This window comes from Streptococcus sp. FSL L8-0526 (genome assembly GCF_038007145.1).
Taxonomy (GTDB): domain Bacteria; phylum Bacillota; class Bacilli; order Lactobacillales; family Streptococcaceae; genus Streptococcus; species Streptococcus thermophilus.
The window spans coordinates 1,095,757-1,151,643 of sequence record NZ_JBBOWP010000001.1 but is presented as its reverse complement, the minus strand read 5'-3'; the positions used below and the strand labels follow the sequence as shown (position 1 = coordinate 1,151,643).

65 protein-coding genes, 1 tRNA gene and 1 pseudogene (1 of these 67 only partly in view) are annotated in these 55,887 nt (G+C 38.7%); 6 read left to right on the top strand and 61 right to left on the bottom strand.

Annotation, left to right across the window (positions count from 1 at the left end; genetic code table 11):
* The 9 genes from NSQ85_RS06085 to NSQ85_RS06045 form a co-directional block, all read right to left on the bottom strand.
* Positions 1 to 358, bottom strand: the beginning of a protein-coding gene (locus NSQ85_RS06085; protein ID WP_340781376.1) for a DUF1351 domain-containing protein. It extends 602 nt beyond the left edge of the window; the window shows 358 of its 960 coding nt (coding positions 1–358); its start codon is at positions 356 to 358; its stop codon lies beyond the left edge, outside the window.
* 2 nt (positions 359 to 360) lie between these two features.
* Entirely contained in the window at positions 361 to 1,284 is a 924-nt protein-coding gene (gene bet, locus NSQ85_RS06080) for a phage recombination protein Bet (RefSeq protein ID WP_340781375.1), read from the bottom strand.
* Positions 1,285 to 1,409: 125 nt separating this feature from the next.
* Positions 1,410 to 1,592, bottom strand: a complete 183-nt coding sequence (locus NSQ85_RS06075) for a hypothetical protein (protein WP_340781373.1) — start codon at positions 1,590 to 1,592, stop codon at positions 1,410 to 1,412.
* Positions 1,589 to 2,371: an ATP-binding protein gene (locus NSQ85_RS06070; protein WP_340781372.1), complete on the bottom strand. Its 783-nt coding sequence runs from the start codon at positions 2,369 to 2,371 to the stop codon at positions 1,589 to 1,591. The genes NSQ85_RS06075 and NSQ85_RS06070 overlap by 4 nt, the downstream gene beginning before the upstream one ends.
* Before the next feature lie 12 nt (positions 2,372 to 2,383).
* On the bottom strand, positions 2,384 to 3,232 hold the full coding sequence (locus tag NSQ85_RS06065) for a replication initiator protein A (protein ID WP_340781371.1): 849 nt from the start codon (positions 3,230 to 3,232) through the stop codon (positions 2,384 to 2,386).
* 301 nt (positions 3,233 to 3,533) lie between these two features.
* Positions 3,534 to 3,689 carry a hypothetical protein gene (locus tag NSQ85_RS06060; protein WP_340781370.1) on the bottom strand — a complete coding sequence of 52 codons (156 nt, stop codon included), beginning with the start codon at positions 3,687 to 3,689 and terminating at the stop codon, positions 3,534 to 3,536.
* An 18-nt stretch (positions 3,690 to 3,707) separates the two neighbouring features.
* Positions 3,708 to 3,977, bottom strand: a complete 270-nt coding sequence (locus NSQ85_RS06055) for a hypothetical protein (protein ID WP_340781368.1) — start codon at positions 3,975 to 3,977, stop codon at positions 3,708 to 3,710.
* A 62-nt stretch (positions 3,978 to 4,039) separates the two neighbouring features.
* Positions 4,040 to 4,321, bottom strand: a complete 282-nt coding sequence (locus NSQ85_RS06050; protein ID WP_340781367.1) for a DNA-binding protein — start codon at positions 4,319 to 4,321, stop codon at positions 4,040 to 4,042.
* Positions 4,322 to 4,324: 3 nt separating this feature from the next.
* Complete coding sequence (locus tag NSQ85_RS06045; protein WP_232985500.1) at positions 4,325 to 4,507, bottom strand: helix-turn-helix domain-containing protein; 183 nt, start codon at positions 4,505 to 4,507, stop codon at positions 4,325 to 4,327.
* Positions 4,508 to 4,674: 167 nt separating this feature from the next.
* Between NSQ85_RS06045 and NSQ85_RS06040 the strand changes: the two genes are divergently transcribed.
* On the top strand, positions 4,675 to 4,905 hold the full coding sequence (locus NSQ85_RS06040; protein WP_340781366.1) for a hypothetical protein: 231 nt from the start codon (positions 4,675 to 4,677) through the stop codon (positions 4,903 to 4,905).
* Here NSQ85_RS06040 and NSQ85_RS06035 read toward each other — a convergent pair.
* Genes NSQ85_RS06035 through NSQ85_RS06020 form a run of 4 tightly spaced genes read right to left on the bottom strand, consistent with a single transcriptional unit; the run spans position 4,847 to position 6,877 of the window.
* Positions 4,847 to 5,101, bottom strand: coding sequence for a hypothetical protein (locus NSQ85_RS06035; RefSeq protein ID WP_340781365.1), 255 nt, complete (start codon positions 5,099 to 5,101; stop codon positions 4,847 to 4,849). The genes NSQ85_RS06040 and NSQ85_RS06035 overlap by 59 nt on opposite strands.
* Positions 5,102 to 5,133: 32 nt before the next feature.
* Entirely contained in the window at positions 5,134 to 5,694 is a 561-nt protein-coding gene (locus tag NSQ85_RS06030) for an ORF6C domain-containing protein (RefSeq protein ID WP_340781364.1), read from the bottom strand.
* Complete coding sequence (locus tag NSQ85_RS06025; RefSeq protein WP_340781363.1) at positions 5,687 to 6,631, bottom strand: hypothetical protein; 945 nt, start codon at positions 6,629 to 6,631, stop codon at positions 5,687 to 5,689. Before NSQ85_RS06025 ends, NSQ85_RS06030 begins: the two co-directional genes overlap by 8 nt.
* A 12-nt stretch (positions 6,632 to 6,643) precedes the next feature.
* Positions 6,644 to 6,877, bottom strand: a complete 234-nt coding sequence (locus NSQ85_RS06020; RefSeq protein ID WP_340781362.1) for a DUF739 family protein — start codon at positions 6,875 to 6,877, stop codon at positions 6,644 to 6,646.
* A 168-nt stretch (positions 6,878 to 7,045) separates the two neighbouring features.
* Between NSQ85_RS06020 and NSQ85_RS06015 the strand changes: the two genes are divergently transcribed.
* The 4 genes from NSQ85_RS06015 to NSQ85_RS06000 all read left to right on the top strand — a co-directional run bounded on the left by NSQ85_RS06015 (position 7,046) and on the right by NSQ85_RS06000 (position 9,468).
* The gene (locus NSQ85_RS06015) at positions 7,046 to 7,432 is read left to right on the top strand and encodes a helix-turn-helix domain-containing protein (protein WP_340781361.1); all 387 of its coding nucleotides are present in this window, start codon (positions 7,046 to 7,048) and stop codon (positions 7,430 to 7,432) included.
* Entirely contained in the window at positions 7,422 to 7,808 is a 387-nt protein-coding gene (locus tag NSQ85_RS06010; RefSeq protein ID WP_340781359.1) for an ImmA/IrrE family metallo-endopeptidase, read from the top strand. The genes NSQ85_RS06015 and NSQ85_RS06010 overlap by 11 nt, the downstream gene beginning before the upstream one ends.
* Positions 7,809 to 7,856: 48 nt before the next feature.
* Positions 7,857 to 8,285: an Ltp family lipoprotein gene (locus NSQ85_RS06005; RefSeq protein WP_340781358.1), complete on the top strand. Its 429-nt coding sequence runs from the start codon at positions 7,857 to 7,859 to the stop codon at positions 8,283 to 8,285.
* A 103-nt stretch (positions 8,286 to 8,388) separates the two neighbouring features.
* Positions 8,389 to 9,468 carry a site-specific integrase gene (locus NSQ85_RS06000; RefSeq protein WP_340781357.1) on the top strand — a complete coding sequence of 360 codons (1,080 nt, stop codon included), beginning with the start codon at positions 8,389 to 8,391 and terminating at the stop codon, positions 9,466 to 9,468.
* 11 nt (positions 9,469 to 9,479) lie between these two features.
* Here the strand turns inward: NSQ85_RS06000 and NSQ85_RS05995 are convergent.
* The 27 genes and pseudogenes from NSQ85_RS05995 to NSQ85_RS05865 form a co-directional block, all read right to left on the bottom strand.
* Positions 9,480 to 9,551: transfer RNA gene (locus tag NSQ85_RS05995), tRNA-Arg, on the bottom strand.
* 50 nt (positions 9,552 to 9,601) lie between these two features.
* Positions 9,602 to 9,949: a 50S ribosomal protein L19 gene (gene rplS / locus NSQ85_RS05990; protein ID WP_002950935.1), complete on the bottom strand. Its 348-nt coding sequence runs from the start codon at positions 9,947 to 9,949 to the stop codon at positions 9,602 to 9,604.
* A gap of 127 nt (positions 9,950 to 10,076) precedes the next feature.
* Positions 10,077 to 11,303 (bottom strand): voltage-gated chloride channel family protein, encoded by a 1,227-nt coding sequence (locus NSQ85_RS05985; RefSeq protein WP_014621688.1) that lies wholly within the window; start codon positions 11,301 to 11,303, stop codon positions 10,077 to 10,079.
* 9 nt (positions 11,304 to 11,312) lie between these two features.
* On the bottom strand, positions 11,313 to 11,585 hold the full coding sequence (locus tag NSQ85_RS05980; protein WP_011226101.1) for a chorismate mutase: 273 nt from the start codon (positions 11,583 to 11,585) through the stop codon (positions 11,313 to 11,315).
* A gap of 74 nt (positions 11,586 to 11,659) precedes the next feature.
* On the bottom strand, positions 11,660 to 13,195 hold the full coding sequence (locus tag NSQ85_RS05975; protein ID WP_111679623.1) for a ClC family H(+)/Cl(-) exchange transporter: 1,536 nt from the start codon (positions 13,193 to 13,195) through the stop codon (positions 11,660 to 11,662).
* A 50-nt stretch (positions 13,196 to 13,245) separates the two neighbouring features.
* A complete protein-coding gene (locus NSQ85_RS05970) occupies positions 13,246 to 13,689 on the bottom strand; it encodes a flavodoxin (protein ID WP_002888085.1) in 444 nt (147 codons plus the stop codon).
* A gap of 85 nt (positions 13,690 to 13,774) precedes the next feature.
* Positions 13,775 to 14,146, bottom strand: a complete 372-nt coding sequence (locus tag NSQ85_RS05965; RefSeq protein WP_100262455.1) for a hypothetical protein — start codon at positions 14,144 to 14,146, stop codon at positions 13,775 to 13,777.
* Positions 14,147 to 14,157: 11 nt separating this feature from the next.
* The gene (locus NSQ85_RS05960) at positions 14,158 to 14,877 is read right to left on the bottom strand and encodes a matrixin family metalloprotease (RefSeq protein WP_100262454.1); all 720 of its coding nucleotides are present in this window, start codon (positions 14,875 to 14,877) and stop codon (positions 14,158 to 14,160) included.
* A 119-nt stretch (positions 14,878 to 14,996) separates the two neighbouring features.
* Positions 14,997 to 15,779, bottom strand: a complete 783-nt coding sequence (locus tag NSQ85_RS05955) for an alpha/beta hydrolase (protein WP_340781356.1) — start codon at positions 15,777 to 15,779, stop codon at positions 14,997 to 14,999.
* A gap of 124 nt (positions 15,780 to 15,903) precedes the next feature.
* Positions 15,904 to 17,565: a ribonuclease J gene (locus NSQ85_RS05950; RefSeq protein ID WP_100262452.1), complete on the bottom strand. Its 1,662-nt coding sequence runs from the start codon at positions 17,563 to 17,565 to the stop codon at positions 15,904 to 15,906.
* Positions 17,566 to 17,745: 180 nt separating this feature from the next.
* Positions 17,746 to 18,504, bottom strand: coding sequence for an ABC transporter ATP-binding protein (locus NSQ85_RS05945; protein WP_179971959.1), 759 nt, complete (start codon positions 18,502 to 18,504; stop codon positions 17,746 to 17,748).
* The gene (locus NSQ85_RS05940) at positions 18,501 to 19,370 is read right to left on the bottom strand and encodes an ABC transporter permease (RefSeq protein WP_340781355.1); all 870 of its coding nucleotides are present in this window, start codon (positions 19,368 to 19,370) and stop codon (positions 18,501 to 18,503) included. Before NSQ85_RS05940 ends, NSQ85_RS05945 begins: the two co-directional genes overlap by 4 nt.
* Before the next feature lie 9 nt (positions 19,371 to 19,379).
* A complete protein-coding gene (gene trpX / locus NSQ85_RS05935) occupies positions 19,380 to 20,381 on the bottom strand; it encodes a tryptophan ABC transporter substrate-binding protein (protein WP_100262449.1) in 1,002 nt (333 codons plus the stop codon).
* Positions 20,382 to 20,532: 151 nt separating this feature from the next.
* On the bottom strand, positions 20,533 to 20,754 hold the full coding sequence (locus NSQ85_RS05930; protein ID WP_002950961.1) for a DUF4649 family protein: 222 nt from the start codon (positions 20,752 to 20,754) through the stop codon (positions 20,533 to 20,535).
* A 415-nt stretch (positions 20,755 to 21,169) separates the two neighbouring features.
* Positions 21,170 to 21,355 (bottom strand): hypothetical protein, encoded by a 186-nt coding sequence (locus tag NSQ85_RS05925; protein ID WP_157795620.1) that lies wholly within the window; start codon positions 21,353 to 21,355, stop codon positions 21,170 to 21,172.
* 106 nt (positions 21,356 to 21,461) lie between these two features.
* Entirely contained in the window at positions 21,462 to 21,851 is a 390-nt protein-coding gene (locus NSQ85_RS05920; protein WP_332068229.1) for a hypothetical protein, read from the bottom strand.
* Positions 21,852 to 22,444: 593 nt separating this feature from the next.
* Positions 22,445 to 22,579: pseudogene (locus tag NSQ85_RS05915) on the bottom strand (YSIRK-type signal peptide-containing protein); the annotation flags it as partial.
* A gap of 719 nt (positions 22,580 to 23,298) precedes the next feature.
* Positions 23,299 to 24,801: a pyruvate kinase gene (pyk, locus tag NSQ85_RS05910; protein WP_340781353.1), complete on the bottom strand. Its 1,503-nt coding sequence runs from the start codon at positions 24,799 to 24,801 to the stop codon at positions 23,299 to 23,301.
* A gap of 69 nt (positions 24,802 to 24,870) precedes the next feature.
* The gene (pfkA, locus tag NSQ85_RS05905) at positions 24,871 to 25,890 is read right to left on the bottom strand and encodes a 6-phosphofructokinase (RefSeq protein ID WP_024009942.1); all 1,020 of its coding nucleotides are present in this window, start codon (positions 25,888 to 25,890) and stop codon (positions 24,871 to 24,873) included.
* A gap of 91 nt (positions 25,891 to 25,981) precedes the next feature.
* The gene (locus NSQ85_RS05900) at positions 25,982 to 29,092 is read right to left on the bottom strand and encodes a DNA polymerase III subunit alpha (RefSeq protein ID WP_340781352.1); all 3,111 of its coding nucleotides are present in this window, start codon (positions 29,090 to 29,092) and stop codon (positions 25,982 to 25,984) included.
* A gap of 152 nt (positions 29,093 to 29,244) precedes the next feature.
* The gene (locus tag NSQ85_RS05895; RefSeq protein WP_179971966.1) at positions 29,245 to 30,030 is read right to left on the bottom strand and encodes an L-threonylcarbamoyladenylate synthase; all 786 of its coding nucleotides are present in this window, start codon (positions 30,028 to 30,030) and stop codon (positions 29,245 to 29,247) included.
* 96 nt (positions 30,031 to 30,126) lie between these two features.
* Complete coding sequence (gene leuD, locus NSQ85_RS05890) at positions 30,127 to 30,717, bottom strand: 3-isopropylmalate dehydratase small subunit (RefSeq protein ID WP_179971967.1); 591 nt, start codon at positions 30,715 to 30,717, stop codon at positions 30,127 to 30,129.
* A 9-nt stretch (positions 30,718 to 30,726) separates the two neighbouring features.
* The gene (gene leuC, locus NSQ85_RS05885; protein WP_179973333.1) at positions 30,727 to 32,109 is read right to left on the bottom strand and encodes a 3-isopropylmalate dehydratase large subunit; all 1,383 of its coding nucleotides are present in this window, start codon (positions 32,107 to 32,109) and stop codon (positions 30,727 to 30,729) included.
* Positions 32,110 to 32,139: 30 nt separating this feature from the next.
* The gene (locus tag NSQ85_RS05880) at positions 32,140 to 32,421 is read right to left on the bottom strand and encodes a DUF1294 domain-containing protein (RefSeq protein WP_011681246.1); all 282 of its coding nucleotides are present in this window, start codon (positions 32,419 to 32,421) and stop codon (positions 32,140 to 32,142) included.
* 4 nt (positions 32,422 to 32,425) lie between these two features.
* Entirely contained in the window at positions 32,426 to 33,463 is a 1,038-nt protein-coding gene (leuB, locus tag NSQ85_RS05875) for a 3-isopropylmalate dehydrogenase (RefSeq protein ID WP_340781351.1), read from the bottom strand.
* Between the two features lie 18 nt (positions 33,464 to 33,481).
* Complete coding sequence (locus NSQ85_RS05870; protein ID WP_179971971.1) at positions 33,482 to 35,038, bottom strand: 2-isopropylmalate synthase; 1,557 nt, start codon at positions 35,036 to 35,038, stop codon at positions 33,482 to 33,484.
* A 345-nt stretch (positions 35,039 to 35,383) separates the two neighbouring features.
* Positions 35,384 to 36,076 (bottom strand): phosphoglycerate mutase, encoded by a 693-nt coding sequence (locus NSQ85_RS05865; protein WP_340781350.1) that lies wholly within the window; start codon positions 36,074 to 36,076, stop codon positions 35,384 to 35,386.
* Between the two features lie 256 nt (positions 36,077 to 36,332).
* On the opposite strand from NSQ85_RS05865, the gene NSQ85_RS05860 reads away from it, so the two are divergent.
* A complete protein-coding gene (locus tag NSQ85_RS05860) occupies positions 36,333 to 37,271 on the top strand; it encodes a dihydroorotate oxidase (RefSeq protein ID WP_340781348.1) in 939 nt (312 codons plus the stop codon).
* Positions 37,272 to 37,334: 63 nt separating this feature from the next.
* Here NSQ85_RS05860 and NSQ85_RS05855 read toward each other — a convergent pair whose 3' ends face one another.
* The 21 genes from NSQ85_RS05855 to hflX form a co-directional block, all read right to left on the bottom strand.
* Positions 37,335 to 37,535, bottom strand: a complete 201-nt coding sequence (locus NSQ85_RS05855) for a hypothetical protein (RefSeq protein WP_179971974.1) — start codon at positions 37,533 to 37,535, stop codon at positions 37,335 to 37,337.
* 60 nt (positions 37,536 to 37,595) lie between these two features.
* On the bottom strand, positions 37,596 to 37,871 hold the full coding sequence (locus NSQ85_RS05850) for an HU family DNA-binding protein (RefSeq protein WP_002950996.1): 276 nt from the start codon (positions 37,869 to 37,871) through the stop codon (positions 37,596 to 37,598).
* Between the two features lie 136 nt (positions 37,872 to 38,007).
* Positions 38,008 to 38,577, bottom strand: a complete 570-nt coding sequence (locus tag NSQ85_RS05845) for a YpmS family protein (protein WP_100273594.1) — start codon at positions 38,575 to 38,577, stop codon at positions 38,008 to 38,010.
* A complete protein-coding gene (locus NSQ85_RS05840; protein ID WP_179973332.1) occupies positions 38,570 to 39,445 on the bottom strand; it encodes an SGNH/GDSL hydrolase family protein in 876 nt (291 codons plus the stop codon). Before NSQ85_RS05840 ends, NSQ85_RS05845 begins: the two co-directional genes overlap by 8 nt.
* Entirely contained in the window at positions 39,438 to 40,274 is an 837-nt protein-coding gene (locus tag NSQ85_RS05835; protein WP_179973331.1) for a DegV family protein, read from the bottom strand. The genes NSQ85_RS05840 and NSQ85_RS05835 overlap by 8 nt, the downstream gene beginning before the upstream one ends.
* 69 nt (positions 40,275 to 40,343) lie before the next feature.
* Positions 40,344 to 42,014, bottom strand: coding sequence for a DNA repair protein RecN (recN, locus tag NSQ85_RS05830; RefSeq protein WP_179973793.1), 1,671 nt, complete (start codon positions 42,012 to 42,014; stop codon positions 40,344 to 40,346).
* 8 nt (positions 42,015 to 42,022) lie between these two features.
* On the bottom strand, positions 42,023 to 42,469 hold the full coding sequence (locus NSQ85_RS05825) for an arginine repressor (RefSeq protein ID WP_179971978.1): 447 nt from the start codon (positions 42,467 to 42,469) through the stop codon (positions 42,023 to 42,025).
* Positions 42,417 to 43,283, bottom strand: coding sequence for a TlyA family RNA methyltransferase (locus NSQ85_RS05820; RefSeq protein WP_179973794.1), 867 nt, complete (start codon positions 43,281 to 43,283; stop codon positions 42,417 to 42,419). The genes NSQ85_RS05825 and NSQ85_RS05820 overlap by 53 nt, the downstream gene beginning before the upstream one ends.
* The gene (locus NSQ85_RS05815; protein WP_179973795.1) at positions 43,276 to 44,148 is read right to left on the bottom strand and encodes a polyprenyl synthetase family protein; all 873 of its coding nucleotides are present in this window, start codon (positions 44,146 to 44,148) and stop codon (positions 43,276 to 43,278) included. The genes NSQ85_RS05820 and NSQ85_RS05815 overlap by 8 nt, the downstream gene beginning before the upstream one ends.
* The gene (locus NSQ85_RS05810) at positions 44,148 to 44,363 is read right to left on the bottom strand and encodes an exodeoxyribonuclease VII small subunit (RefSeq protein WP_002951008.1); all 216 of its coding nucleotides are present in this window, start codon (positions 44,361 to 44,363) and stop codon (positions 44,148 to 44,150) included. The genes NSQ85_RS05815 and NSQ85_RS05810 overlap by 1 nt, the downstream gene beginning before the upstream one ends.
* Positions 44,341 to 45,681, bottom strand: coding sequence for an exodeoxyribonuclease VII large subunit (gene xseA, locus NSQ85_RS05805; RefSeq protein ID WP_179973796.1), 1,341 nt, complete (start codon positions 45,679 to 45,681; stop codon positions 44,341 to 44,343). The genes NSQ85_RS05810 and xseA overlap by 23 nt, the downstream gene beginning before the upstream one ends.
* Positions 45,682 to 45,868: 187 nt before the next feature.
* Positions 45,869 to 46,420, bottom strand: coding sequence for a hypothetical protein (locus NSQ85_RS05800; protein WP_232086274.1), 552 nt, complete (start codon positions 46,418 to 46,420; stop codon positions 45,869 to 45,871).
* A 346-nt stretch (positions 46,421 to 46,766) separates the two neighbouring features.
* Positions 46,767 to 47,411 carry an endonuclease III gene (nth, locus tag NSQ85_RS05795; RefSeq protein ID WP_179973797.1) on the bottom strand — a complete coding sequence of 215 codons (645 nt, stop codon included), beginning with the start codon at positions 47,409 to 47,411 and terminating at the stop codon, positions 46,767 to 46,769.
* A complete protein-coding gene (locus tag NSQ85_RS05790) occupies positions 47,411 to 48,109 on the bottom strand; it encodes a DnaD domain-containing protein (RefSeq protein WP_179971983.1) in 699 nt (232 codons plus the stop codon). The genes nth and NSQ85_RS05790 overlap by 1 nt, the downstream gene beginning before the upstream one ends.
* A gap of 71 nt (positions 48,110 to 48,180) precedes the next feature.
* Positions 48,181 to 49,125 (bottom strand): homoserine O-acetyltransferase MetA, encoded by a 945-nt coding sequence (metA, locus tag NSQ85_RS05785; protein ID WP_179971984.1) that lies wholly within the window; start codon positions 49,123 to 49,125, stop codon positions 48,181 to 48,183.
* Positions 49,126 to 49,295: 170 nt separating this feature from the next.
* Positions 49,296 to 49,814 carry an adenine phosphoribosyltransferase gene (locus tag NSQ85_RS05780; RefSeq protein ID WP_179971985.1) on the bottom strand — a complete coding sequence of 173 codons (519 nt, stop codon included), beginning with the start codon at positions 49,812 to 49,814 and terminating at the stop codon, positions 49,296 to 49,298.
* A 116-nt stretch (positions 49,815 to 49,930) separates the two neighbouring features.
* A complete protein-coding gene (recJ, locus tag NSQ85_RS05775) occupies positions 49,931 to 52,141 on the bottom strand; it encodes a single-stranded-DNA-specific exonuclease RecJ (RefSeq protein WP_179973799.1) in 2,211 nt (736 codons plus the stop codon).
* A 12-nt stretch (positions 52,142 to 52,153) separates the two neighbouring features.
* Positions 52,154 to 52,921 carry an SDR family NAD(P)-dependent oxidoreductase gene (locus tag NSQ85_RS05770; RefSeq protein ID WP_179971987.1) on the bottom strand — a complete coding sequence of 256 codons (768 nt, stop codon included), beginning with the start codon at positions 52,919 to 52,921 and terminating at the stop codon, positions 52,154 to 52,156.
* Positions 52,921 to 53,850, bottom strand: a complete 930-nt coding sequence (gene rnz / locus NSQ85_RS05765; RefSeq protein ID WP_011226135.1) for a ribonuclease Z — start codon at positions 53,848 to 53,850, stop codon at positions 52,921 to 52,923. The genes NSQ85_RS05770 and rnz overlap by 1 nt, the downstream gene beginning before the upstream one ends.
* Positions 53,851 to 53,881: 31 nt before the next feature.
* Positions 53,882 to 54,529 carry a cystathionine beta-lyase gene (locus NSQ85_RS05760; protein WP_011681259.1) on the bottom strand — a complete coding sequence of 216 codons (648 nt, stop codon included), beginning with the start codon at positions 54,527 to 54,529 and terminating at the stop codon, positions 53,882 to 53,884.
* A complete protein-coding gene (gene hflX / locus NSQ85_RS05755; RefSeq protein ID WP_011681260.1) occupies positions 54,522 to 55,760 on the bottom strand; it encodes a GTPase HflX in 1,239 nt (412 codons plus the stop codon). Before hflX ends, NSQ85_RS05760 begins: the two co-directional genes overlap by 8 nt.
* Between the last annotated feature and the right edge of the window lie 127 nt (positions 55,761 to 55,887).

Sequence of the window (55,887 nt, the reverse complement as noted above, 5' to 3'; positions counted from 1 at the left end):
GGTCAACTCGTAGCATTCTATGATGTTCGTCAATCTCATCTCGTTTGGCACGCAATTTGTCAATAATTTCTTTGAGTGGCTCTTTAGATGACTTGAAATTAGATTCAAACTCTGTCAAAGGGTTTTTATAAACTTTTGCAATTTCTTTTCGTTTAGTTTCAAGTTTCGTCAGCAAGCTGTTGAAACGTGTAAATTCATCCTTAATATCGTTATATTCAAGATTGTCTAGTTGTTCGTCTGATAACTCGCTAACTGCCGCTTTGATAGCTGCATCGAATCTGTCGAAATCAAACTTAATTATTCCCGGCGTATATACTGGCTCGATTGTTTCAAGAAAATTGTTTGTTATATCCTTCATATCTAGTTAGCCTTTCTATTATTTATCTGTGTTTGAATGTCGTTGGTCACAATTTCAAATCCAGACACAAGTAATTCATGAAAATCGTTGAGTTTGTACTTATTCAAATAGTAATTAGCTACTGTTTCGGCTGGCTTTCCCGTGATTAAAGCTAATTCATTGATTTGTTTCTCGATAATGTTACGTTGCTCGATACTAATGAAATTAGGATTGACTTCTTGTTGTTCTTCAGCTTCAGCTACGTCTTCAACTAGTTCTGGCTCTGATTGAACTGGTTGAGATTGCTCTTGTCTGTATTGCTCAACTTGTGCTATTTTACGAATCTTAACATCCTCTTGCGTTTCTCGTTGTGTAACGTCGATAGGTGCAGCTTGTTCCATTTCATCTGCAGTGTAAAGACCGCCCACATTCTCGGAGAATGCATCTCGAACGGCTGCCACGATTGCCACCTTTTCAATCATTTGACCAGGTGCTTTCTGCCACCAATTTTTATGCGTGTTATAAGCTGACAATTCAACTTCACGATATATTGGACGACTTCTATCTTTTCGATACACTGCACACCAACCGCCAATTAATGTTCCTTTGCGTGGCAAGATTACACCTTTTTTAGTTTTAAGCTCACCTTTTTCATCCTCGTAGATTACGCCACTTTCAAATCCGTCGTAATTCGGATTTTGTTCAGCTCGCTTCATGAATGCGTCTTTTGATACTACGATTTGAGCAGGGTTGTTTCCATACTTAATGAAATAGACCTCTTTAGTAAAAGGGTTAAGATTGCGGTTCTTAACGATTGCTAGCAATGTTTGTAGTTCTTGTGGACTTGCTTGATGTTTGGGATCGACGAAATTCCTCAACGTTTCGCCATCAAGATGTTGCAAGTCGGTCAAATACTCTCCTTTTGTACTTTGTAATTCATTCTTCATATCATTTCCCTTTCATATGCCCTAATTCTCAATTTAAGAGGGTGTAGTGCAATTTTTACAGTGTCATAGTCTATTTACGCCACAGATAAAAACACACGTCTTAAAATCGATTTTAGAAGGGTTTTCTAGTGTTGGCTAAAAATCTGCGTTGATTTCTTAGCAAAATACATATATTCGTTGATTTTACTGATGAATGAGTATAAATCTAATTCATCCATCATTTTCTGTTTGTGCCCTTCTGATACTACAAGTCCATGAATGCTCTCGTAGTCCTCAAAGAGCTTTAATTTTACTTCTGTTTCTGTCATAGCATCATCCTCTTGTCTTGCTGTGTTTTAAACTTGTAAACGTGTTCGTTCGTCGTTCCAAGTCCTGTCTTCTTGAAAATCCTTGAATATACACGTTTACCGTAAGTGCCCATGATATCCTGTGGGCTTAAGTTTGTTGTAATTATGGTCTTTGTTCTTTTGTTCAATATGCTGTACAAGATGCCGTTAGACCACTCTGTCACTTTCTCGGTTCCCAAATCATCAAGCACCAGCCAGTCAGCTTCGGATATACGTCTGATATATTCAGCTTCAAGGCTAAAGTCCTCTTTAATTTTGGCTAGTAGGTCAACTACGTTGATGAATAGCCCCATCTTTTTTGTATGATCAGACAAGGCTTTGAGCGCTGAATAAGCTAGATGACTCTTACCGACACCAGTGTCACCGATGAGGACGATATTGTAATCCTGTCCGTCTAGGTATCCTCTTAGTTGACTTCTAACGTTTTTCAAGTCCTCTTTTTGCTCTCTGGTTGCTGCTTGGTAATTGTCAAAGCTAGCGTTTTTCAAATCATCATCTAGTAAGCTGAAATCTTTGAGAAAGTATAGACGTTTTTGCTCTTGCTCACGCTCATATTGTTCCTGCGCTTTAATAGAATTCTGTTGCTCTTGCTCTTCACGATGACAACTCTCGCATACAGTGTATGGTTTGCTGTTCGGGAGCTGAATAGTGACAAAGTTTCGATTGTGCTTCTCGCAGTATTTATCACTAGTAGTCATATATAGCTGTCGCATCTGTCTAGCTGTTTGATCTAAACTCATAGAAGTGACTCCTTAATACTTACTGCAAGCTGGTCCAAACTTGGGTTTGTCACTATTTGACTTGTTGGAAAAGTAATCTTTATCTGGCTTACTGTTGCTATGCTTACTTTGTTTTTCTTTTGCTTGTTCTAAAGTAGTTATCCCCTCATTTCGCCATGAAATAAATATTCTTTCAATATACGATGGGTAGTTAGCTTCGTTAGTCATAGCTAGTTTTAAAGCGTATTGGTAAAGCTCGTTTCCAAATTCATTAATATCTGCAAGGATGTCTTGTTGAATAAATGCATTTTTTCGTTGCTTCGGAAAAGCTTCAAAAAACATATCGTAAGATTTACGGATTTCATCAACTTCCTCTTGTTGTTGATTACTTAGTATTGATATATTAGTATTGATATTATTAGTATTGATTCCCTGTACTTTTTTCAGGTCTTGACCTGTACTTTCTACAGTTCCGTACTGTACTTTTTTCAGGTCTTGACCTGTACTTTCTACAGTTCCGTACTGTACTTTTTTCAGGTCTTGACCTGTACTTTCTACAGTTCCGTTGATATACAAGCGATTAGGCTTATTGATTCCTTGTCTAACCTCTTTCAATAACCCTATTTGAGAAAGTTCTTTTTTTGCTTTTATAATTGTTTTTTCTGAGCAATTAAGCTCTTTCATGAACTGCTCATTTGTAAAATACATGTAAATCTGACCGTCATCGTCATACCATTTATTTTTAATTGACAACGTTCTGCGGTCGAACAGCAGCATATACATTAGCTTTGCTTTATCGCCCAAATTCTTATAATGTTCTTCTTTTAAGAGCCATTGCGGAAATTGGTAAAAAGCATTGTTTTTTACTTCATTAATATGCATTAATCTTATCTCTCTTTCGTTAAAATAGTCGTGCCAGTCGTACGCTAGCCATTTACCCTCTCCAGTTACTTTTTTTATTTAAATTGTCATGATATAATATTCTTAAATGTTTTATACGACACGGGCTTTTACCCGTGTTTTTTAGCGCTTCAATCCGCACCCATCCCCCGATGTGCTTCGTAAATATTAAATTTTCAAGAAGGTAGTTTTGGGTTTTATTTATATTTATTTTTAGTTTTGGGGTATTTAGTTGCACTCCGCACATCGGGGAGTGGCTACGGATTGAACGCACTAAATACTATTATTGTTTATTTTCAGCTCGCATTTTTGCTACTTGCTGGCGCAGATACGCATGAATTTTTTCGTATTTGCGTTCATTTTCTTCCCATGACGTCCATTTTGGAACCTCTACTGTTTCTGGTTTCTTGCTTGACCAAATCCAGTTAAAAATTTTCATTTTGTTTCTCCTCTTTTATTAAAATACATGGACACCACGTTCTGACCATTTGTTAACTAACCTAGTTTGGGCATCTCCGTTATACCCACAGATATAGTAGCCCAAACCATAATTTTCTCCACTATATCTTTTTTCGAAAATTTCATTTTCGAAGATTTTAACAAAATTTTTTAATTCTTCTAAGTTACTGCTGAATGGATAGAACATCCATTTTCCATCGACAACAACGTGCCAGTTGTCGCCTAAAACAGTTTTTGTTTTTTCATATTCAATTTTATTTTTAGCCATTTCAAATTCCTTTCTCTTTCCCTAACCGCACTAAGTGACTAGTGAGGTTTTTTAATATATATTTACGCTATATCTTGCCAATTATTATTAAACCAATCTCTGACGGCATCCCGTGGATATCTAACTTGACTCCCACGACCTTTATCAATTTTTGGGAAACCGTCTAAATTGGTTATTCTTAGAAACTCGGTATAGTTTCCAATTCCCAACATCGCTTGACACTGTTTTGCAGTTAAAATCAGTGGGAGTGTTTGATCTATGTCAAACGCCCTTGTTTTATCCGCTATGACAGTGGTCAGCAGATTGTCAAATCGGTCAGCTAATGGTTTGAATGGGTCTGTCATTCATTACTCCTTTCTAAATTCGTCTAAACTAACATCTAAAGCGTCAGCTATTTTCACCATTCTACTGAAAGAAATGTCTCTCTTTCCGATGTTCATCAACGTGTTATAGCTGATACCAGTCTTTTCAGATAACTCTGTGACTGTCATTCCTCTGTCAATAAGTAACTTGCTTAAAGTTTTTTTCATGTTTACTCCAAAAACACAATATATAGTTTTTTGATTGTATTGAAAACACAATATATTGTGTTTTACTATCCTTTCTGATATAATCGATTCATGACAAACGATTAAATAGGGCCTCTCATCTCCTTATGAAAATTGCTAGTCAAATATTATGGAAAGGAGACTGTCTTATGAGCAAACAATTCGATGCATTGAAACAAGCGGCTGACGAGGCACTAACCAAATTTGCGGGTGGTTCTGATGCTATCGTCAAACTTGTTGATGAATTACTCAAAGCCCAAGCAGTTGATCTTGAAACTTCATTCAATATTCAAGAAATTGATAAGCTTAATGCAAAGATTACTAAACTCGAGAGCCAAGTTGCTGAATTGAACGATCAACTTTATCGACACGATAAGTAGCTTCATTCAACCGTTTTAAAGCAGATATGCGCTCTTGATCAACGCTGACATAGAATGCTTCTCTGGCTTTAACCCATTCCCATTCCTCTAGCAATTCGCTAGGGGTTTTTGTTGCTTTTGAGGAGTCAATCGCTACTTTTACAATAGTGTTTGACTCTTTTTTCTTTCCACTATATGGATATCGTTTTGGTTTCATATTTACTCCTTTGTGTTTTGATATAATAGATTTCAATTCATAAGGTGAGACATTTTTGGGTCACCCTTTTCAAGAGCGATAAGCTCTTTTTGTTTTGGTGTCTCACGAATTTCAAATTTTGTAAAATCGTCGTAAGATAAATCTTCCAAAAACTTAACTGCCTTCTCAGCGTCAACGTGCTTGATGTTAGTGTATTTAGTAACATTAAAGGCTTTCTTCAAACGTGAGTACATCAAGCGAATAAACTGACCTTTCTTCAAAGCGAACAGATTGTCACTAGGATGTGATTTCTGATTATCGAAGTATGTATCTGCAAACACGCCAGCTTTTCGGAAAATAATGCTTTTGATTTTCGTAGCTTCACCGTCATCAATATGGACTTTCTTGTTGACTTCTTCGACAAGCAACTCAATGTCAGTTAGCTTTTGATTAGTCTTTCTAACATTTCTGTCCATTTCGTCTTTCAAACCAATCACTTCATCCAATAAGTTTTGGTTAAATTTTGCTTGTTTGACGAGTTGCATAGCTTGTTCGCCTTGCATTTTTACTGTCTCGATAAGAACGTTGTCTTTCTTACTTTTTTTCTTACTCATTTACAATTTCTCCTTCTATGATTGTTCTTCCATCTTCTGGTATAATCTTGTTCATTTCTTCTAACCAGTTTTCAGTTAGCGTCAAGATGTCTCTTAGCTTTTCAATCTGAGCATCTTTGCCAATCCCTTGGATAAGGGTTTTAAATCTGAGCGGTGCCATTTCTTCGTCAAAGAAGTCTTCAAACTTGGTAACGAGCTTGCTTAGGTTAAATAAGTTAGTAACGCTATTTTCGAGCTTTTCCTTATCAGCTCGTAAGTGCTCAATAGACTCTTTCAAGGCTAATGCCTCTGATGTTTCCTTTTCGAGCATTTCATAAGACGCTTCTTTAAGTCGCAATCTACGTTTGAATGAATCAAGCTCTTCTGATAGGTCTTTATTTTTTCCTAGCAATTGCTTGTTAAGGTCTTGCGTTGCTTTGTAATCTTGCGGAATGACTTCTTTCTCGATTACCTTTTCAACTGGTTTGACTGCTTTAGCACGCTCAAGCTCGCCTTTAACTGCTTCTAGTGCTTGGTCTTTGAGTTTTAGACGACGCTCAAGCTCTTTGTATTCTTTGTGAGTTGTGATATCTCCGTTGAATACTGCTTGATTAACCTCTGGATTGGCAGATGGTTTAGATACTTGAGCTTGTAACGTTTTAGGCAAACTTTCAAAAAAATTTATTTTTGTTTCTTCGTTTTGCGAAGAAACGAATTTGAAGTGATTGATATATTCGTATGCTTTTGTTGTTTTAAATCCCAAACTCCTATACCACTCTTCGAAACATCCGTACCCTCTAGTCGAAAGCTCTTTTTGAGCTTTGGCAAGTTGTTTCCCTATTTCATAAGCACTCTTGCTTTGAATACCATAAATGATGTTGGCACGTTCTTCTAAGAATTCTTTCGTCTTTGCATCGAGCAAAGAGTAGTTGAAATCATTTGGTGCTATTTCGTTCATTGTTACTCCTTTCTAATTATGTTCAACATCTTGAACTTTATATTTAAAAAAATATGAATTAATTTCATCACTTGGAATTTGTAATAATTCGCAAGCTTTTGAAATTTCTGACTGTTGCCAGCCTCGTTTGTTGTTTGTCTTAGCAGATATTGACTTTTCAGACAAGTCCATGCTTTGTGCGAACTTTTTCTTTGTGCCAAAAACTTCAACAATTTTTCCATTTAATTTTGAATAATCATAAATCATAGTTACTCCTTTCTTTTTGTTCAATGTCTTGAACTTTATGATTTTATTATAGCACCTCAAAAAACAAAGTCAAGTCTTTTTGTTCATTTTTTTGAACTTTTTTTACTTTTTTCTTGAACTTTATGAAAATATACTATATAATACCCTCATGAAAGGTGATATAATATTATGAAAGAAAATACAGCTCAAAGACTGTCTCAAATAATGAAAGAACGAAACTTGAGGCAAGTTGATATTCTTAAACAGTCGGAAAAATTCCAAAAAGAATTAGGAATAAAACTTGGTAAGAGCGCCCTCTCTCAATATGTTAGTGGGAAATCTATTCCAGACCAAGATAAGTTAGTTCTTCTATCTAAAACACTAGGCGTATCAGAAGCTTGGTTAATGGGATATGATACCAATGAATCAACTGATGTCAAAAAAGAATCAATCGACCTTTCAAACTTACGTGAAAAAGTCGTAATGTTTGACGGAAAGCCACTATCTGATGACGACGTTAAGAAAATAGAGCAAATTATTAGACTTTCGATTGAGGTAGCGGGAGATGAAGATTGATGAGCTGTTGAAAGAATATAAAATATCGTTATTCATTTTCCCTGCTGAACTGTGGGAAAGGTCTGGGTTCTACTTTCCAGACTTAAGACGAATATATGTTAACGAATCATTATCTAAACAAGAGCGTGAAAAAGTCATTTTACATGAAATCGGCCATATCAACCATGACCCAAAACATTACAAGAGACTACTTTTACAATATGAAAATCAAGCTGATAGATTTATGATTCGAGAATTACTAGTTGATTATTTAAAATCTACTGATATCTACGATTTTAATTGGGTTCGCTTCGCTGCACAGTATGATATTTCCACGACTTGGGGCGAAGCGATGATACAAGATGAATTTAGGAAAATTCAGCAAAGTGTTATTTAAAACTACGTGCAAAACTGAATCACGTTAAAAGCTGATGGAGGAAATATTATGAAAAAAATATTGTCTTTTGGTTTGCTAAGCCTTTCTGTTATTGCTCTTACTGCTTGTTCTCAAGCCAAAAGCACGTCTTCTCAAACTAGCAAGACGTCAGAGGCTAAAACCGAGCAATCAAGTGAAAGTAAAGTGCCTAAAGAGTATAGAACAGCGGTAAGCAAAGCTAAACAGTACGCTGGTACCGTTCCAATGTCTAAGGAGGGACTGCGCTCTCAACTAGTCAGTTTCGATAAGTACTCTCAAGAGGCTTCTAACTACGCTGTAGACAACGCTGGTATTGACTATAATAAGCAGGCTCTTGAAAAAGCGAAGCAATATCAAGATACTATGGCTATGTCTCCAGACGCAATACGTGATCAATTGGTAAATTTTGATAAATTCACTCAAGAAGAAGCTGACTACGCAGTTGCCAACCTTAAATAACAAAAATCCCTGTGCTCTCAAGCTTCGACAATCATGAGTGCGGGGATTCTTTTATTATATTTTTGGTTCTGGTGTAAATTTATATTTTAGAGGGATTAGATGAATGGCATCGTACAGAAAACGCCCAAACGGATGGGAATATCGTATAAATTATTACGATTCTACTGGTAAACGCAAACCGAAAACTAAGGGTGGTTTCAGGACTAAGTCAGAAGCTATCAAGGCTGCTGCTGAGATGGAACTGAAACTTCAAGATAACATTAATGTCGATGAAGATATTACTCTATACGATTATTTTAAACAGTGGTGTGAGGTTTATAAGAAGCCAACTGTTTCGAAAATAACTTATAAGGCATATATCAACAGTCAGCGCAAGATAGAGTTATTTTTCGGCGATAAGAAGCTGAAATCTATTACTGCCACTGAGTACCAACGTGTGCTGAATAGTTACGCTAAAACTCACGCTCAAGATACTGTCGAGCGTTTTAATGTGCATGTCAAGGCGTGCATTGAAATGGCAGTGCATGAAGGATATATCAAGCGTAACTTTTGCAAGTTTGCTAAAATCAACGCAAAGAACAAAGGTCGTGATATTGAAACGAAATTCCTAGAGGTCGAAGAATACGAGCGATTGATCTACGAGACAAGCAAGCATCCAGAGTATGCGTCTTATGCAGCACTCTATATCATCGCCAAAACTGGTATCCGTTTTGCTGAGTGCCTTGGTTTAACAGCGGATGATATCAACCGAGATACTGGCATGTTATCAGTCAACAAAACATGGGACTATAAAAACAATACTGGATTTATGCCCACAAAAACAAAAAGCAGTATCCGAGAGATACCGCTTGATGATGAATTTATAAACTTTATCGACCAAATGCCACCTACCGATGACGGCAGACTACTACCTTCACTATCCAACAATGCAGTTAATAAGACCTTGCGTAAAATCGTTGGTCGTGAAGTACGTGTCCACTCGTTAAGGCACACTTACGCTAGCTATTTAATTGCCCACGATATTGACTTGATTTCTGTATCGCAAGTTTTAGGGCATGAAAATCTGAACATCACACTTGAAGTTTACGCTCATCAATTGCAAGAGCAAAAATCACGCAACGACGAAAGGATAAAACAAATGTGGACAGAATGTGGACAAAACGCTTTAAAACCGCATGGTTAAAGGATTAAAAATGTCCTCTGCCGGAATCGAACCAGCAACGACTCCTTAGGAGGGAGTTGTTATATCCATTTAACTAAGAGGACTTATTAAAAAATCTGCCACGAGGACAGATTTTTTCAGTGAAATCTGTAAATTATTTACGGATTTCTTTGATACGTGCAGCTTTACCTTGCAAAGCACGCAAGTAGTAAAGTTTAGCACGGCGGACTTTACCGTAGCGTACAACTTCAATCTTATCAACACGTGGAGTGTGGATTGGGAAAGTACGTTCTACACCGATACCGCTTGAGATTTTACGAACTGTGTACATTTCTGAGATCCCTTGACCTTTGCGTGAAATAACTACACCTTCAAAGATCTGGATACGTTCGCGAGTTCCTTCGACAACTTTTGCGTGAACGCGAACAGTGTCACCAGGACGGAATGATGGGATGTCAGTACGAAGTTGACCTTCTGTCAAACTTTGGATCAATGGATTCATTTTTATATACTCCTATCTTACTAATCTTAAGAGCAACCTCTGTGTCCCAGCGGATTAGCCGTTATTTTTGTGTGTCCATTACACACTCTTAGTATCTTATCAAAAAATTATCAGGATGTCTAGTATCTTATTGCATTTCTAGCATTTTTTGTTGACCATAAATACTTGTCTTATGATTGATAATATAAGCAAAAGCCATGACAATCGCATAAGGGATTGCATTAGCGGGGCCAAAGACCTCAATACCAATAAAAATCGGTGCTAATAGAGTATTGGTGCTACTACCAAAGACCGACAAATAACCAAGACCTGCTACAAGAGAGATAGGAAGACCAAGAATGGGTGCTAGCACAGCACCAAGACTTGCTCCGATGGCAAACAAAGGGGTTACTTCTCCTCCTTGGAATCCAAGAGATAAGGTAAAGACAGTCAAGAGAAGTTTAAAGAGCCAATCCAATGGATAAATGGTCCCACCATCAACACTTAAAGCAATCAAATTCGTTCCAAGCCCTGTATAGCGTCCCTTACACAAAATCAAAAGAAGACAGGTTAAGACGACACCTCCTAAGAGAACACGATAATAGGGATTGGGGAGCAAACTTGCTACTTTCTTTTTAGCTAGTGACAAGAGATAAGCAAAGAGGTTTCCTGCTAGACCAAAGGCCAAACCTAAAAGAGCTAATTTCATAAACGTCTCAAGGTCAATAGTCAAACTTTTGGATACAAAGTGGCTAAATTTTTCAAGACCTAAGAGATGGCTTGTTGTACTAGCCATAAAAGATGCAATAAGAGTCGGTACTAAGATTGGCAGGCTTAACTGTCCTAAGGTCAAGACCTCAAGTGCAAAGAAGGTCGCAGCGATTGGTGTTTGGAAGAGTCCTCCAAAACCAGCGGCCATTCCCATGGTCAAGAAAATGCATGAAGCATTAGGGAGCTTAAAATAGCGACTAAAAGCATGAGAAACTGTGGCCCCTAGTTGTACAGCAACTCCCTCACGACCTGCGGATCCCCCGAAAAGGTGGGTCAGCCATGTGGTTACAGTCACCAGTGGAATTAACCTTAGGGGAACTTGATCCTCCTCATTATGTCCAACCTTGAAAATCAAGCCCATTCCCTGCGCTGCCTTACCAGCAAACTTTTGGTAGAGGTAAACTATCAAAAGACCTGCTAAAGGAAGTGCCGGGACTAGATAAAAGAGATGGTGGTCACGAAATTCCGAGAGTCCTATAAGCACGCGCCCAAAAACAGCATCAATCAGTCCAACCAGTACCCCTAACAAAATTGCATAAAGACTTAACATTACTAAATGTAAGTAAGAAAGACCTTTACTATCACTTAATTGTCTTACTTTCATCCTAGGGGCCTACTTTTCTTCTAGCTTACTTGCTTGATAAGTACGTGAATGCTTCATAATATCCGCAAAACTTGCGACGATAGCTTCTTTATATTCAGGATTAAGAACACTAGCGCCTACCTTGTCTAGCAGGGCTTGCTCTCGTTCGGGATCATAAATCGCCTTTCCAGTGCGTTGTTTATAAGCACTTACTCGAGTTACCAATTTCATACGTTCTTCCAACAAAGCCACAATCTCATTATCAACGGAGTCAATCTGTTGGCGAATCTCATTTAAGTCCATACTGACCTCCTTTTTTTCTCTCCATTATAACAAAAATGACCTGAGGACAAAAGAGCCTCAAGCCTTTGAATTGATTATAAAAAGAGTTTTCTTACCTGACTGATATTACTTTCATTAACAACCAGATACAGGGTTGCTCCTGCTTTTAGACGTGTGTCTCCGTGAACAACCTCAGACTGGTCTTGAAAAATCTGAGTGGAAATCAAAACCCCGTCAGGTAAAGTTAAATCCTTAACCAATCGACCAGCTAAACTATCTGTAACTGGTAAATCAATCATCGTCGGTATATTATCAACTTGTTTTGGTTCGTGAGCGATTAGATTGTGAAGCATGGCTTCATAGACAGGTTCTCCTCCCATGAAATCCATGACGAGATAGGCAATCAGGGTCACGACTCCAATTGTCATCAATTGGTGAAGGTTCCCCACCATCTCAGTCACTAAAATCATAGCAGTTAGCGGTGCCTTAGATACCGCGCCGAAATAACCAGCCATACCAAGAATGATAAAAATAGGGAACTGACTGACTTGTAAGAATCCTAGATTTTCAAAAGCTGCCGCAAAAACGCTACCAGAAAGAGCACCTAGAGTTAAAATTGGAAGGAAAATCCCACCAGGAAATCCTGAACCAAAGGACAACATACTCCAAACAAAGCGAATAGCCAAATAGAGGATGGCCACAGTTAGAGCAGGATGTAAACCATTTAAAGCAAGAATCAATTCATTTCCACCACCTAAAAGATGTGGAAAATAAAGACCAATAGGAATGATAAACAGAACTGCCAAAAGGCCATAAAAATGAGATGGCAAGTGGAAGATTTTCCCTAACCCTTGGTAGACCTTACCAATACGTAAGACAACCCACTCATAACCGTATCCAAGCACACCTAGAAAAGTCCCCAAGAGAATAAGAATCCAATAATCTTTCAAAGGAAATACTGGTAATTTTTCTGTCATAGCAAGGACTGATACCTGACCAAAGATGCGTAGGGAAACAGCATTGGCCACTAAAGATGCCGTTAAAGCTGTCACCCAAACAGGACGAGAGAAATGATGATAGACTTCTTCAACGACAAACAAGAGACCAGCAATCGGGGCATTGAAGGCAGCCGATAATCCTGCTGCTGCTCCTGCAGCAATCAAGACACGTTTCTCACGTGCAGAGAGCTTAAGTCCCTCGGCTAATCCCTTAGCAGTCATGGCACCTAGTTGAATACTAGGGCCCTCACGTCCCAACATCAGTCCCATTGAAATCCCAAGGACACCACCCACGAACTTACGCCATAATACTGACCACCAAGACGGATGTAAGAGCCCCATCAGTTCCCCTTCAACATGGGGAATTCCTGAGCCCTTGATGTCTTTTTCCTGCTTAATAAGGTAACCAATAAAAAGTGCAATCAAGAGATTAACCAGGACAATTCCCAAAATCAGATGTGGATTATGAAGGGCGTCTTTGTATATAGCTACAGAAAACTCGGCCCCTTTGGCAATTAACCAGCGAAAAAGACTGACCACTGCTCCTGCCGTCACCCCCACTAAGAGCCCTCGCCAAACGGACCAAAGAAGATGTTGAGATTGCGTCCTAAAATCTCTTTCTATTTCATTCATAAAAACTCCATTTTAACTACAATAAAAGCAGACTTTACTCTGCTTTTTTCTTATGCTAATGCTTCTGAAATTTTTTCAGCGAAAGCTTCAAGGTTTTCGATATCTTCATCTTCAGCAGAAAGGTCAACCTTGACGCTATCAGCACCCTTAGTCGCTCCTGTGAATGTGAATTGATTTTCAAACTCATCCACTGAATGACAGAAATAATCGTAGAAGGTATCTCCTGAACCTACAACACCAAAGATTTTACCTGACAAGTCAAGGTCAGCCAAATCTTCGTAAAAGTCAACGATTTCATCTGGCAACTCACCATCACCATAAGTGTAAGTCGCTACGATACAGATGTCCGCATCTTCAAAATCAGCGGCATCAACCGTTGTACACTCGTCTACATCCACAGTGTGACCCAATTCTTCCAATTTTTTGGCAACAATATCTGCGATTTCTTCCGTATTACCGGTCATACTGGCATAAACGATTTTTGCTAAAGCCATAATGTCCTCCAAAATAATAAATTAGCTATATTATATCATACTTTTTCAGAAAATAAACGCCGTAATATCCTAAAAAAACTACCCCTTAGGACAGTTTTAAATTTTGCAAGAGTTCGAAATGTCGATAGACAAGCCATAAACCAATAGCAATGACAAGCACAAGAACTACGGCTCTCATAAGACCTTTAAGAAAAGTCACGAACCAGGTTATAATCATAGATGTCATTAGCCAAGTCAAACCTGAGGCACCATATAGGGTTCGAATATTCTCAAGGGAGTGGCTAGTTAAGGTGTTTACCCAAGTGGGAATATAGATCCAAATATCATCACCTGATAAATCCAAACGGTAGGCAATCATGGTTCCCGTTGTTTGCAACCAGGTAAATACCCCAGCATTGAAAAGAATGAGAAAGCTTTGCATAGGGTAACGCCTAACAAGGTGTTTAATATAACGCATGACAGACCTCCTTAATTGGCATAAAGGGCATGAACCGTATCAATATCCACCTGTTGAATACCGTAATAAGAACCCGCTGATTGCATAACTGATGTCTTAGAGTCATCGTGATCCAAGCCAATGGCATGCCCCAATTCGTGCTCGGCCGTATTAACAATACGTTTGTGGGTATAACCAAAATCACTATTCAAGAGGAAATAACGATTCAACTTAACATCCACATGAGTGATACGATTTGTTAAAATATTAGTCTGACTATCCGCTAGACCAGCTGCTTGTGAATTAGCATCGGAATAGTCTGTCGCAACAATATCAGCTGTTGACGCATCATCTGTCAGAGTAAAGATGAAAGCACCCGTTTTGTTCCAGTTTGTGATAGCTTCCTTATAAGCAGCTACCAAGGTTTCATCTGTAGATTGAATATAGATGCTAGCTGTATTTTGTGCCCATCTGGCACCATTAGACTCAGGAATTGTATCTGTCGTCGATAGGTTTGAAACGACCTTTTCAACATCACTTGTATTGGTCCCACTAAAACCTAGCTCAACTTGTCGAAAGGCACGGTTAATGTTTGTAGCTAAGGTACTTGAAGAGTTGTTAGCATAATAGATAAGTCCATAACCAACTATGGCTAGGATAAGGGCAAGTTTAAAAATAGCCCAAATAAGATTCCATATAAATCGTAAGAGAAGTTTGGGAATATAGAAGATTACTCTCAATAATTTTTTCAATACAGAGCCTCCTTTTCGAAATTTCCCCTAGTATATCATGCTCTAATCATTCTAGAAAGTAAAAAATATCACTTTAAGCTTTTATCATCTCTTTGACAAGATGTTACATACTTGACCAATTAGGATAAGCGTTCTTCTTTAATATAATCAATAGGTAACCATTCTAAATAGGCCTCTAGTTGTTTTTCCCAATAATACCACTCGTGTCTTCCATGGTCTATACTGTAGTCAATATCTAGGCCAAGAGCCTTCAAATCAGCAACTGCTTGATCTTGAGTGTCAAAAAGGAAATCTTCCAGACCACACCAAGCAAAAAATTTAGTTTTCTTGTCATGTTGCTTGGCTAAATTAACCAATTTATGCTGCTCAATATCTTTTCCTTCCAAATCACCAAAGACACCCCGCCAGTATTCCTTGGACTCAATGGTCTCATCTCTAATCATCTCTGTAGATAAACCAAGGGCACCAGAGAAGGAACCTGCGCAAGCAAAGTTATTCGTGGTTAAGGCAATTTTAAAGGAACCATAGCCACCCATAGAAAGTCCAGCAATAAAAGTCTTTTTACGCTTCTTTGTCATACTTGGGAAAAAACGTTGCATGACTTGAGGAAGCTCCTTAGCAATGGCATCGTAATATCTTACGCCATATTTAGTATTTGTATACCATCCATTTTCAGAATTAGGCATAATGACAATGAGGTTGGTCTTACGAAGGAGACGCTGAATATTCGTACGGAAGGCCCAAGAATTATGATTCCCCCCCATACCATGAAGAAGATAAAGGACTGGAATGTCCGTATCACTTTCCGTTTCAGCAATCTGATCACGATCCGGATAGATAACATCTACTTGACGGTATTGTCCTAGAACAACTGATGAGTATTCAATTTGAAAAAAAGCCATTTGTCTTTTCCTTTCTTAATGATAGAAAAGCTGGGACAGCCCAGCTTTTTCTTTTTCAAAATAGTCTTGTGAGACTTTCTAATATCAATGAATGTAAGTAACATACTCACACTCTAATAATTAATTAACGTACTTCCATAACAACTGGAAGAATTGCTGGGCGACGTTTGGTTTGGTCAAAGAGGAACTTAGCCACATCATCGCGAACCGCACCTTTAAGTTCTCCCCAATCAAAACTATCTCCTGCCAAGTAATTTTCAACAGTTGCATTGACAATATCAGCAGACTCACTTAGGATATCACGGCTCTTTTCAACATAGACGAAGCCACGCGTATTGACACGCGCTCTAGAAACAATCTTACGCTCCTTTTTATTGACTGTAATAGCAACGATAAAGATACCGTCTTCAGACAAGACCTTACGGTCACGAAGCACGATATTTCCAACATCACCGATAGCATTACCATCAATCATAACATCACCAGCTGGGACAGCACCTTCATGAAGGAAACCTTGGTCCTCTGATAAGTGCATGATATCTCCACGCTTAACAATGTAGATGTTTTCTGGAAGGATCCCAACTTCAAGGGCTAACTCAGCATGAGCTTGAAGTTCACGGTACTCCCCTTGGACTGGGAAAAGATACTGTGGACGAAGAAGATTCAGCATCAATTGAAGCTCACGAGCATTGGCATGTCCAGATACACGAAGATTCTGTGTAATCATCTTAACAGTCCCACCAGCCTTATAGATAGCATTGTTTACGCGTGCGACCGCTGCTTCTTTAGCAATACTTGGTGTGGTTACGATATAAACTAAGTCCCCATCTTTGATTTGAACATAACGGTGACGGCCAACTGCCATTTTTTGAAGACCGTCGATTGGCTCTCCCATACGTCCATTTTCGAGGATAATCAACTCGTGGTCTTCGAACTTGTTCATATCCTTTGGTTTGACAATGAGCTTCTCATGCTCCACAGTCAATTTCTTAAGACGGATAGCTGTACGAACAATATTTTCAACGTCAAAACCTGTAAGAACAACGCGACGTCCATGTTCAGCAGCTGAATCAAAGACTTGTTGAATACGAACCAAGTTTGAGGCAACTGCTGCAATAATAACACGTCCATCTGCATCGGCAATAACTTGGTCAATCTCTTGGCCAACTTCTGCTTCTGAAGCTGTTTGTTCAGTACTTGTCGCATTTGCTGAGTCTGACAAGAGGGCCAAGACACCTTCTCGACCGATTTCAGCCAAGCGACCTAAATCAGTTTTGTAGTAAGGGCGAGCAGCTTGGTCAAACTTGAAATCACCAGTATAGACAATATTGCCTCGGTCCGTCCCAAGAACAATCCCCATTGATTCTGGGATAGAGTGAGTTGTCTTAAAGAATGAGACCACTGCATCATCGAATTCAATTTCAGTTTCTGAGTCAATGACATGGAAATTATTGAATTTATTAACGCCAGCATTTTTTACAAAAAGCTTAGCTAACTCAATAGTAAGTGATGACCCAAAGACTGGTACTTTGGCGTCTTGCAAGATATAAGGTAGGGCACCAATGGCATCAGCGTGCCCATGCGTCAAGAAAATCCCCTGGATACGGTCTTTATTTTCAACCAAATAATCTAAATTAGGGATAACAAAGTCAACACCTAATTGTTCATTCTCAGGATACCTTAGACCAGCATCCAAGATAAAGATAGAGTCGTTAATTTCAACAATATAGAGGTTCTTAGCATTTTCACGCACTCCACCTAGGGCAATAATTTTAATATCGCTCATGCTTGTTTTTCTCCTTTTTAGTTTGACTCTCTTCTAGAGCCTATTTATACAGACGGTCCAAGAAGCTGAACGTTCATGCGAACAGTCTCCTTGTCGATTTACAGGCCACAACAAAAAAGTTGCATACTCTTTAAGTATACAACTTTTTGGCTTATTTTACAATTTAGAGTCAATCTAGGCCTATTCGAACATAGCGTAGTAGTCTGTGATATCCAATTGATCCTTTTCTTCCTTGGTAAGATCTTTAATGATTTGTCCATCCTTCATAACGATAAGACGGTTCCCATATTTTAGAGCATCTTCCATGTGATGGGTAATCATCAAGGCTGTAAGATGGTCTCTCGTCACAAACTCATCAGTCAACTTCATAAGAGCCACACTTGTCTTAGGATCCAAGGCTGCGGTGTGCTCATCTAAGAGCAAGAGCTTAGGATGTTTAAGTGTCGCCATTAAGAGGCTAAGGGCTTGACGCTGACCACCTGATAGAAGACCTGCTGGTGTTTCCAGGTGTTTTTCCAGACCGTTACTAATCAGTTCAATCAAACCTTGAAATTCCTCGGTATACAGGTGAAGATGACGTGATTTAAGACCACGTTTTTCGCCACGGTATTTGGCAATCAAAAGGTTTTCCGCAACAGTCATTCGAGGAGCAGTTCCCATTTTAGGATCTTGGAAAACACGTGAGAGGTGTTTGGCACGCTTCTCAGCAGGTAGAGCCGTAACTTCCTCATCCATGATAAAAATCTGACCACTAGTCAACATGAGGGTTCCTGCAATGACGTTGAAGAGGGTTGATTTTCCGGCACCATTTCCACCAAGGATGGTAATAAAATCACCTTCCCTAATGGTAAGATTGACATGATCCAAAATGATTTTTTCAGTGTCAAAACCGTTATTAACCTTAACAGTTGCATCTTTGAGTTCTACAATAGCTGTCATCGTGATAAGCTCACCCCCTTATATAATTTTCGGCGCAGGACAGGCGAAATCAAGCAAAGGGCTAGAACAATCGCACTAAAGAGTTTTAGGTAGTTAGTGTTAAAGCCAAGAGCGATTACAGCTGTCAAAAGGAACTGATAAAGGATTGAACCTACACAGATGGCAATCAATCGTTCCAACAAGGTCAAGTTAGTCCCGTACAAGACTTCACCAATGATAATGCTGGCAAGTCCGATGACTATGACCCCAATCCCTTTTGAAACGTCGGCATAACCGTCCTGTTGACTAATCAAGGCTCCTGAGAGGGCAATAATACCATTTGAGATAATAAGTCCCATAACTTCCATTGAATCCGTATTGATACCGAAAGATTTGGCCATATCGCGGTTATCACCAGTAGCAATGTAGGCTTGGCCTAGGCGCGTGTTAAGAAAGGCAATCAAGGAAGCAATAACGATAGTTACAGCTAAGAGACCAACGATTAAGAGGTTGTAATCCTTACTAAAAGGAAGCAGATCTTGAATTGTCTTAATACCAAGGAGACCTAGATTGGCTCTTCCCATTATCATAAGCATGACTGAGTTAAGGGAAGTCATGACCAGAATTCCTGCCAATATCGTTGGAATTTCTCCTTTTGTATAAAGGAGACCAGCCACTAGACCAGCAAGACAGCCGGCTATTACAGCAACCAAGGTCGCCAAGATAGGGTTCCAACCAAAATTCATGAGGGTTACTGCTACTGCCCCACCTAAGGGGAAGGAACCTTCTGTCGTTAAATCAGGAAAATCTAAGATACGGAAAGTCATGTAAATCCCAAGACCTAAGATTCCGTATAGAAGACCCTGATAAATGGATGAAATAATCATAAGTACTCCTTATTTATCAGCTTTAACAGCAATGTCTGACTGCTTAAGCACATCGTCAGGTATGGTGATGTTAAGATCTCGAGCAACTTTAAGGTTTAGCGTTGGAGTCCCATCATCAATCACATCAACTGGGACATCCTTAACTTTTTTACCTTTAAGAACTTTAACAGCACTACGGGCTGTAGCTTTTCCAAGCTCGTATTGGTTTTGAGCGACTGAGGCCAAACCGCCTTCTTTAACCATGGTATCAACAGTTGTATAAACGGGAATCTTAGCTTGATTGGCTAAAGAAATTACTGTTGAGAAAGCTGATGCAATGGTATTATCCTGAGGTATCCAGATGGCGTCAACCTTACCAGTCATTACTGACATGGTTGTGTTGATTTCATTGGTTGATGGTACAGCGTATTCAACCACATTTAAACCGTCTTGTTCAACATATTTTTTAAAGCTTTCAACCTGTGATTTGGAATTGTCTTCACTTGAAGCGTAGAGAATACCTATTTTTTTGGCATTTGGTGTCAGTGATTTGACCAACTCTACTGTCTGCTTAATAGGTACTTGATTGGAAGTTCCTGTGACATTACCTTCCGGATGCTTGAGATTCTTAACTAATTTAGCCCCAACAGGATCTGAGATAGCTCCCATAATGACTGGAATATCCTTGGTAGCTGCTGCTAGTCCCTGAGCTGCTGGCGTTGCAATACCGATAACAACATCGTTTTTGTCGTTGACCAATTGTTTAGACATGGTTTGAATCTTAGATTGGTCCCCTTCGGCATTTAGGAGGGTAATTTGAACCTTGTCCCCTTTATAGCCAGCTTCCTTAAGTCCATCCTCAATACCTTTCTCGATTTGATCCAGGGCATCATGAGTGACGAACTGGAGGATTCCAACTTTAGCAACCTTATGGGTATTTTGCTGTTCTTTTTTGAACAGATCTGTACCAATAGAGCCGAGCGTCAAGATAGCTAAGAAAACCAAAGTCCAAATTAAACGCTTGTTTTTCATATCTGTCTCCTTATATAAATTATTAATATAAATTCTTACCCTCTATTGTAAGTCATTTTCAGTTAACTAGCAATATTCTTAATTTATAAAAAAAACCTTTAAAGAAGAAAAAAACCAGAAGCTATCTTCTGGTCCTTTTTCTCATTTTTTCTTACTGATATTGAGCTAAGTCTAACTTCATAATATGGAAGTAAAGGTCACCGAATTGTCCTTTGTATTCAATATCATGGCCGTTGATGGTTACCTTAGTTACTGGCGTTGAGTCTGGTATGGCAATCCAACAGGCTTGCTGAGCTCTAACGAATTCATTGTAATCTTCAAATGAGATATGGCATTCTTGCTTAGCTGCATTTAGATAAGAAATTTCAATCATGGTAGGACCTCCTTATAATCCTTTAACTGAAATATAGCTTACACTTCCTAAAAGGCAAAGTCAACTCTGACGACTTAGGAAAGTATCACGCATGGGTATACAAATAGACCACCCCATAACGAATGCTGTGAGGTCTATATTAATTGGAATCAGAATTCTACTGCCTTAAACGACTGCTAATCGATTTCAACATTTGCATCGTTTTCTAGCATAGAATCCCATTTATGCTAGAAGACTTGCCAGACCAACAAATGCAAGATTTGAATTCTCGCTACCAGTTTCTGGATAGACAAGATCCTTAGTATCTTAAGGTTCTGGTTGTGATTGTGGAGTTATCTGTGATTCTGGAGTTGGAGTCACAGTATGTTTGTAGATGTGCTGAGTATTACCATTTTCATCTACTACTCTTCTCAAATTAATAACTCGGGATTTCTTTCTTCTCTTGTTCGCCATCTTCTGTTGGGGAACAAGAAATTTCAGCTTTTGCTTGTTCACTATCAACTGTAGGATTTTCTGGAATTTCCTTACCATTCTTATCTACAAATGACCTAACTGGCAATACAGTAGGTGGGTAGGTCACTGAAGCCTTAGTACCGTTCACATCTTCATGAACCACTGTAAGTGCTGGGACAGGTCCTGTAAATTAAGCTTCTGGTGTGAATGTTACTGTACCATCTGCAAACTACCTTGTAACTCCCAAGACTATTTCATGTCTTGGGAGTGGTGCTATCTTCAAATGTAACTGTAACGGCATCATTTATTGATACTCGGATGTCACCTTCTGTAAATCCTGTTTGAATTGCAATCTTATTACCAACTGAAGTAACTGGTGTGACAGTTGGTCTATACTTATCAGTTGCAGTTTTAAGAGCATTATCTGACATTTTACCATCTCTATCACGACCAACTGAATCCATAGGAGAAACTGTTACACCCTTGGCAGTCCCACTAAATCCTGGGATTGGTACAAAGGTAACCTTTACAGTCATCTCATCTAAGTAGATTCCTTTTCCTTCTACAGTCAAAACAAGATCATTGATTACATTTCCAGTTGTTGAATCGACAAGCTTGAACAGATAATCAAAAACAAGTGTGATTTTAACTTTCTCATTATTATTATTTGTTCCTTCAATAGTGAATTCTGGAGTAGCAGTTTAACTAACTCCTTGAACATCCATAGAGGTCTTGTCTTCCCCTTCAAGTTCTTTTGGAGTAACAGTTGGAATATGGAATATATAGTCCATCCATGCTATCCCAGAATTCATTTATAGAAGAATGTGCTTCTTTGTCTTTAGAAACTCAATCAGTTGTATAGCCGTTGTTATCAGTAATCTGATTCAGTATTCATTATGGCTACCTCAGTTGCCTCTAATTCATTATTTACAGCAAATGCTGAAGTATTTGTCTAACCGTTAGCAACTACCAAATTCTCTAAGGAGGATTGAGCTGTGAAAGATGATTCATAATTCTTGATTCTTGGCTTCTGATGTTTGACTTGATGAATCCATCGATTTAGCAGTTCTACTACCGTTATCTGTAGATTGAGAAGCTTCAGTTTTAGCCCTTGCTTAGCTATCTGTAACTGATGTTGCAGTTTCACTTGTTGATTCGCTCGTAATAATTGATACCAATGTACTATTATAGTTTTACATCTTGACTAGTGGTGTAGCGGCACTGTTTGAACTTCTGTAGTTAACTCGTCTGCTAAAACTTTGTTATCAGTACCAAGCATTACAAGAGTTCCAAGTAAGACAGAGCACACGGCTACATTGAGTTTACGAATTGAAAATCGACTTATACAATTATTTAATAAATCTTTACCCACTTTGGGAATCCTCCACACTTAACATTAAAGTATCTTACCCCTCAATGAGATTAAGAGTATTTTAAAATATTAATCGTTTAACATTCTAACACGATCAGGAAAGTTAATTTATTTTTTATATAAATATAACTTTATCCAAGTCTATATAAAATATATGCGTATGTTTAGCAGTATTTAAAATTGTTCAAAAAGATAATTTTAAGATTTCATTATTTTAAAGAAAGCGATTATATTAATTAATTTTTAAAAAATGAATTCAAAGGAAATGTTTAAATTTCTAAATCTTAATGATTATGGTTAACTCCATAAAACGTCTCTTCATTATCTTTTTGAAAGTTTTTTAGGAACTTTAACAAATTTTGAAAGCACTCTTAAAATAAGTGTAGCTAAGACAATATATTTCTAGGCAAATTATCTTAAGCAATTGAATTTAGCTGGCGATTTAAAATAGGAGTGTAGAGCGTAAACTATTACAGCTATACCTGAATCTTTTAGGAATTTACAATCAAAATAAAAGCTAAGATTCAAAAAAAATCATCTAATTTATCATAATACTCATTTATAACCAACTCAGCTATTTTATATAGCCCCATTAATCCACTTCCTCAAATATAATCTATATAGTATTTTCCACTAGATAAATTTTATAGTTAAATAGAATATAAAACTAAAAAAAGAAGATCCTCACGGACCTTCTTTATATTTAAGTATAACTTATATTATTTAACTGTGCGGATACGCATAGTATTTGTATTACCAGAACCAACTGGAACACCAGCAACAATAACAATGTTATCACCTGATTCGACAAGACCTGATTCAAGAGCAACACGCTCAGCAACTTCAAACATATCATCAGTAGATGAAGGTATTTCAGTAACAATTGGAATAACACCCCAGTTAAGCATCAATGATTTTTGAGTAAGTTCATCGAATGTTACTGCCAAGATGTCAGCTTCTGGACGGTATTTAGAAATCAAACGAGCTGTGTTACCAGATTCAGTAAGTGCAACAATAAGTTTGATATCCATTGAGTTGGTAGCTTCTTTAACTGCAGATGCAACAACTTCAGTTTTACTTGAGCGATCAAATGTTGATGGATCAAGACGACCATACTCTTTAAGAAGAGCTTGAGCGTTTTTATTAATTGTAGCCATTGTATGAACTGATTCAACTGGATATTTACCGTTTGCAGTCTCACCAGAAAGCATTGTCGCATCAGTACCATCGATAACAGCATTAAACACGTCAGATACTTCAGCACGAGTTGCACGTGGTTTTTCTGTCATTGTTTCAAGCATGTTTGTAGCTGTAACAACAAATTTACCAGCAGCATTTACTTTAGTGATAATCATTTTTTGGTAAACTGGAACCATTTCGAATGGTACTTCGATACCCATGTCACCACGAGCGATCATGATACCATCAGCAGCTTCAATGATTTCATCGATATTATCGATACCTTGTTGGTTTTCGATTTTAGCCAACAATTTAACGTGGCCGTTTCCAGTTTCTTCACAGATAGCACGTACTTCTTGTACGTCTTTCGCAGTACGTACAAATGAGATTGCGATAAAGTTAATACCTTGTTCGAGACCAAAACGAATATCAGCATTATCACGTTCAGCAAGTGCTGGGAAAGGAATTTTAGTGTTAGGGATGTTTACACCTTTTTGTTTAGCAATAATACCATCATTTTCAACTTCAACGATAAATTCACGTTTTTCAGCATCCTTGTCTACAACACGAAGACCAAGTTTACCATCATCCACAAGAACTTGTTTACCAACTTCTACATCGTCGAAAATGTCAAGTCCACCAGCAACGTTCAAAGCAATAACGTCGCGAGTTGATTTGATACCTTGTTTAGTAGCAATACGGATTTGTTCACCAGTTTTGTATGCATACTCTTTAGCATCACCTTCAAACAATTCAGTACGGATTTCAGGTCCTTTAGTGTCAAGAAGGAAACCTACTTTTTGACCAGCAATAGATTCAGCCATACGTACGACATCCATACGTTCACCTTGCTCAGCGTGGTCACCATGCGAGAAGTTGAAACGGAAAACGTTAGCACCTTCCTTGATCAATTGAGCAATGTTTTTAGCAGATGCATCAGGGTCAAGTTTTTCACCCCAGTAACCATCTTCACCAAATTTCTTGCCACCACGGATTTCAACCGCAGGACCAAGTGTAGCAACTATTTTTACGCGTTTATTCATGATAAATAAAACTCCCTTATATTTATTGTCGCTTTTGCGACGGATTAACAATAATTAGTAGAACCGCTATTATTTCAAGTTAGCTAAAGAACGGTTAAGCTCTGCAAAATCAAGACGAGCTTTGTGTGGATTGTTTACGATAATTTTACCGTCTTCAGTAAGACTGAACAAAGCACCTTCTTCTGCTGTACCAAGGATTGGACTTTCAACAAGTTGTTCATTATGGATACCCACAGCAACACCACCAGTTCCTTTTTTAAGAAGATCAACGGCATGTGCACCCATCCATGAAGCAAGAACACGATCACGTGCAGTTGGTGAACCACCACGAACTACGTGTCCAATATTTGTAGTACGAAGGTCTGATGTATCTCCAGCTTCTTTCATTTTAGCTGCAAACTCTTCAGCACCCATAACGCCCTCAGCAAGCACAATAATGTGGTGAGATTTTTCGCCAGATTCATAACCTTCTTTAACTTTACGAACCACTTCGTTGATGTCATATTCTTCTTCTGGCACAATAATTTGGTCAGCACCTGAAGCAATACCAGCCCAAAGAGCGATATCACCAGCGTTACGTCCCATTACCTCAACGACAAAAGTACGTCCATGACTGAAAGCTGTATCTTGGATTTTATCCAAAGCTTCTGTTGCAGTTGCAACGGCTGTATCAAATCCAATTGTATAGTCTGTACCAACGATATCGTTATCGATAGTTCCTGGGAGACCAACTGCTGGGAAACCATGTTCAGTCAAACGCATAGCACCATGGTAAGAACCATCTCCACCAATAACAACTACACCTTCGATTCCATGTTTTTTAAGTTGCTCAATACCTTTAAGTTGACCTTCAAGTTGGGCAAACTCGGGATAGCGAGCAGACTGAAGGAAAGTGCCACCACGGCTAAGTATGTTTTCTACGCCTTTGGCATCAAGTTTGAAGATATCTCCTTCAACCATACCGGCGTATCCACGGTTAATGCCGAACACTTCAATTCCTTCGGAAATTGCTTTGAGAACAACTGCACGAACGGCAGCGTTCATACCAGGGGCATCTCCACCACTGGTCAAAACAGCAATACGTTTCATTATTCCTGATACTCCTTTTATATATTTAACATTTTCATTATAACACAAAGAATTATAAATGGCTTTAAATTTGAAAAGTTTTATCGTTTTTTTAACGTAAAACCGTTTTCAACACAAAAGGTGCTAATTCCCTACTGAGTTCTTCGTTCTTAGACACTTTATATCGTTGACTAACTATCGTTTCATTGCTTCCCTGATAACGAATAACCACAGGAATATGTCCAGGATACTTGGCTAAAATGTGAGAAACTTCTAAATCTTTATTATGATTCTCTAGTAAAATCCAGAAACGCTCAGTGCTAGCCTCCTCTATATTTGACAAAATTAATTGAAGACGTCCGTCGCGCTCTTGAGTTCGTCCTTCTAGATAAAAGAGACTGCCTTCGCTTAACTTATCTTTGTGATAGAAATAAGTCTCTGGAAAAAGAGTGACATCCAGTTTATTCACCCCATCAAAAACACTTAGAAAAGCCATCTGGTCTCCCTTTTTCGTTCTGATAATGCGAACTGATTCAAGCTGGACCAAAACTGTAGCCTTACTGTTTAAAGTCAACTCAGAAATTGGTTGGTAGGGCCGTGATGCCATTTTTTGAGCTAAATGTAATGGATGTGTACTAAGTCCAACTCCTAGTAGATCCTGCTCTATACTGTAGCGTTCTGTCTGACTATAGTCTTCGTACTCCACCCAAGAATAAGATGACTCTGCAAACAAACTCCCTAATTCATTAACAAAAGTAAAGAGGTTGCTTAAGTTTCCGATGATTTTCCGTCTATTAGGCTCAAAACGATCAAATAATCCTATTTGGATCAAAGGTGTCAAAATATCTACTTTTTGATATTTACTAGGAATACGTGTCAAAAAATCCTCTATAGAAATGTATTTACCATTTTGTTGGCGATCCTCAATAAGCCAAAGTGCAAAATCTCTGGGCAAACCTTTTATGGTTTTTAGACCTAGTACAATCTTTCCATCAGAAATCTTGTTCATATAAGGAATTATATTAATATCCAGGCTAGCTAAAGAAAAGCCATTTTCAATTGCATCCCTAATGTAATCACTTGACGAATAATTTAACATGACGTCATAGAATATCTGAGGATAATGCGTTTTAAAATAAGCCAATTGGAAGGCTAGGGCTGAATAAGCATAGGCATGGCTTTTATTAAAACCATATCCTGCAAACTTAGTCATCATACTAAAGAGACGTTTAGCAACCTGTGGGTCACGCCCTAACTGACGACTTCCTTCCATGAATTGTTCGGACATCTTGGACATTTCATTGGCATCTTTTTTAGACATTGCCCGACGAAGCAAATCGGCTTTTCCAAGGCTAAAGCCAGCAAATGCTTGGGCAATCTGCATAACCTGCTCCTGATAAAGCATGATACCATAGGTAGGTTCAAGAATTGGAGCAACCACTGGGTCAATGAGATCTACTTTCTCCTTACCATATTTACGAGCAACAAAATTATCTGTATAATCGCTAGCTCCTGGACGGTTGAGAGAGGTTGTCGCTACTACTTCTTCGAATTTAGCAGGTTTAATCCGTTTAAGGAGATTTATAGCACCTGCCTGCTCGAATTGAAAAATTCCCTTTGTCTTACCACTGGCAAAAAGCTCTAGGGTTTGTGAATCTTCTAAGTCAATGGATTTGATATCAATAGCAATTCTCTGTTCTTCTTCAAGCTTCTCTTTCATTTTTTGAACAAAGGTCAAATTTCGAAGCCCCAAGAAATCCATCTTAAGCAAACCATTGGCCTCGACTGCGGAAGCATCGTACTGCGTAACCATCATGTCCTCACCTGCCTTAAGAGGAATATGATTGGTCAGGTCATCATCGCTCATCACGATACCTGCAGCATGTATGGAGGTTTGTCTTGGCTGGCCTTCAATAGCCTTAGCAATTTCAAAAGCTCTCTGAAATTCCTGCCTCTGATTAATTAGCTGTCTGAATGACATATTTTTATCATAGACAGTTGTCAAAGTATCTCGAAAAGATATTTTTTTACTGAGTTGGGATAATTCAAATTCCTTAGCTCCAAAACGTTTAAAAACATCTCGGATAGCCTGCTTAGCCCCAAAAGTTGAAAAAGTAACAATCTGTGCAGAGTGCTTACTACCATATCGGTCTCTAACGTAATGAAGAAACTCACTTCGATAAATATCAGGTAAGTCTATATCGATATCAGGCATACTGTAACGTTCCTCATTTAAGAAACGCTCAAAAAGTAAATCATTTTTAACTGGATCAATCCCAGTAATATCAAGGACATAAGCTACCAAACTCCCTGCAGCAGACCCACGTCCCATTCCCATATAATAACCTCGACTACGACCAAAACGTAACAAATCCCAAACAATCAAGAAATAGTCATCAAAACCCATTTGATGTATTATTGACAATTCCTTGTCTAAACGTTCCTGATAAGCTGGTTCTCTTAACGCTTTACTATCTAATCCAGATTGAGCTAACTGACGCAATTGATCAACTGCTGGCATTTCACGATTAAAACGAGGAAGCTTGAGATTTGCATCAAATTGATAAGAGACATCTGAAACAAGCTGATTCAAATTATTTAAAGCCTCTGGAAGCTTACTATAAGCTTCTTCCATTTTTTTGGCCGAAAAAAGGAGCTGATTCATAGGACAGATGAATACCTCAGACAAGGACACATTTTGTGAGATAGCATGTAATGTCTGGATAGTCGAGCGATCTGCATTTTTAAAGTAACGCACTGTATGTAAAGGAACCACAGGATAATCAAACTCTTTACCAGCATCCTCAGGTCTTACCCCAATGAAAACTTCTGAGCCAAGACTCATCCCAGGTTCCCAGTCCTCACTTGGAAGAATTAGGGCAATGTCATTCAGATAGTCTGAAAAATGTGTAAACTCCCGCTGTCCTGAAGACAGCTCTGTTGCCAACTTCATCAAGTTTTTATAGCCCTGATTATTTTTAGCTAATAGGCGAAAGGGAATTTTTCTCCCTTCATAGAATAAATTAGCTTCTGTTCCAATTAAAGGACGTAAACCATTTCTGATTGCAAGCTGGGCAAAATGATAGGCCGCATAGAGATTATCACGATCCATCAAACCAATGCTTTGATAACCAAGCTCTTTGGCACGTTTTACATAGGTGTTTAAATCTACAACACTGTCCATGAAGCTATATACTGATTTTGTATCCAATTGTGCAAACATGAAGGTCTCCTCTCAACATCATTTTTTGTCAATTAAGAATTTAGTTTTCTAGAAAAAATCAAAGAAACCTATTCAAATAGTATTATAACAAAAGTTTTTAAGCATATTAAAAGCAGAACCAAGGGTTCTGCTTTCTTGAAGACATTATTTTCTTAATAATACTCACCTTGACGGTAGTTCCAAGAATTAAAGTGGTCTGAAAGGTTCATCATAATTTTATCTATATCAAGACCTTTACGGATAACTACTGGACATGGTTCTACAGAACGGCTTCCCTCACCTTGTTCAGGAATTAATTTACCGTCTGCATCAACCATTGATACCATAACACCTTGTTCATAACGTGTTTCAACAGTTTTATCAGACTGAATTGACGCAACGTATTCATCAGCTTCAATGACAAGGTCAACAGCATTTTCAATACGTTCACCAATACCTTCAACCTTACCACGGTTACCTTTACCTGAAGGGTTTGCTGATGAAGCATAAACCATCTTACCTTCTTTTTCCCACATTTCTTTGGCAATTTGCTCACCAGGTTTACCAAATTTAATAACGAAACATGATGTTCCACGTGCATCAGTCATAAGCTCTTCACGGCCATCACCAAATGCTTGGAGTTTTGTGTAAGCATCCTCACGCCACGGAAGAATACATCCAAGAAGGATATCTTCATCCCAGTGCTTTTGATAGAAAGCATCAATTTCAGGAGTCAATTGTGCCAATGCACGCAACTCATCCATGCTTCCGCAAAGAACAACACCTGGTTTGTTACGGTTACGTTCTTTAGCTTCGAATTTACGTTCCAAACCAGCTTTATCGCTAGTCATAATAATATAACCAACTTTAGTTGGTGTAACGATACATCCACCCTCACCTTTAAGAATTTCAAAACCTTCTTGGTTAAGGTTACCATCCCATTGGACATGTTTAGTCATAATGTGTGTTCTCCATTTAATTTATAATACATATATTTTATCATGTTCATAGCTATCAGGCAAGTAATTTTCGGAATATTCGAAAATATAAGACTATTACTGCCAATAGCTTGGACGATGTTTTTCATACTCGGTTATCAAATCCTCATACTGCAGGGTAATCCCTATATCATCTAATCCATTTAAAAGTTTATGTTTCCATTCACCATCAATTTCAAAAGTGAACTCACCAACCGGTGAAATAATTTTTTGTCGTTCTAAATCTACCGTCACTTCATCAGTAGGTTTTAATTGTTCCAATTTTCGACGTACTTCTATCGGTTGAACAATTGGTAACATCCCATTATTAAGTTCATTATTGTAGTGAATGTCTCCGAAGGAACCTGCAATAACAACTTTAAATCCGTAGTCAGCTAGGGCCCACGCAGCATGTTCGCGAGATGAACCTGCACCGAAATTATCACCTGTTATTAAAATAGTTGCTTTACGATATTCAGGTCGATTAAAAACAAAATCAGGATCCTCAGTGTATTTGTTATCTTTATAACGCCAAGAATACATCAAATATTTTCCAAAACCTTTTTTGTCAATCAGTTTGAGAAACTGTTTGGGAAGAATCTGGTCGGTATCGATATTATCATTCATCAATGGAACTGTCGTACCGGTATAAATGGTGAATTTTTCCATGTTTCCTCCTTATTGTACTTCTGGCATTCGGCGAACATCAACGAAATGTCCGGCAATAGCTGCTGCCGCTGCCATTGCAGGACTACAAAGGTGTGTTTTTGCTCCAAACCCTTGTCGATCCTCAAAATTTCGATTACTTGTTGAAGCACAATGGACCCCATCAGGCACTTTATCTGGATTCATTCCAAGACACATTGAGCATCCTGGCTCTCTCCATTCAAAACCAGCATCTTTAAATATCTTATCCAACCCAATTTTCTCTGCAGCTTGTTTAACAGGTCTAGAACCTGGAACCACAATAGCTGTTAAATTAGGGGAAATTTTCTTACCTTTAACAAATCTGGCTGCCAACTGCAAGTCACTCAAGCGAGCATTAGTACAAGACCCAATAAAGACATACCCAAGATTAATGTCTTCTGCTTTTTGACCCGGACGAAGACCCATATAATGATATGCACGCTCATCATTCATATCTCGAACTTCAGGGAAAGGTGTATCAAAATCTACCCCCATAGATGGATTAGTTCCCCATGTGACCATTGGTGCCAACTCAGAAACATCCATGCGAATGACTTTATCGTATTCTGCATCATCATCACTAACTAGTGTCTTCCAGTCAGCTACTGCTACATCAAAATCCTCAGGAACACATTCTCGACCACGCATATAATCATATGTTACTTGGTCTGGATTCATAATTCCCATTTTCGAACCAAATTCAATTGACATATTACAGATTGTCATACGTTCTTCCATAGTCAAACAGTCAATTGCCTCACCGCGGTACTCTACAACATAACCCAGTCCACAAGCAACCCCATATTTAGCAATCAAGGCGAGAATGTAATCTTTTGAATAAACGCCTTTCTGAGGCTTCCCAGTGAATTCTACCAACATCTTTTTAGGTTTGACTTGCCAAAGTGTCTGTGTAGCAAAGACATGCTCAACCTCGCTCGTTCCAATACCAAAGGCAATAGCTCCAAAGGCACCGTGGGTAGCTGTGTGACTATCCCCACAAACAATAAACTTACCTGGTTGCGTACGCCCTGTTTCTGGACCAACCATATGTACAATTCCTTGCTTATCCGAACCATGTGACGCATTGTCAATACTAAACTCAATGCAATTTTCAGCAAGTTTATCAATTTGTGCCTTAGAAATAGCATCTCTAATATCAAAGATATTCACAGTTGGAACATTATGGTCAAAGGTCCCAAAAGTCAGATCTGGACGCCTTACTTTACGTCCTGCATCACGAAGACCTTGGAAAGCTTGGGGACTAGTCACTTCATGAATATAATGTTGGTCCACGTACATAAGTTGGGGTTGCCCCTCGTCACCTTTAATTACGTGGCGTTCCCAAAGTTTATCGAAAATTGATTTTCCGCTCATAAAATACTCCAATTATAATCTAAGGATTGGTTAATCCGAAAGCTTCGTTAGGATAAGGTATAAAAGAACGACATCTATAACAATCCCTGAAAGCCAGCAGAACTTAAAGTACCATTTGTTAATTTTATGTCTAAATAGTCTCCCACCTAGAAAGGCACCAATACCACCAAAGATAATAGTCTGCAATAATAATGACTTCTCAGAAATCCGTCTCTTATGTTGAATAGCCTTATGTTTATCAAGTCCATAAACGGATAAGATGACTAGATTCCACACCAACAAAACACTTAGTAACACTAATTTCAGTGTCATGATTTTAGAGATTGCTAATAATAGCTGCTGTCATTTCAGCAGTCGAAGCCTGACCACCCAAATCACGTGTCAAGATGCCTTGATTCAAGGTCTTATCAACAGCATTTTCAATCAATTCTGCCCCTTCAGTTTCATTAAAACTTTCACGTAACATCATAGCTACTGACAAAATCATTGAAATTGGATTGGCAATACCTTGACCAGCGATATCTGGTGCTGAACCATGAATCGGTTCATAAAGACTTGGACCGTTTTCAGAATGACTAGCAGACGGCATAACACCTAGGGTACCTGGAAGAACACTTGACTCATCAGATAAGATATCACCAAAGAGGTTTTCAGTCACAACAACATCAAAGCGAGCTGGGTTGGTAATCATAATCATTGCTGCACTATCAACGAGCTGGTGTTCAAGAGTTACATCTGGAAACTCCAAAGAAACTTCATCAGCAACCTTACGCCACAATTTAGAGGTCGCCAAAACATTTTGTTTATCAATGCTAGTAACCTTTTTGCCACGACCTTGGGCAATCTTGAAGGCACGACGCATGATGCGACGAATCTCATCAGCTGAATAATCATTTATATCACGAGCCTTATCTTCCTCTAAAATGTGCTCACCAAAGTAAATACCACCTGTAAGCTCACGAACAACGACAAAATCTACGCCTTCAATACGCTCCGGTTTAAGAGGTGACAAGTGTTTCAAAGCATCAAAGATACGAACAGGACGGATATTAGCAAAGAGATTCAACTCCTTACGAATGGCCAAAAGCCCTTGTTCGGGACGAACTGGTGCATTATCATATTTAGGTCCGCCAATAGCAGCCAAAAGGATAGCATCTGCCGATTTAGCAGCTTCTAGAGTAGCTTTAGGAAGTGGATGACCCTCAGCATCGATACCAGCACCACCAAAAGGTTTAGCATCAACATCATAATCAAATCCAATTTTTGAAGCTACTTTATCCAGAACTTCAAGACCGGCTGTCATGATTTCAGGTCCAATACCATCACCAGAAAGTGTTACAATTTTTTTTGTCATATTTAACACCTCTTAAGTTTATGGAAGGTCACGGTAAGAAACTTTTCGTGCCATCTCACCAGCATTTTCTTTTTGAACCAGCGTATTCGCATTAATATATGCAATTGCTGAAGCTTTCAAGACGTCAAAATCCAAACCTGAAGCGTTGAAGATTGTATCTGTGTCCACATTTTCTACAGATACAAGTACACGTGCTTGGGCATCAATACCATCAGTTACGGCATCGATATTATAAGAAGTCAAGCGGACTGTTTGATTGAAGAACTTATCTATAGCATTGAAGATAGCTTCAACTGACCCTTGGCCATTTGCCAAAAATTCTACAGCTTCCCCGTCTTCATTTACCAAGCTAACTGCAGCAGTAATTGTTTCATCAGGATTAGTTGTCAAGCGAAGATCTTGGAAATGGAAGCCTTCTGGATTTTCAACATTAGTCCCAGCAACAAGTGCGCGAATATCAGCATCAGTAATGTCATGTTTTTTATCAGCCAAGAGCTTGAATTTAGCAAAGAGTGGTTTGATATCTTCTTCAACAAAGTCAAGCTCAAGTTCTTTCAATTTTTCAATAAAGGCATGGCGACCTGACAATTTACCAAGTGGAAGTGAGCTTTTCTTAACCCCAACCAACTCGGGTGTAATGATTTCATAAGTAAGAGGATTTTTAAGGAAACCATCTTGGTGGATACCAGATTCATGAGAAAAGGCATTCCCACCAACAACAGCTTTATTCTTAGGAATAGCGATACCTGAATATCGAGATACAAGTTCAGCAGTGTTGACTGTCTCATTAAGCACAATATCACTTGTTGCTTTATAGTAGTCTTCACGGATATTAAGAGCCACTGCCACTTCTTCAAGCGCTGCATTTCCGGCACGTTCACCGATACCATTTACAGTTCCTTCAACACGGCCAGCACCATTTTTAATAGCTGCAAGTGTGTTAGCTACAGCCATACCAAGGTCATTGTGACAGTGAGGACTAAAGATAATTTTACGATCTGATTTAACATTTTCAATGAGATATTTGAAAATATGACCGAACTCTTCAGGAGTTGTAAAACCAACTGTATCCGGAATGTTAATATAAGTCGCACCAGCATCAACTGCTGTTTGAACAACTTCCAAGAGATAATCGAGCTCTGTACGAGTAGCATCTTCAGGTGAAAACTCAACAATATCAAAACGTTCACGCGCATAAGTCACATGTTCTTTGATAATCTCAAGAATTTCTTCTTTTGATTTCTTCAACTTGAATTCACGATGAATAGGACTTGTTGCAATAAAGACATGACATTGTGGGAATTTTGCATCCTTAATAGCTTCATAACAAGCATCAATATCAGACTTTACAGAACGAGCTAAACCAGAAACTGCTGTAGTAGTCATAGCAGCTGAAATTTGTTTTACAGCCTCAAATGAATCTGGACTAGCTGCAGGGAAACCAGCTTCGATTGAAGAAATTCCCCATTTTTCAAGTTGCTTTGCAATAGCAACTTTTTCTTTGATTGAGAAGTTAACACCTGGTGTTTGTTCCCCATCTCGGAGGCTTGTATCAAGAAACTCCACTTTACGCATAGACAATCCTCTTTCTAAAAGTAAAAACAATAATAGTAAAAAAAACATCTCACTCGGAAACCCAAGCGAGATGTTTTGAACTCCCGCTTGGTAAGCCAAACAGGACTAATGCTTTTGCACTAGCCCTCATTACGCAATAGCAAAGTAGTTGTAGTTGCGAATGTCATCTGACTTATTTCCTTTCGATGTATCTTGTTTTATATGATACATCTTTCAATCTTGAAAGTCAAGGAAAAATACTGAATTAACTGACTTTTCTGACCGTTTTTTACATTTTTTCAGAAAAACAAAAAAGCTGACCAAAGTCAGCTTTTCTAATTGTTCTTAATATCTATTTTTCTTAGCTTATTTTCCGAGGTAATATTCAGAAACAACGTTCAATTTTTCGTCAAATTCAAATACCAATGGTGGGAAGTTTGGAATTTCAACATCCATGATTTCATCATCTGACAGTTTTTTGATGTGTTTTACAAGGGCACGGATTGAGTTACCATGTGCACCTACGAATACGTTTTTACCATCTTTAAGAGCTGGAGCAATTTTATCTTCCCAGAATGGAAGGGCACGTTGCAAAGTTACTTTCAAGTTTTCAGCATCTGGAATTACTGAATCGTCAAGTAAAGCGTAACGACGGTCTTTGTGTGCTGAGTACTCATCATCACGGTCCATGCTTGGAGGCAATACATCGTATGAACGACGCCAGATGTGAACTTGCTCTTCACCAAATTGTTTAGCAGCTTCTGCTTTATTTTTACCAGTCAAAGCACCGTAGTGACGTTCGTTCAAGCGCCATGATTTTTCAACTGGAACCCAAAGTTGGTCAGAGGCTTCAAGCGCAAGGTTAGTTGTTTTGATCGCACGTTTCAATACTGAAGTATAAGCTTTGTCAAATTCAATACCAGCTTCTTTAATCAATTTACCAGCGTCAATAGCTTGTTGAGTACCTTTTTCAGAAAGATCTACGTCAGCCCAACCTGTGAAAAGATTAGCTTTGTTCCATTCAGACTCACCGTGGCGAGCGAAAACCAATTTTACCATTAGTTATGTCTCCTTTTTATTTAGGATTAAACCTATTTACTCTATCTATTATACCCAAAAAACATTGAAAAAGCTAGCAAAATACCAAAATTCTGTAAAATTCTACTCTTCCTTTTCTTTGCCAAATTAAAACTAATCAGATTTTTAAGTCAGAAGCTTATACCTATCCATTATTTCCTTGTTTTAAGCCTTCTTTCATGCTAGAATGAAATGAAAATAGTAAACATTTTACTTTGTGATACTTAAGGAGGATCTTATGGTTTCTACTGCTACAAAAGTTGGTAACTTTACGTTTGATAACTGTCTTATGAATGCTGCTGGTGTTTACTGCATGACCAAAGAAGAGCTGGCAGAGATTGAAGCTTCAGCTGCTGGTTCATTCGTCACAAAAACAGGGACACTTGAGGCCCGTCCTGGTAATCCAGAACCTCGTTATGTCAATGTACCCCTTGGTTCAATCAACTCAATGGGATTGCCAAATAACGGTTTTGAATATTATCTTGACTATGTCATTGAATTGCAAAATCAACCCAATACAAAAAACCATTTTCTCTCACTAGTGGGACTCTCACCAGAAGAAACACACACTATTCTTAAAAAAGTTCAAAAAAGTGACTATGAGGGACTCGTTGAACTCAACCTCTCATGTCCTAATGTTCCAGGCAAACCTCAAATTGCATACGATTTTGAAACCACAACCGATATCCTTACTGAAGTCTTCTCTTACTTTACGAAACCTCTTGGCGTGAAATTACCACCATACTTTGATATTGTTCACTTTGATCAAGCAGCTGCTGTTTTCAACCAATTCCCTCTTGTCTTCGTTAACTGTGTGAACTCTATTGGTAATGGACTTTACATTGAAGATGAATTTGTTGTCATCAAACCAAAAAATGGCTTCGGTGGTATTGGTGGTGATTACATTAAACCTACTGCCTTGGCAAACGTCCATGCCTTCTACCAACGTTTGAAACCTGAGATCCAAATTATTGGTACTGGTGGTGTGAAATCTGGTCGTGATGCTTTTGAACACATCCTTTGTGGCGCAAGTATGGTGCAAGTAGGTACTGCACTTCAAAAAGAAGGTGTTACTATCTTTGATCGCATCACTAAAGAACTTAAAGAAATCATGGCAAAAAAAGGTTATGAAACTCTTGAAGATTTTCGTGGAAAACTGCACTATATTGACAGATAACCAAAAAGAGCTTGGATTTTTTCCAAACTCTTTTTATCTTTATTTGAGGATGAGTTTCTTTTCTTATACGAGGCTATCATCATCTCGTTCATCCCAGACTTCAAAAGTATCCTTCCCCTCTTTTTGGGCTTGAATACGCTTTTGACGAGCTTCTTCGATCTGTTTTTCACTTGGCTTCATCAGTTTACTAATTGCAACAATAGCTGATAACTTAATAACAGTAAAAACCAAAAGAAAGATCAATATCACTGTTATGGTTTTCATAATTTTCCTTATATTTTTTTGTATAAATCAAAACCCCTAAAAAGCTTAGGGGGTTTAACATTATTTGACTGCGTCTTTAAGAGCTTTACCCGCTTTAAATGCAGGAACTTTAGAAGCTGCGATTGAGATAGTTTCACCAGTTTGTGGGTTACGACCTTGACGAGCAGCACGTTCACGTACTTCAAAGTTACCGAAACCAATCAATTGTACTTTTTCACCTGCAGCAAGGAATTCTTCGATAGAAGCGAAAACCGCATCTACAGCTGCTGCTGAATCTTTTTTTGTAAGCTCAGTTGCTTCTGCAACTTTAGCGATCAAATCTTGTTTGTTAGCCATTGTAACAATCCTCCAATTTATTTCTAAGCGAATAATATTTCTAGCGCTTTTACAAATATTATCATATCCTAAAAGCCTTATGAGGTCAAGTAATAAACGCTAATTTCATCGCTCTTTTGTAAAAAGTAAAGCGTTTTTAATTTATTGTCTTATAGATGTCAAACTCGACACGGTCATTAACTAAATCGAAACTCTGAGCACGTGCTGTTATTCCCTTATCATTCTTCATAGACTGAATATTTAGGGTAACCTTACCCTTCTTACTGTCAATTACAATGTAATCAGGAAGTTTTGTTGAACGTTCAATCATATTAAGAGCATCTAAAACAGGGAGCTTCAAGGTTCCTGCCGAGAGCTCAGACACTTGAAGAACGACAGAACCCGACTCACTTACAAGAGGCGTAAAGTAAACATATAGGGGGAGTGCGTGACCTAAGACCTTGTAACTACTCTCAAAAACAATTTTAGAATTAGTCACTTTGACCTTGAAACGCATCTTATCAGTGGAATAATCTTGAGCAAACCCTGTAAGCGCCGCATCAAGCTCCTCTTTACTCATACTATACTTTCCAATTTTAGTAGCTCCTTTAGGTAAGGATACTGAGATCGTTTCGACTGGTGTCATTATTCTAACCGTCACGACACAAATTAGGGCTAGATTTAAGGCTAACAGTCCCAAAAATAACCATTTCCATACCTTACTCACCTGACCACCCCTTCTTTGTTTGGTTTATACGTTTCAAAATCGCATCTGACATAATTTGATAGCCTGTGTTGTTGGGATGAAAATGATCTTCCTCAAATAGAGCATCGTTTAAACTATCTCGGGATGATTTGATAGACTGTGATGTTTCATCAGAGCTCGTCACTCCACCCTTACCATTGATTCCCTTATAGAGCAGATCGTTAACTGGAACAAAGTAGACATTGTCGTACTCCTTAGACACTTCTTCGGTAGACAGGTTCCAATTATCAACAATGGTTTGCATTTCTGTCATCTCTGGAAAATTAAGATAAAACGGATTGTATATACCAACAATATAAATCGGTAATGTTTTATTTTCCTTACGAGCCAGCTCAATAATCTGTCGCAATCTCTTTTGATAGTCCACAGCAGCTTTGCTAAAGGTGTTCATATTAAGATTTGTGATATTATCCTTAATGACATGAATCACATCATTTCCACCAACAGTCAAAGTCATCAATTTTGCCTTTTTGAGATCCCTTTTGATATCCTTCTTTTCCTGTATCCTTTTGAGGATTTGATTGCTAGTGTTTCCTGCGATACCATAGTTACGAGAAGTCACTTGCCAATTAAAATCTGACTCTAAGGCCTGAGATAAAACAGGAACGAAGCCCCCTTGATTGCTGCTATCACCCACACCTTGAGTAAGTGAGTCTCCAATCGCCACATAAGTTACCTTTTCTTTTTTTACAGACCTTATCTTGTCAGAAATCTTTGATGACTGATGACTGCTTGGTACAATAAAAATGAGTAGCCCCATAAATAATAGAAAAAGCAAGAAGAAGCCTGCAAAGCTTCTAAGTAATTCTGATTCTTTCAATTTATTCATAGCGAACCATTACGGCAAAGGCGTCTTCACCAGTATGTGTTTGAATGATGGAACCAGTCTCAAGAATTGAAATTGGAGCACCCAATACTTTAAGTTTCGAAGCAAGTTCATGTGCCAGCACAGGTGTTCCAGCATAGGAGACACCTATCTCAGCAATCTTACGATCCTTGATAGCATCAATGTAAGAATTCAACCATTTCGTGAACGTTTTTGCACCACGACCTTTGGCAACAGTATTTAACTGATAGTCCTTCAATTCCATAATAACACGAATATTGAGCAATGATGACAAAAGCCCTGTAACACGCCCAATACGACCACCTTTGGCAAGATTTTCAAGGGTAGAGACACCAATATGAAGTTCAGATTTACTTTTCACTTCTTCTACATGTGCCACAATGTCCTCAAGACTAGCCCCTGCTTGCGCGAGTTTAGCAGCCTCAACTACTTGGAATTTTAGGCATTGATCTATAAAACCTGAGTCTATAACTGTTACATCAGCTCCTGAAAGGCTAGCTCCTTGACGTGAAGCCTCACATGTCCCAGAAAGAGTATGCATAAGATGTATAGCTATAATTTGCTCTGCACCATCTTTAATCAATTTTTCAAATGTCTCAGCAAACAACCCTACTGGTGGTTGACTTGTCTTTGGTAACTCTTTACTATTCTTCATCATTTCCAGGAAATGACCTTCTTCACGAAGGTCACTATCTGAATAGATGACACCATCCACCATAACTGACAATGGAACAATAGTGATATTGTACTTTTCAACCAATTCCGGTTCAATCGTGATTGACGAATCGGTTACAATTCTGATTTTACTCATATTTCTCTCGCTTAACATAATTTTTTATTCTATTATAGCATGACTAGAGAGGTTTACCCAACTCTTTTCCTAAACAGGTTCATCCACTTTTAATAAAGCTCTAGCTTGACTCAAGGCAGCATCAGTCAAATTATCACCTGCAAGCATCTTGGCAATTTCCTCAACTCTTTCTTCAGGTGTTAAGAGACGAACACGAGATACAGTTGTCTCTTTATCACTTTCTTTAGAAATAAAGAATTGATAATCTGCAATAGCGATTACTTGAGGAAGGTGACTGATAGCCAATACCTGACCATGACTTCCAATCTTATGAATCTTCTGTGCAATAGCCTGGGCTACGCGGCCTGACACTCCAGTATCAACCTCATCAAAGACAATACTAGTTTTATCTTCTTTTCGAGCAAAGGCTGACTTAATGGCTAGCATAAGTCGAGACAGTTCACCACCAGATGCAACCTTAACAAGCGGTTTAAATCCTTCACCTGGATTGGTTGAAATATAAAACTCAACTTGCTCATTACCATCACGGTTAAATTTCCCCTTAGTAAAGACAACTTTAAAATCAGCCTTATCCATATAAAGATCACATAACTCAGTCTTTATCTCTGACTCAAGAGCGTTTGCAATCTGATGTCGTTCCCTTTGCAAGGTTTCTGCAGACGCGAGTAAGTCTTTTTCAAGTTGCTTAAGCTCTTGTTCCATAGCATCAGAAGAGCTAGAATTTCCAGTCAATAGGTTATATTCTTTACTTGAATTTTCGAGATAATCTAAGACATCATCAACAGTTCCACCATATTTACGGGTAATGGCATTAATCGTATCTAAACGGTGTTCAATCTCTTGCAAACGCCCAGCATCAAAATCTAAATTACCTACAAGATCTCCTAACTGTTTAGTGACATCCTCAAGGACATAGTAGGCTTCTGACAAATTATTAGAGAGTTCTTTATAATCAGAATCATACTCTTCAAGAGATTGGAGATCATTCATGGCAGAACGGACATTTGATAGGCTTGAAAAATCTTCATTATCCAGCATAACATAAGCATTCGTTAAGGTATCAGCAATCTGCTTATGATTGAGGAGTTTATCTCGCTCCTTCATCAAATCTAGATCTTCGCCTGTTTTTAGAGAGGCTGCTTCAATTTCTGCAATCTGAAAAGATAACATTTCAATTCTAGCCTTATGCTCTTTCTCGTTTTTCTGTTTTTCAAGAACAGCTTTTCTTAGCTCACGGTAACGGTCAAAGTATTCCTGATATTCTTTTTTTGCCTGAAAAAAATCCTTGTCACCAAAGGCATCAAGCATGCTTATGTGAAGAGCAGGTCTCATAAGTTCTTCTTGGTCATGCTGTCCATGGATATCTACCAAAAAGTGGCCGACAGCTTTAAGAATCGTTAAATTGACCATCTGACCGTTGATACGGCTAACACTTCGACCATTTTGGAAAATTTCACGGCGGATAATCAACTCATCTTCAACAGGAATCCCATTGTCTTCCAAGAGACTAACTAAAGCAAGATTTTGTTCAATTGAAAAGAAGCCCTGAATCTCCGCCTTGGGGGCTGAATGACGGACAACCTCGCTAGATGCCCGTGCCCCCAACATAAGATTCATGGCATCAATGATAATGGATTTTCCTGCCCCAGTCTCTCCGGTAAGAACAGTCATCCCATTTTCAAAATTAAGAGAAATTTCTTCAATAATTGCGAAATTCTTTATCGTAATTTCGAGAAGCATGCTTCCTCCTATTCTTCAACCCACTTGACGATTTGTCCATGTAATTCGATAGCAGCTAATTCTGACTGAGCAACCAAAAAGAGCGTGTCATCATCAGCAATCAAGCTAAAAATCAAATGCTTGTATTCATCCAAAAGAATCTTTTTGATGAGACGACTAGTCCCTGGCTGAACTAAAATATTCATAAAGGCATGTTGTCGATCAACACGCAACAAGCGGCGACAAGCAACAGAAGATCCACCTACTCGTCTAGGAGCAGTTGGGAGCCCATAGATGTAAGAACCATCTTCGGTTGGCACTTTGGTAATACCAATTTCATTGATATCACGTGATACCGTAGCCTGAGTAGCCTTCAACCCCTCAGCCTGGAGTAACCTTACCAATTCTCCCTGGGTCGTAATTTTATTTTCTTGGACAATCTTTCGGATTAACTCCAAACGATCTTTCTTCTTCATTCTTCTTAAACTCCTTATGTGCTTGTGCTACAACTTCTTTGATTGAAGTTTGAACATCATTTTGAGGAGAATCTGTCTTCTCCAAGTGTGCGAGAAATTCAATGTTACCATGACCACCTTGAATAGGAGAAAAATCCAGTCCTTTAATTGAAAAGCCATAGTCAACTGCAAGAGCTGTTACGGTTTCTAATACTTTTTCATGGATACTGCTCTCACGTACAATCCCATTTTTTCCAATTTGTTCACGGCCTGCCTCAAATTGAGGTTTCACAAGAGCAACAACTTGCCCTTCATTAACCAATATCTTAGCCAAGGCTGGTAAAATCAAATTAAGAGAGATGAAACTAACATCAATAGATGCAAATGATGGCAATCCCTCTGTGAAATCGACTGGTTCAGCATATCGAAAATTATATTTCTCCATAGAACGCACTCGATTATCTTGACGCAATTTCCAAACTAACTGATTGGTGCCAACATCTACTGCATAAACCAGTTTAGCACCATTTTGAAGCATGACATCGGTAAATCCACCTGTTGAGGCACCGATATCAATGGTTGTCATATCTTCAACTGATAGATTGAAAACAGCTAAAGCTTTTTCAAGTTTGAGTCCTCCACGACTCACATACCTAAGCTTTTCACCTTTGAGCTTCAACTCTGTTCCATTATCAATTTTTTCACCAGGTTTATCGTAACGCTCACCATTGATAACATTAACAACTAAACCAGCCATAACACCGCGTTTAGCTTGTTCTCGCGTTTCAAATAGGCCTTGTTTATAAGCCAAGACATCTACTCTTTCCTTAGGCATGGAATCTTAACCTCTCTATGATTTTCATAATATTGTCTTGCTTGAAACCTTGGTACTCAGCCAACTCTTTGAAAATGGCCTCAGCCTTATTTAGTGATTCCTCGAGAATGGCATGTGATTTTTCCAAACCAAGAAGAGCAGGGTAAGTTGATTTTCCAGCGACCACATCTTTTCCAGGTGTTTTTCCTAAGGATTCAAAGTCAGCAGTCACATCTAAAATATCATCACGAACTTGAAAGGCAAGACCAATCAAGCGACCAGCTTCTTGAAGATTCTCCATGACTCGATTTTCTTGCTGGGCCACAATACCAGCCGCTACAAAAGGAAAGGTTAGAAGCTTACCAGTCTTATTCTCGTGAATCTTAGCCAGTTGCGATAAATCAAGTTCCAGACCTTCACCTTTCATATCCAACATCTGACCACCAACCATACCGAAGGTCCCTGACGCATGAGATAGAGTGTGAATCAATTGAACACGAATTTCTACAGAAAGCTCTGTTTGAGCTACAAGTGCAAAGGAATCTAAAAAGAGAGAATCACCAGCTAAAATTGCCGTTGCTTCATCAAATTTTTTATGGTTTGTTAGACGTCCTCGACGGTAATCATCATTGTCCATTGCCGGTAAATCGTCGTGAATCAGACTCCCGGTATGAATCATTTCAAGACTTGCTGCAACATCAAAATGACTGGAAGTTAACTCTAAACCAAATCCTTCAAGTAAATCCAAGAAAATCAGTGGACGGATACGCTTACCGCCACTATCAACTGAATAAAGAATAGCAGTGATTAAATCGCTTGATACTGGTGGGGTTTTCTTTTGATAAAAATCCCGTATAGCAGCATCAATTTTTTTTAGCTTGGTCATTAGGCATCCATTTCCATTTCTGTACCATCTGCTTGCATAACCTTAACAAGTGTTTTTTCAGCATCTTCCAAGGTCTTCTGCAAATCTTTAGACAATACCATACCTTTTTGGAATTCAGCAATCGCATCCTCAAGAGCAACATCACCTGTTTCAAGTTTTGTGACGATAGCTTCTAAGTCCTGTAAATTTTCTTCAAATGTTTTTTTCGTTGACATTTTTCACCTCTACTTCTAGTTGTCCATCTCTCATTTGGATTGTTAATCGCTCGCCTTTAGTAATATCTTTGATAGTTGTTAGGGGCTTATCATTTTTATTGACAATAGCATAGCCCCTGGCAACAATACGGCTAGTATCTAGAGAAAATAGGGCATCTTGAGCCTTCTCTAGTCTAATGCGGTTACCATTGATAGTATTTTTAGTTGTGGTCACTAAAAGTCGCTGTAAGGACGCTCGACGATCTTGATAGTTCTTAACATGAGTCGAGAGATTTAGACCATGTAATCGCTGTCTCAAAAATTCAGCTGATTTTTGTTTGTGCTCAAAATCTTGACTCATGAAGGTTTCGAGCCTTGTTGTAAGGCGATCTAACTTTTGCAAATATCCATCATAAAGACGTTCAGGTTGCCTAAAGACAACCGATTGTGATAATTTGGCTAAACGTTCCTGATTATACTGTATGCGCCTCAAACAAGCTTGGTAGGCTCTGTTTTGTCTTTCACGAATCCAAACCAAGGTATCAGCCTTTGATATCGGAGTGGCAAGTTCAGCTGCTGCTGTAGGTGTAGCAGCCCTGCGATCCGCTACAAAATCCGCCAGAGTCGTATCTGTTTCGTGACCAACACTTGAAATCACAGGTAGACGACTCTCAAAAATGGACTGAACTACAATTTCCTCATTAAAGGCCCATAGGTCCTCAATTGAACCTCCACCACGGCCGACGATAAGAAGATCCAGATCTTCCCTCTGATTGGCTTTTTGAATATTTTCAACAATCTCTTGTGCCGCTCCGTCACCTTGAACCTTGGTAGGAAAAAGCAGAATCTCTACACCTGGAAAACGGCGACTAACCGTTGTAATAATGTCCCGAATAACCGCGCCACTAGGACTAGTGATAACCCCAATTTTCTTGACAAAATTAGGAAGAGGTTGCTTATGACGATCATCAAAGTAGCCTTCAGCAGCAAGTTTTTTACGAAGCTGCTCAAACTGGAGGGCGAGTGCACCAATACCATCTGGCTCAGCCTTCTCAATAATAAGGGAATATGAACCACTAGGCTCATAAATCTGCACCCGACCAACAACATTAATCTTCATTCCCTCTTCAAGATCAAAACCAATTTTTTTGAAGACCCCAGCCCAAATCGTTGCCTGAATGACTGCCCCTTCATCCTTAAGAGAAAAGTACTGATGACTCGGGCGTCGGCGAAAATTAGAAACCTGGCCTGTCAAATATACCCTCTCTAAATAAGGGTCACGGTCAAATTTCATTTTCAAATATTTGGTTAAGGATGTGACCGATAAATAGTCTGACACGACAACTCTCCTTTGTTAACTTGACTCTGGAAAATCTAAAGACACTAAAAAAGCTCTGTAGAACCATGATTCTCCAATACTATCAATCAGCTTTTTAATTGTTTATACGATTATCTTAGATTATACCAAAAAAGACTGTCAAATGACAGTCTCAACCACTATTGGCTAGTGCTTTAACATGATTAAATTAGCTTGTTTTATAAGTTTTTGAAACAACGTCCCATGAACCACTTGAACCGTCAATACCTCCATAGGCTTCGAGTTGTTCCTTAGTGTTTACTCGGAAAAGGAGGACATCATTACCATATGTATCATAAAGTTGTGCATAAACCAAACCATCGTCATTATCTTTCCAAGAATAGACACTCCAACCTAAATTTTTATAATTATCACCAGTTGAACCTTGTTCTTTAGCATAGGTAGAAAAAACCCAATCTCCTAACTGCTGATCAGACAAAGATGACGTATCAACTTGAGATGCTTTACTATCTGATGATGATTTACTATTTGATGATGATCCTTCCTTACTTTTAGCCAATTGGCCATTTTTCCATGGGTTAGTGACATTTTCGTTTTGGTTATTACTATACCACACTAAAGTAAGTAAAGGGATGAGCACTGCAATTAAAGCAATTCCCCCAATTACCCATCGAATTTTTTTAGGGTCTTTGAGTTTATTGAAACTCGAAACTTTCATTCCCCTAGTTCTTTCAGTTTTACGACGTCTAAATTCGCTCACAGCTTTATCCTCTTTTTCTTGAAAGTAGTCCTTTTTTCTCTTCCACTTGTTCCAAGAGTTTTTGCACTTCCTTACGCCCCTGCGAATCACTCATTTGAGCCAATGAAATTTGCAACTAAAAAATACGATTATCCAAAGCTTGCTCATATTCTTTGACTGTTTCTCTATCACCATTATCAGCTAAGACTCTCAAATACTCTTAATCACTGAATTCAGCCATTCACTATTTCGCTCCTGCTTCTAAATCGTTTCTTCTATTTTCTTAAAGCCTGGATCTTTTGTCAAGTTACTAGTTTGTAACAAAATCTTACAACTGTAAAAAGCTGACGAAAATCACATCCTCAGCTTATTTCTTAATTGTTTTTCGATAATACTTACAGTAACTTTGAAGAGGACAAGTCTGGCATTTGGGATTCTTGGCTAAACAATGATAGCGTCCAAAGAAAATCATGCGGTGATGACTGATAATCCAATCTTTCTTTGGTATTTTCTTCATCAATTCTGCTTCGATGTCCTCTACACTAGCATTTTCAGGAGCTATATTCAGCCGTTTAGAAACGCGAGAGACATGTGTATCTACAGCAATAGACGAAATACCATAGACTTCAGCCAATACGACGTTAGCTGTTTTTCGTCCAACACCAGGTAGACTCTCTAATTCCTTGTGAGTTTTGGGAACTTGTCCGTCGAAATTCATTAAAACAGCTCTAGCAGTTTTGATGATATTCTTTGCCTTATTCTTATATAGCCCAATGGTTCTTAAGCACATTTCAACATCATCAAGATTAGCAGATGCTAAATCTTCAATTTCTGGATAACGGGCCCACAAACCCGGTGTTACTTTATTAACGGCTTTGTCCGTTGTTTGAGCAGATAAAATAACAGCAACTAGTAGTTGAAAGGGAGTCTCCCACTCCAGCTCACCATGTGCATCTGGAAACATCTTTCCCATTAAAGTCAGAGCTTCATTAACACGTTTTCTACCCAACATTATTGACCACCCCACAATTGACGGGCCGCGTCCATACCGGTTTTGAACTCATCCGAAACCTGGTGATGTTGTTTCTTTCCTTGATGCTCCAAACGACGTTCTTCAACTTGAATTTTAGTAGTAATACCACTTAATTTCCAGTTACGAAGAACCCCTTTGATATAATTCCAGTTGGTTTTTCGGTTAAATACTGCCTCTTTCAGAGCTTCACGGATTAATTCCGGGTCAGTGTGTTCTTCCTGAATTTCCTTATTTAAATCTTCTATTACCATAGGATTCAAGATTCCCAAAGCCTGTTCCAACTCATCTGTTAATTGTTTAATAAGCTGTGTATTTGTTGGTTGGCCAGCAACAGGACCTGTCATTGGATTTTCACTACTCACTAGCTTGTCTAACACTGCTAGGGCAGGTGAAGCATCAACAACCATCTCAATTTCATTATTAACTTTAACAGTCGTAAAATCAAGAAGTCCGGCTTCAGTTAATGTCGTAATACTTTTATTAACCTCAGTGGGGGTCTTTCCAGTTGCCTGCGCTATCTGGCTAGAAGCCACTTCTCCAATCTGAGTAGTCGTTTGTAGATAGAGAAACTGCCAAACTAAAAAGTCATCCGCTGATGGAAAAATATCCTTAAAGTGAAAAAATAAGGCATTTGGAAGGACTAGATTTCCTGTTCGATACTGTTCAAAAAAACTCATATTTACCTTTCAGAGTAGATAGGTCAACTCAAAAAATTTTATGCTTTAACATAAGTCTTTTGAGAGACCTACTACAAATAACCGTAGAATGAAAAATCGTCTTCCAACTCTTCTAAACGATAGGGTGTTTCTTGATATACAGCGTAGTTAATCCAATTACTAAAGAATGCTGATGCCGCAAGGTTCCAACGAAGTTTCGGTTCCTGACTTGGATCATCCCCAGGAAAATAGTTTGCTGGCACATCTGGATTGATGCCTACATCCAAATCCCTTCGATATTCTCTAGCAAGAGTATCACGATCATATTCGAAATGACCAAAACTATAAACTTCACGAAGATCCTTGCTTGCCAGAATGGACAGACCTACCTCTTGACCTGATGCAACAACGTCTAAATCTGTTTTATACTTGATATCTTCCAGAGTTACCTCTGTATAGCGTGAGTGCGGTGACACAAAGCTATCATCAAAGCCATTCATGAGGAAATTTTTTGGCATGTCAACAGTTTGCTTATAAATACCTGATAATTTCTCTGACAAGGGAACCTTATCAACTCCATGTTTGTAATAGAGACCTGCTTGAGCTCCCCAACACAAGTGAAGAGTTGAATAAACATGCTTTTTAGACCAGTCAAAAACTCGTGTTAATTCCTGCCAATAATCAACTTCCTCAAAAGGCATTTGTTCAACAGGAGCCCCCGTTACGATAAGACCATCGTAATACTTGTCCTTAATATCATCAAAAGTCTTATAGAAGGTTTCCATATGTGCAGCGTGGGTATTTTTTGATTTATGACTAGCCATATACAGAAACTCTACGTTAATTTGGAGTGGTGTATTTGCTAAAAGACGTAGCAATTGAGTTTCTGTCACTTCTTTAGTTGGCATTAGGTTAAGCACCAGGACCTCCATTGGTCTAATATCCTGGCTACTAGCTCTATTTTCATCCATGATGAAGACATTTTCCGAACGCAATACATCAAGAGCTGGTAACTTATTATCAATTTTTATAGGCATAACAACATCTCCATCCTTGTTTATTCTATCTTCATATTATAAACCGGATAAATATTGTTATCAAATATATATTTTCTCTAGTTAGCTATAACTTTAAACTATATGATGACACACTTATTTTTTAAAAGAGTTAAAAAGGCCCTGAGGCCTTTTGTAAAACATAGATAGTTTTATCCTGGGAAGTTCATCAATATTTTAGCGTCATAACCTTTGATTGCTTCACGACCATTAAGTCCGTCAAGCTCAATCAAGAAGGCACATCCAGCAACGACACCACCTAGGCGTTCAATCATTTCAATTGTTGCTTTGACAGTACCACCAGTAGCCAAGAGATCGTCAACGATAAGTACACGTTGGCCTGGTTTGATTGCATCGGCATGCATGCAAAGAGTATCAACACCATACTCTTTTTCATAATCGGCTGAAATCACTTTACGTGGCAATTTACCAGGTTTACGAACTGGCGCAAATCCAATACCAAGTTCAAAGGCAACTGGGCATCCAACGATGAAACCACGTGCTTCGGGACCAACAATCATGTCAATTTTCTTGTCAGTCGCATACTGAACAATTTCACGAATAGCATAGCTATAAGCATTTCCATCAGCCATCAACGGGCTAATATCGCGGAAAGTAACCCCTTCTTTAGGGAAGTTTTCAATAGATGCAATATAATCTTCTAATTTCATTTGTTCTTCCTATAGGCATTTTGCCAAAAAAAATATTTACATATCATTATAGCATGAATCCGTGGATTTAGAAAATACTAACCTCTAGATTCTAAACTAATTATCTTAGTTAGGCACTACTGCTCCTGCTTGTAGAGCCAATCATAAATTTCCTGTGGTGTTCCCAAAGCCATGAGTTCTTGGAACTTGACAAGACGTTTAAGGTCCTGGAAAATCTTGCTTTCCTCAATATCACGTTTTCCAGCCTCTTTATTAACTGTCATGACACCATTATCAATAGTGACAAAGTCCAATTCATCAAAAATTTGAATCATCTTGATGAGAAGAATTTTATCAATCTTAAGATAATGACTGAGGTCATCTAATTTATAGCGCACATCAAATTCTGGGAATTGATAAATGGTTTTATAGAGCCTTGCAAATTGCTCTCTAGTTCCATAGCCTGTCAGATAATAGGCTTTCTTAATGCGATTCTTAAAATAAATGGCCTGGAATTCCTTACCGTCAAACCACTCTTTTAATTCCGTCTCTGAATTCGGTAGGGTGTCGAGGACAACTGCAGTTGCTTCGTCTGAGGCCTCTTCTACAGTTGGTAGGCCCTCAGGTAGTACCATATTTTTTGAGCGAAAATCAAATAACTGAACATCGTCCACGCGCACATCTTCCAACATGAGCTGTAGTGTTTTCTGGCCATTCCATACATTAACGGACAATGTCACTGCTAATTCCAACCCCTGAGCTTGCTGAAATTCTTGAAGCAGATGCCCTTTGTTAAAGGCGACAACATCAAAACTAGCCTTGCCTTGCTTAACCTTGAACTTAAGATGAGCTCCATTTTGCCCCATAGTTCTAGCTTGAATAACGGAAATATCATGTAGCCAAAAGACTGGCTTTTTATTATCCATACCAAAAGGTGCTAGTTTTTCGAGGCTCCTTATGGTATCCAAGCTAAGCTCACCGAGTTGTAGCTCCTCGTCTAAATTAAGCGTATTTTTGGCACTCGTATCAATGTCATTATCGTAGACATAACTACATAAAATATCTGAGAGTTGAGTAAGATTTTCCTCTGGAAGGGTCATACCAGCTGCTCCAGCGTGCCCTCCAAATGCAGTAAAGATGTCTCTGTGGTCATCAAGTGCATGGAAGATATTGATAGACTCCAAACTACGAGCTGACCCCTTAGCCAAGCCATCTTCAATATTTAAAACCACTACTGTCTGACTGATTTGCTCCATGATACGACCAGCAACAATGCCGAGTACACCAGGATGCCAGCCTTCCTTAGCCAAAACCTGAACTGGTTTATCTAAGTCTACCATGCTCATGGCTTCATCAAAGATGTTTTGAACAACATCCTTACGTTCTTCATTTTTGGCATTGATTTCCAGAGCAATAGCTTGCGCTTCCTCATCGTCAAATCCGGTTAATAGTTCAATAGCTGGGTTTGGATCGTCTAAACGTCCTAAGGCATTGAGTTGAGGGGCTAGTTTGAAAGCCACTGTTTCTTCAGAAATTGTTGTTAGGTCTACTTCGGAAATATGGAGCAATTTTTGAAGCCCAATACGCTCAGTAGTCTTGAGAATTTCAAGTCCAACCTTAACCATAATACGATTTTCATCGGTCAGGCTAACCATATCAGCAATAGTCCCTATAGCTACCAAATCCAACATCTCTGTTGGTATGGTCTCGAGGAGGGCCGTTGCTATTTTGAAAGCTACTCCACAACCTGCCAAATACTTAAAGGGATAATCAGCACCTGGATGTTCTGGATGAACAATGGCATAAGCTTCTGGAAGCTGTGACGGCATGCTATGGTGGTCTGTGACGATAACATCCACACCTTGCTCTTGCGCATAAGCAATAGCCTCATTCCCAGCTACCCCATTATCCACTGTAATGATGAGTGAAATACCTTCCTGCTCAATGAAATACTTATAGACACTTTCGTTTGGTCCATAACCATCTGTAAAACGGTTTGGCAAGTATACTCGAGCTTCAGCTCCCATCATTTCAAGGGCTTCTTTGATAATAGAGGCTGACGTCATACCATCCGCATCGTAATCTCCATATACTAAGATTTGTTCATAATTTTCAATAGCCTGACGGATTCTAGCCACTACCTTATCCATATCATGAAGCAGATAAGGATCATGAAGGTGCGATAAATCTGCCTTTAGAAAGCCTTCAAGTGCCTTTTCTGTCCTAATGCCACGTTCATAGGCAATCTTGGCTGCTGTTTTTGCCAGTCCATGTTCTTTAGCAAGTTTAAAAAAGCCAGCATCTGGCTCTTTTGTGTTTATTTTCCAATCATACGTTGATGTAATCATGTTCTTCTTTCTTTATTTATAATTAAAGCTTGTTCGTGCAAGGTAATCAGCTATCGTGGGAAAGAGTGTATAGCCTTTGTAAGCAACTGCTAAGAGTCGTGGTAGATTAACTTCACGTTTATTTTTGCCCAGAATACGGACAATCTTTTTAGCCACATATTTAGGACTGAGGACAAACTTCTTAACACTCTCAAGATAAGCTCCAGAGGGATCAGCTTGATCGAAGAAAGATGTCTCAATTGGACCAGGATTGACCGTAGTCACATAGACTCCCTTATCAGCCAATTCTATACGCAAGGCATCTGAAAAGCCAATTACCGCAAACTTTGTCGCTGCATAGACACTTGAGTTGGCTGTCGCAATTTTCCCTGCCATGCTGGCGATATTGATAATATGGCCGTGGCCTTGCTCTACCATTTTCTCTGCAATTAAGCGTGAAAAAGTAATTGTCGCCAAGGTATTGATGTCAAACATATCACGAACTTCTTGACTAGTGTAATTATCATAAGACTTAAATTCACCGAAGCCAGCATTATTGATAAAAACATCAATACGGCCAAAACGTTGATAGAGATAATCGACCATTTCTTTAATGGCATTGTCGTCTCTGAGGTCAATAGCAAGACAGGTTTTATTTTTCACATGGCGATAGCATTTCTCAAGTTTGTCCTTGTCTCGTCCCAAGAGGATAATGCCGTCACTGAGGGAGAGCTGCTTGACAATTTCTTGAGCAAGACCTCCTGAGGCACCAGTAATAGCGATAATTCGTTGTTTAGCCATTATATTTCTACCTCTTCCAAGTCACGAACGATGTGAGTGTTTTCAAAAATCGTTTTAGCATCTGCTGCCATCTTACCGATATCACGCCCCAAAAAACGTGCTGATACGTGATTTAGAAGAAGGCGTTTAGCTGACGCATCCCTAGCTACTTGGGCTGCTTGCATATTCGTTGAGTGACCATGGCTCTTGGCAATTTTTTCATCACCCTTACCATAAGTAGACTCGTGGACCAGGACATCTGCCCCCAATCCAAGTCGAACACTGGCATTTGTCTTACGGGTATCACCTAAGATAGTGATAACCTTACCTTTCTTAGGTGCGGAAATAAAGTCTTTGGCAATGATTTTCGTTCCATCTTCAAGAACCACATCTTGTCCATTCTTAATTTGTCCAAAAAGCGGACCAAATGGTACGCCTGCTGCCTTAAGGGCCTCAGCATCCAAGGTGCCTTCGAGATCCTTTTGAACCACACGGTAACCAACACAAAAAATGGTGTGATCCAATTTATCTGCATAAACAGCGAACTTGTCATCTTCCATAACCAAGCCTAGACTATTTTCATCAATTTCCTTAAAATGCACATGATAAGATAAGCGTGTCCCTGAGGTACGAATGCTGGTCATGACGTATTGCTTAATACCAACTGGTCCATAAACTTCAAGGTCAGTTTGTTCTTCGCTAGATTGGAAGGAACGACTCGCCAGGAAACCTGGTAAACCGAAGATATGGTCCCCGTGCATATGTGTAATAAAGATTTTTTTAACTTTACGGGGTTTGATTGTTGTTTCTAAAATCTGACGTTGGGTTCCTTCCCCACAGTCAAACATCCAGACTTCGTTGATTTCATCGAGGAGCTTCAAAACCAGACTCGATACATTACGAGCCTTGGATGGCTGTCCGGCGCCCGTCCCTAAAAATTGTAATTCCATGACTTTCTATACTTTCTATCTATCGTTTTTCTTATTTTTGGACAATATAAGCCAGGCATTCACGCTGAGCAAATCCATAATAAACAGTTTGCCCTTTATCTTTATATTGAGACAAAAGTTCCACTAATTCATCTTGATTGAAGCTAGCTAACTTAATGACATTTCCCTTCAGTTTAGTGACACGACTAAGTAACTGAGTCTCTGGTGTCAACTCTTCCAATACTTCTTCATCAAAGTCAACCTTGGCCATTTTAACTTGAGTCCCTTCAAGATAAACCTTATATTGTGGGAAAACTTGAGCAAGCTCAAACAAAATATCAGTCGTTGGAACCTCTAAATGCTCTGCAAAGACTAGGGCCACTTCATCAGCATTTTCATAGCAAAAACCATAAGATTTTCCTGACAGATTGAGACGAATAAAGGGCTTGTGTTCATCAAAAGATGGTACTGGATTAAAGAGATTAAGTTCTTTCGAAAGCTCCAAATAGTAATCCGTTGCTGCTTCTGGAGACTGTTTCTGGTAAATCTCTGCAAAATAAGCATTAATAACACTTGGTGGTGGCGTAATAAAGGCCAGTTTTTGATTGTCTGAAAGGTCTGACAAGGTATTTTGAAGATATACCTTATCTAAACTTGTAAAACCACCATATTTTAAAGCTAAATCCATATAATCAGTCATAAAACTCTTCCAATTTCCATTTATTTTTCGGTGAAATATAGCCTGTAATTTCTTCCACTTCTGTCTCAAAACTATAGCTATCTAACAAGGCTAATTGACTCAACTGATAAAGTTTATAAGCTTGGTCCTGATTAACCTTAATACTAAAGTGTTCAAAATTCTGTTGAATTTCATCAATCAAGAGTTTTCGCAAAGTCTCACGACTTCCCTTGTCACGCGCTGAGAGACGAACATTAGGAAAGACTGTTGCTACTAAGTTATTCGCCACGTCCATCTTATTGTAGATAGCTAGGCGAGGAATATCAGTCATGTCCAGTTCTTTAAGGATATCTAAAACCACGTTTTCATGTTCTTCGTGATTCGGATCACTAGCATCGATGACATGCAAAAGGAGGTCCACATTACGACTTTCTTCAAGCGTCGACTTAAAGGCAGCCACCAATTCTGTTGGCAAATCCTGAATAAAACCAACCGTATCTGTCAAGGTCACTTGAAACTGATCTTTTAAGTATATTTTCTTAGTCGTTGCATCCAGAGTCGCAAAAAGTTCATTGGCCTCATACTGCTTATCATCCGTCATAAGGTTCATAATAGTTGATTTCCCAGCATTGGTATAACCTATCAAGCCGATTTTAAAGGTAGTTGAGTCGACACGCTTTTCACGAATGGTCTCTCGGTTCTTCTCAACAATCTTTAATTGGCGTTCAATATCCGCAATCTGGTTACGGATAGAACGACGATTGAGTTCCAGCTGACTTTCACCAGGACCACGGCTACCAATGCCCCCTGCTTGACGACTGAGCATAATTCCCTGACCAGATAAACGGGGCAACATGTATTTGAGCTGAGCTAGATGAACTTGAAGTTTTCCTTCATGACTTCTAGCTCTCATGGCAAAGATATCCAAAATCAATTGCATGCGATCAATGACTTTTACGCCAAATGCTGCTTCAAGATTGGTATTTTGACGTGGGGTTAAACGGTTATTGACAATGACCGTAGTAATCTCATCTGCGTCCACCATAGCCTTGATTTCCTCTAATTTTCCTGAACCTACGAAGGACTTACTATCATAGCGTTCACGTTTTTGGGTATAGCTAGCTACAACCTCTGCTCCTGCTGTTTTGGCAAGACTAGCAAGTTCCTCCATGGACATGTCAAAATTCTCTGTCTCTTGCAATTCAACACCTACTAAAATAGCACGTTCTTGCTGCTTGGCTGTCTCTATCATAGCAAACCCCTTTTCGAAATAGTCGCCTTCTATTATACCACAGGGAGACCTAAAGAGAAGGGGACAGACCTTAATTTTTTATAAAGAAAAACAAGTTGGATTGTCCAACTTGTTTTTAATTAGTGTT

Excerpts from the sequence above, each read along its gene's own strand:
- bet (WP_340781375.1), bottom strand. The coding sequence starts at position 1,284 with ATGAAGAATGAATTACAAAGTACAAAAGGAGAGTATTTGACCGACTTG.
- NSQ85_RS06075 (WP_340781373.1), bottom strand. The coding sequence starts at position 1,592 with ATGACAGAAACAGAAGTAAAATTAAAGCTCTTTGAGGACTACGAGAGC.
- NSQ85_RS06070 (WP_340781372.1), bottom strand. The coding sequence starts at position 2,371 with ATGAGTTTAGATCAAACAGCTAGACAGATGCGACAGCTATATATGACT.
- NSQ85_RS06065 (WP_340781371.1), bottom strand. The coding sequence starts at position 3,232 with ATGCATATTAATGAAGTAAAAAACAATGCTTTTTACCAATTTCCGCAA.
- NSQ85_RS06060 (WP_340781370.1), bottom strand. The coding sequence starts at position 3,689 with ATGAAAATTTTTAACTGGATTTGGTCAAGCAAGAAACCAGAAACAGTA.
- NSQ85_RS06055 (WP_340781368.1), bottom strand. The coding sequence starts at position 3,977 with ATGGCTAAAAATAAAATTGAATATGAAAAAACAAAAACTGTTTTAGGC.
- NSQ85_RS06050 (WP_340781367.1), bottom strand. The coding sequence starts at position 4,321 with ATGACAGACCCATTCAAACCATTAGCTGACCGATTTGACAATCTGCTG.
- NSQ85_RS06045 (WP_232985500.1), bottom strand. The coding sequence starts at position 4,507 with ATGAAAAAAACTTTAAGCAAGTTACTTATTGACAGAGGAATGACAGTC.
- NSQ85_RS06040 (WP_340781366.1), top strand. The coding sequence starts at position 4,675 with ATGAGCAAACAATTCGATGCATTGAAACAAGCGGCTGACGAGGCACTA.
- NSQ85_RS06035 (WP_340781365.1), bottom strand. The coding sequence starts at position 5,101 with ATGAAACCAAAACGATATCCATATAGTGGAAAGAAAAAAGAGTCAAAC.
- NSQ85_RS06030 (WP_340781364.1), bottom strand. The coding sequence starts at position 5,694 with ATGAGTAAGAAAAAAAGTAAGAAAGACAACGTTCTTATCGAGACAGTA.
- NSQ85_RS06025 (WP_340781363.1), bottom strand. The coding sequence starts at position 6,631 with ATGAACGAAATAGCACCAAATGATTTCAACTACTCTTTGCTCGATGCA.
- NSQ85_RS06020 (WP_340781362.1), bottom strand. The coding sequence starts at position 6,877 with ATGATTTATGATTATTCAAAATTAAATGGAAAAATTGTTGAAGTTTTT.
- NSQ85_RS06015 (WP_340781361.1), top strand. The coding sequence starts at position 7,046 with ATGAAAGAAAATACAGCTCAAAGACTGTCTCAAATAATGAAAGAACGA.
- NSQ85_RS06010 (WP_340781359.1), top strand. The coding sequence starts at position 7,422 with ATGAAGATTGATGAGCTGTTGAAAGAATATAAAATATCGTTATTCATT.
- NSQ85_RS06005 (WP_340781358.1), top strand. The coding sequence starts at position 7,857 with ATGAAAAAAATATTGTCTTTTGGTTTGCTAAGCCTTTCTGTTATTGCT.
- NSQ85_RS06000 (WP_340781357.1), top strand. The coding sequence starts at position 8,389 with ATGGCATCGTACAGAAAACGCCCAAACGGATGGGAATATCGTATAAAT.
- rplS (WP_002950935.1), bottom strand. The coding sequence starts at position 9,949 with ATGAATCCATTGATCCAAAGTTTGACAGAAGGTCAACTTCGTACTGAC.
- NSQ85_RS05985 (WP_014621688.1), bottom strand. The coding sequence starts at position 11,303 with ATGAAAGTAAGACAATTAAGTGATAGTAAAGGTCTTTCTTACTTACAT.
- NSQ85_RS05980 (WP_011226101.1), bottom strand. The coding sequence starts at position 11,585 with ATGGACTTAAATGAGATTCGCCAACAGATTGACTCCGTTGATAATGAG.
- NSQ85_RS05975 (WP_111679623.1), bottom strand. The coding sequence starts at position 13,195 with ATGAATGAAATAGAAAGAGATTTTAGGACGCAATCTCAACATCTTCTT.
- NSQ85_RS05970 (WP_002888085.1), bottom strand. The coding sequence starts at position 13,689 with ATGGCTTTAGCAAAAATCGTTTATGCCAGTATGACCGGTAATACGGAA.
- NSQ85_RS05965 (WP_100262455.1), bottom strand. The coding sequence starts at position 14,146 with ATGCGTTATATTAAACACCTTGTTAGGCGTTACCCTATGCAAAGCTTT.
- NSQ85_RS05955 (WP_340781356.1), bottom strand. The coding sequence starts at position 15,779 with ATGGCTTTTTTTCAAATTGAATACTCATCAGTTGTTCTAGGACAATAC.
- NSQ85_RS05950 (WP_100262452.1), bottom strand. The coding sequence starts at position 17,565 with ATGAGCGATATTAAAATTATTGCCCTAGGTGGAGTGCGTGAAAATGCT.
- NSQ85_RS05945 (WP_179971959.1), bottom strand. The coding sequence starts at position 18,504 with ATGACAGCTATTGTAGAACTCAAAGATGCAACTGTTAAGGTTAATAAC.
- NSQ85_RS05940 (WP_340781355.1), bottom strand. The coding sequence starts at position 19,370 with ATGATTATTTCATCCATTTATCAGGGTCTTCTATACGGAATCTTAGGT.
- trpX (WP_100262449.1), bottom strand. The coding sequence starts at position 20,381 with ATGAAAAACAAGCGTTTAATTTGGACTTTGGTTTTCTTAGCTATCTTG.
- NSQ85_RS05930 (WP_002950961.1), bottom strand. The coding sequence starts at position 20,754 with ATGATTGAAATTTCTTATCTAAATGCAGCTAAGCAAGAATGCCATATC.
- pyk (WP_340781353.1), bottom strand. The coding sequence starts at position 24,801 with ATGAATAAACGCGTAAAAATAGTTGCTACACTTGGTCCTGCGGTTGAA.
- pfkA (WP_024009942.1), bottom strand. The coding sequence starts at position 25,890 with ATGAAACGTATTGCTGTTTTGACCAGTGGTGGAGATGCCCCTGGTATG.
- NSQ85_RS05900 (WP_340781352.1), bottom strand. The coding sequence starts at position 29,092 with ATGTTTGCACAATTGGATACAAAATCAGTATATAGCTTCATGGACAGT.
- NSQ85_RS05895 (WP_179971966.1), bottom strand. The coding sequence starts at position 30,030 with ATGACTAAACATGTCCAATGGGATGGTAACCTTAACCAAGAAGGTTTT.
- leuD (WP_179971967.1), bottom strand. The coding sequence starts at position 30,717 with ATGGAAAAATTCACCATTTATACCGGTACGACAGTTCCATTGATGAAT.
- leuC (WP_179973333.1), bottom strand. The coding sequence starts at position 32,109 with ATGAGCGGAAAATCAATTTTCGATAAACTTTGGGAACGCCACGTAATT.
- NSQ85_RS05880 (WP_011681246.1), bottom strand. The coding sequence starts at position 32,421 with ATGACACTGAAATTAGTGTTACTAAGTGTTTTGTTGGTGTGGAATCTA.
- leuB (WP_340781351.1), bottom strand. The coding sequence starts at position 33,463 with ATGACAAAAAAAATTGTAACACTTTCTGGTGATGGTATTGGACCTGAA.
- NSQ85_RS05870 (WP_179971971.1), bottom strand. The coding sequence starts at position 35,038 with ATGCGTAAAGTGGAGTTTCTTGATACAAGCCTCCGAGATGGGGAACAA.
- NSQ85_RS05865 (WP_340781350.1), bottom strand. The coding sequence starts at position 36,076 with ATGGTAAAATTGGTTTTCGCTCGCCACGGTGAGTCTGAATGGAACAAA.
- NSQ85_RS05860 (WP_340781348.1), top strand. The coding sequence starts at position 36,333 with ATGGTTTCTACTGCTACAAAAGTTGGTAACTTTACGTTTGATAACTGT.
- NSQ85_RS05855 (WP_179971974.1), bottom strand. The coding sequence starts at position 37,535 with ATGAAAACCATAACAGTGATATTGATCTTTCTTTTGGTTTTTACTGTT.
- NSQ85_RS05850 (WP_002950996.1), bottom strand. The coding sequence starts at position 37,871 with ATGGCTAACAAACAAGATTTGATCGCTAAAGTTGCAGAAGCAACTGAG.
- NSQ85_RS05840 (WP_179973332.1), bottom strand. The coding sequence starts at position 39,445 with ATGAATAAATTGAAAGAATCAGAATTACTTAGAAGCTTTGCAGGCTTC.
- NSQ85_RS05835 (WP_179973331.1), bottom strand. The coding sequence starts at position 40,274 with ATGAGTAAAATCAGAATTGTAACCGATTCGTCAATCACGATTGAACCG.
- recN (WP_179973793.1), bottom strand. The coding sequence starts at position 42,014 with ATGCTTCTCGAAATTACGATAAAGAATTTCGCAATTATTGAAGAAATT.
- NSQ85_RS05825 (WP_179971978.1), bottom strand. The coding sequence starts at position 42,469 with ATGAAGAAGAAAGATCGTTTGGAGTTAATCCGAAAGATTGTCCAAGAA.
- NSQ85_RS05820 (WP_179973794.1), bottom strand. The coding sequence starts at position 43,283 with ATGCCTAAGGAAAGAGTAGATGTCTTGGCTTATAAACAAGGCCTATTT.
- NSQ85_RS05815 (WP_179973795.1), bottom strand. The coding sequence starts at position 44,148 with ATGACCAAGCTAAAAAAAATTGATGCTGCTATACGGGATTTTTATCAA.
- NSQ85_RS05810 (WP_002951008.1), bottom strand. The coding sequence starts at position 44,363 with ATGTCAACGAAAAAAACATTTGAAGAAAATTTACAGGACTTAGAAGCT.
- nth (WP_179973797.1), bottom strand. The coding sequence starts at position 47,411 with ATGTTGGGTAGAAAACGTGTTAATGAAGCTCTGACTTTAATGGGAAAG.
- NSQ85_RS05790 (WP_179971983.1), bottom strand. The coding sequence starts at position 48,109 with ATGAGTTTTTTTGAACAGTATCGAACAGGAAATCTAGTCCTTCCAAAT.
- metA (WP_179971984.1), bottom strand. The coding sequence starts at position 49,125 with ATGCCTATAAAAATTGATAATAAGTTACCAGCTCTTGATGTATTGCGT.
- NSQ85_RS05780 (WP_179971985.1), bottom strand. The coding sequence starts at position 49,814 with ATGAAATTAGAAGATTATATTGCATCTATTGAAAACTTCCCTAAAGAA.
- recJ (WP_179973799.1), bottom strand. The coding sequence starts at position 52,141 with ATGATTACATCAACGTATGATTGGAAAATAAACACAAAAGAGCCAGAT.
- NSQ85_RS05770 (WP_179971987.1), bottom strand. The coding sequence starts at position 52,921 with ATGGCTAAACAACGAATTATCGCTATTACTGGTGCCTCAGGAGGTCTT.
- rnz (WP_011226135.1), bottom strand. The coding sequence starts at position 53,850 with ATGGAATTACAATTTTTAGGGACGGGCGCCGGACAGCCATCCAAGGCT.
- NSQ85_RS05760 (WP_011681259.1), bottom strand. The coding sequence starts at position 54,529 with ATGACTGATTATATGGATTTAGCTTTAAAATATGGTGGTTTTACAAGT.
- hflX (WP_011681260.1), bottom strand. The coding sequence starts at position 55,760 with ATGATAGAGACAGCCAAGCAGCAAGAACGTGCTATTTTAGTAGGTGTT.